A 57671-nucleotide genomic window follows, 5' to 3' on the forward strand; every position below is an offset into this window, starting at 1 on the left:
TGGCGTTGCTCGGGACTCAGTTTAATGCGATACTTAGCGTTGGGGTTGCTCATCGGCGCGATCGATAAACTCTTACCCACGATTTTAAGCTTGTCAATGTACTACTTCTACTTCACTAAGAATTTATTACGATGCAAGCACAATAAATCTATCAGTTCGTTATCATTGTGGTGAAATTTTGGGCAAAAGGTCAGTTAAGAAGGAAAACGACCTTTGCGTTTTCCCAACAACCCTTTTAACTCTCGCCACAGGGGAGACTCGCGCGGGGTTGCGGGGGTAGAAACGAGCAAACCTTGCGTCGGACTGAAGAGGAAAGCAAGGATAAAAAATCCGGTTGCTACTAACACGATCGCAGGCCCGGAGGGCAAATATTGGACAAAAAAGCTGAGATACATCCCGCTAATACCAGAAATCACCCCGATCGCAACTCCTAACATCATAACTTGATGCAGGCGCTTGACGAGTAAGTAAGCGGTGGCGGCGGGGGTAACGAGAAGCGATAGCACCAGGATCACGCCAACGGCTTTTAAACTCGCAACGATAGTCATCCCGATTAAAATCATCAAGCATAAATCGAGCAGATGAACGGGCAAACCCACGGCTTGCGCGCCGAGTTTATCGAAAGTATAAAAAAAGAGTTCTTTGTAGAGAATTGTGACTGTAAAAATTACAATAATTGCAACAATGGTTGTATCGCGAACCTCTGCCGGTGTTACGCCGAGAATGTTTCCAAATAAGAAGTGATTGAGGTCGATTTTATTGTTTTTTTGAATCGTTGTAATGAGCGCAATTCCGAGGGCAAAGAAGGCAGAAAAAACAATGCCCATTGCTGCATCTTCTTTGAGATTCGATCGCGTCCGGATTAGGTTAATGCAAACCGTGCTAAGAATTCCAGCGATAAATGCGCCGATGAATAAGTTCGCGCCAGTAAAAAACGCGATCGCGAGTCCCGGTAGTACCGAATGACTAATCGCATCCCCCAGCAACGCCAACCGCTGCACCATCAAGTAGCTGCCAACAATCGCACAAAGCGCGCCCACCATAATCGCCACCACCAGCGATCGCACCATGAAATCGTATTGCAAGGGTTCGAGCAAAACCATTTGAATTATGAGTTATGAATGATGAATTATAAGTTATGGGGGGTGAGTTATGAATTATGAGGGGTGAGTTATGAGTTATGGGGGGTGAATGATGAATTATGAATGATGAGTTATGCAGGCTATAACTCACACTTCTTCGTTATCCATTATCCATTGTCAATTATCAATTGCCTAAGCAGCGAGCGGCATATTGTCTTCTGAGAAAAATGCAACTTTCCCACCGTAAGCGCGGTAAAGATAATCTTCGCAGAGTACCCTTTGGCGGCGACCGGCGGCAATTAATTCGCGGTTGAGGAGGATTAAATCGTCGAAATTCGCGATCGATTCGCCGAGATCGTGGTTGACAACGAGAACGATTTTCCCAGCATCGGCGAGTTCTTTAAAGATATGGAAAAGAATATTTTCGGTTTTGCGATCGACTCCCGCAAAGGGTTCGTCAAAGCAAAAAACGTCTGCTTCTTGGGCGAGGGAACGGGCAAGAAAGACGCGCTGCTGCTGTCCGCCGGAAAGCTGCCCGATCGCGCGATCGCTATACGCCCCCATTCCCACTCGATCGAGCGCTTCTGCGGCCTTACGACGACTCACCCCAGAAAAGCGCCGAAACCACCCCGTTTTGCGCACGCGCCCCATCATCACGACATCCCACACCGTCGCCGGATACGTCCAGTCTACTTGCGATCGCTGCGGCACGTAAGCTACGCGATCGAGGCAATCGCTCAACGGCTCGCTTCCGTACAGTACCGACTCTCCTACCGTCGGAATCAGCCCCAACATCGCCTTAAGCAGCGTACTTTTCCCCGCCCCGTTCGGCCCAATAATCCCCGTCAACCGTCCCGGTTGCACGGTTAACGTAATATCTTTGAGGGCTTCGACTTGGCGGTAGCCCGCGCTGAGATGATGAACCGCGATCGCCATACTGTCTTCCATTTCACTCTTCCCTTTGCTTCACTCTTCCCAGCTTAATGTAAAAATGAAAAGATTATGATAACAATTATGACAGAATTATGAAAAAAATGATAGCTGTTACTCGCACCTCCCTATTATCAGTTCGCCGACTACCCGCGTTCTCCCTCATCCGAGGGATATTAATCCTCGCCCTCGCCGGTTGCAGCGCCCGCACCGCGCCCAACATTTCCCCCGACGGCAAACCCAACGTCGTCGCCACCAGCACCATCCTCGCCAACCTCACCCAAGATATTGGCGGCGACGAAATCCACCTCACCAGCATCCTCAAACCCGGAAGCGATCCCCACGTCTACGAACCCATCCCCGCCGACAGTATCGCCTTCGAGAAAGCCAACCTGATTCTTTACAACGGCTACCATCTCGAACCGGGGCTGATTCGCCTGATGGATGCAGCCGGACTCAAAGCCAAAAAAGTTGCCATCGGCGAAGTCGCAACGCCCATCCAAACCCAGCGCGCGCCCGATCCTCACGTTTGGGGTAGCGTCCAAAATTCTATCCTGATGGTGCAGGCGATTCGCGATACACTTAGCGAACTCGCACCCGAAGATCGAGAAATATTTACTCAAAACGCCGCCCAACTCATCGCCGAACTGCAACGCCTCGACAGTTGGATTAAAATCCAAATTGCCACGATTCCCCCCGCCCAACGCAAACTCATCACAACCCACGATGCGTTCGCTTATTACGCTCGGGACTACGGTTTAGAAATCTCTGGAACTCTGATTGGGATTAGCACCGAGGAACAACCCAGCGCCCGCACCGTCAAACGCCTCGCCGACACTATCAAATCCGCAGGCGTACCCGCAATCTTTGCTGAAACTACAATTAACCCGCAACTGATTACTGCTGTGGCGCGAGAAGCAGGAACAAAAATCGCGCCCCAATCCCTCTATGCGGACTCCATCGGCGCGCCCGGAAGTGACGGCGATACCTATATTAAGATGCTAGCGGCGAATACTCGCGCGATCGTCGAAGCGTTAGGCGGAACTTATACACCATTGCCCCAAGCCGAAAAAATTAACGTTCCAAATTAAGATGCGGCCCGCTCTCGGATGCGTTCGAGGTACATTATAGAGATGGTTAAATGCTCTAGATCGCTGTGAGTATGTAAAACTGAGGAATGGTTAAAGTTGGAAGTTGGGTTCGGGTGCTGTACCCTGCATATGCAAAAGGGACGCGGGGATATATCGAAGCGCAGGAAGAGGAATCGGGACGTTGGATTGTTCGCTTAGAAGAAAACCCAACTCGAGACAGTGCAGAACCGTTACTTTTGTCTTTAAAGGAGTCAGAATTTGAAGTTTTGGGTTCTCATTTTGCCTAATCTTTCTTGTGCAATGTTCGACGATTGGGAGGCTGGGATTGCTGCGCGAAATTCAAAATTCAAGACTAACAGTTGGTTCCCTTAATCCCTTTGCGTCATTTGAAAGGGGAGCCGGATAATTGCCAGAGGGGGCTAGCGTTAGCTCGGATAAGGCGATCTGTTGCGATTTTTCAAGCCTTTAAAATCAACTGCATTTCCAGTATTTTCTCTCAAAAAATAAAAGTCATTGTCCGAGTAGTTTCCGCTCTTGGATAGCCTAGATAAGCTCGATTAGAGTCGATTCCCTCTAGTCATACCGTTTGAGTTTTTGATAAACTGGAGTGGGATTGTGCAATCTTATTGTTAAAAGCATCCGGATGCCAGCGCTCGAATATTTTAACCGCCCCGAATATTTACTACGACCGAGACAAATTTATCGCCGCCTTCTTCATCCCCCACAGCAATCAATTGAAGAATTAGTAAAGATCGTTTTACCCTGGAAGGCGAGTTTAAAGATTCATCCTTATCCTCGAGAAGTTGTCGAGCGCTCTTTATTCATCTTCGGGATCTACGATCTCTGTCTTTCAGAAACACTTTGGCGATTGATCGATCCGGGTGAAATTACGATTGATGTTGGGGCAAATATCGGCTATGTCGCCAGTCTGATGGCGGCGCGAGTGGGGGAGAAAGGAAAGGTGATTTGCTTTGAACCCAATCCAGAAGTGTATCGAGAACTAGAAGAAAATGTCAAAAACTGGCAAGAGACGCAGGGTTGGCAGCATCTTCAGTTATCTCCTTTAGCGTTGTCCGATCGCGCCGGTTCGAGTACGCTGAAAATCCCGAAGTACAATCGTTCTGCTGCGGCCTTAGCCGACGCGATCGCGCCCGCCGATGAAGAAACGTTACAAAGCTACACCGTCGATCTGATGCGACTCGACGATTTTTTTGCAGGTACGAAGCCCGAGATCGGCGTTCTGAAAATCGATGTCGAAGGGCATGAGTTTAATGTCTTTCAAGGAGCGGAACAAATTTTAAGTCAACATCGGATTCGCGATATTATCTTTGAAGAGCATCAATCTTATCCGAGTGCGGCGATGCAATTTTTGGAGCAAAAAGGGTACTCGATTTTTCGGCTGTGGAAAGGATTTTGGAAACCCGTTCTCTACCCTTCAAGCTATGACAAAAATCACCCTTGGGAACCGCCGAATTATTTAGCAACTCTCGAACCCGATCGCGCTGTGACTCGACTCAAGCAGCGTGGGTGGAAAATTTTTAAACATGAATTGTGAAGCGAGAAAGTACAAAGTTTTATTAGTGGCGGCAAAGCCTATGCCGTATATGACTCCTGTCTACCGATTGCTAGCACAACAGCCCAATCTAGAAATTTTGGTGGCTTTCTGCAATTTACAGGGCGCACAATTAGGGCTGGATGATGAGTTTGGGGTGCAGGTAGAATGGGATATTCCCTTACTGGCGGGATATCCTTGGGTAGAACTGGCGAATGCTTCCCCCAAACCCGGTTTAAATCGATTTTGGGGGCTGGTGAATTGGGAGTTATGGGATTTAATGAAGCGCGGCAATTTTGACTGCGCGATTACTTATACGGGTTATGTTTATGCGAGTTTCTGGATTTTAGCAGCGGCGACAAAGTTGCGCGGGAAACGATTTATTTTTAGTACGGATATGAGCAGTATTGCACCGCGCGATCGCGCTTCCTGGAAATCGCGCCTCAAGCCCAAAATTCTCCCCTATCTTTACCGTCTCGGCGATCGCATCGTTGCCTCTAATCGTTTGGGCAAACAAGTCCTAGAGAGTATTGGCGTAGAAGAAGATCGCGTCGTTCTTACGCCCTCCTGCGTCGATAACGATTGGTGGCGTTCCGCAGCAGAAAACATCGATCCCCTCGCCGCGCGCCAACAGTGGGAAATTCCCCCCGATGCTTCCGTTGTTCTCTTTTGCGCCAAATTTCAGCCTTGGAAGCGCCCCCTCGATCTTCTGCGCGCTTTTGCTCGCGCTAGCGTCCCGAATAGCTATCTTTTGTTCGCGGGGGACGGGCCGCAGCGCCGAGAGTTAGAAAATGAAGCAGAAGCCCTTGGAATGCGCGATCGCGTCAAATTCCTCGGATTTCTCAATCAAAGCCAGTTACCGGCGGCGTATCGTGCCGCAGATTTGTTTGTTTTGCCCTCGGAATACGAACCTTTTGGGATGGTTGTGGCTGAGGCGATGTTGTGCGGTTGTCCGGCGGTAGTGAGCGATCGCGTTGGAGCTAGAGCCGATTTAATTATCCCCGATCGCACTGGCTTTATTTATCCCTGCGACGATATCGAGGCATTAGCAAACCTTCTTGCTAAATACTTACCGCAGCGCGAAAAATTGCGCGAAATTGGCATCGCCGCCCGCGATCGCATGGAAACTTGGTCGCCGAGAGAAAATGTAGCTGCCTTAGTTAGCGCGATCGTTTCTTAAAATTACGAATTAACTAAGAATGGCACTGAAAGAAACATTATTCCTTCAATGCCACTCATGAATTTTCCATTGTCCAGCCGGAAAGCGGCAACTCGTAATTGAGAATTCTAAATTCGTAATGACTTGTCCGAATCGCGAACTACGAACTCCCAATTGGTAATTACGAATTACGAATTACGAATTACGAATTACGAATTACGAATTACGAATTACAAATTACGAATTACGAATTACGAATTACGAATTACGAACTACGAATTACGAATTACGAACTACTTCGAGGACAAAGTTAGTACCGGCGTTTCAATCGGCGAATAAGTATTGGACTGCCAAACTTTGCCATCTAGCGCTATCTGTTCGACCAAACTTGCCAATTTCAGTGCTTTAAGGGCTTGTTCGCCGCCGACGGATGGCTGATTGCCGCCGCGCACGCAACTGACAAAGTGGTCTAGCTCGGCATGGAGTGGCTCGATGTTGCTGGTATAAACTTTCTCGATAATGCCATCCTGGCGATACATGAGTTTGCCAAGATTGCCCGCACCGTTATCTTCGATTTGTCGGTGGATGAGAATTTCGTTATTGAGAAAATCGGCTTCTGTGAGCGAGTTTTTGCAGTGGGCGGAGATGCGCCGAATTTTGCGATGGGTGACTTTACTTGCAGTTAGGGTGGCAACCATACCATTCGCGAATCCCAAGGTTGCTGTCACGTAGTCGAGGTATCCCGCCCCCGAACCGCTGCTACCACTGGCGGTTAATTTCACGACAGGAGAAGCAGCTAGCTCCATTAAAAGATCGATGTCGTGAATCATTAAGTCCAGCACCACAGAAACATCGTTCGCTCTCTGTGAGTAAGGACTCATGCGATGGGCTTCTAGGGCGAGTAATTCCTCGGTTTTGAGAACTTTGGTGAGTTCTTGGAAGGCGGGGTTAAAACGCTCGATATGCCCGACTTGGAGGATACAGTTGGACTCGGCAGCAGCATTGACAAGGGCTTCGGCTTCAGCAATACTAGCCGCGATCGGTTTTTCGATGAGGGTATGAACGCCAGCTTTGAGGCAGTTCATGCCGACTTGATAGTGCAGGCGCGTCGGTACGATAATACAAACGGCATCGATATGCGGTAAGAGATCGAGATAGTTCTCATAAAAACGTACTCGATACTTACTTGCGATCGCTAAACCTCGTTCGACATTGATATCCGAAATTCCAACTAGCTCGACATCTTTGAGAAGACTCAGTACGCGCGCGTGGTGTTGTCCCATATTGCCCACCCCAATTGCGCCGATGCGAATCGGCTTGGGTTGACTGCGCTGTCCTGTCGCTTCGTCGCGGCTTGAAGGCATTCTATTTTGCACTCCCTACTCCTCTACCACTTCTGAATTCAATGAATGAATCATTCCGAGTCCTCTCGAACTGTTCAGCAGAATAGTACCACAGTCGCTCCCAATGTAAAGAAATTTGAAGTTCAGTCTGCTGTTATCGAGCCGAGCGAGTTCGTTGAAAATCTCAAGAATGTTTATTTTTGTTTACATTTTCAAGGGGAGGACGAATTTTGCGTAACTTTGTGTGTCAGTTTCTCTGCTGTCCATTTGACAAAATTCACAAAATTTGCACAAGCGGGGTGAATGGTGAATTATGAATGGTGAATGGTGAATGGTGAGTGGTGAACTACGAATGAAAGTGAAACAGTATCACATTGGCTTCAGCCGCGAGGACTTGGGCGACGTTCCTCCGAGGCTGGCTTTTTTATCGGGCGATCGCAACCGCACCCGCTCCATCGCCGAATCCTATCTCCAAGGGGCGCGTCCGCTTGCTGTCAATCGAGGACTGGACAGCTATTTAGGATTTTTGAGCGATGGTTCGCCCGTTCTCTGTGCTACCAGCGGCATGGGCGCGCCTTCGTTAAGTATTGTTGCAAACGAGTTAGTCCAAGTCGGTATTAATCAGATCGTTCGTATCGGGACTTGCGGTTCGATTCAACCTTACATCCGCACCGGCAGTATCGTGATTTCCCAAGCGTCCCTCTGTCGCCAGGGAGCCGCTAACGATATCGCCCCGATTGAATATCCTGCTGCTGCCGATCCGTTTTTAACCGTCGCTCTGGTTCGCGCGGCGGAATCTCTGGGAATTGATTATCATCTCGGTATTACTGCTTCCGTGGATACATTCTACGAAGGGCAGGAACGCAGCGAGTCTTCCGCTAACCCTCATCTATTGCGGCGGCTCCGGGGAATTACGGAAGAGTATCGGAATTTACGGATATTGAACTACGAGATGGAGTCGGGGACACTGTTTAAAATGGCGGGAGTTTATGGCTTTGCGGCGGCTTGCGTTTGCGCGGTGGTTGCCGATCGCGTTGAGGCGGAAACTGTGGTGGTTGAGGAAAAAGAAAAAGCGGTGGAACGGGCAATTCGCACGGCGATTGAGGCAGTAGAAGAATTAGGAATTAGAAATTAAAAATTAAAAATTGAAAATTGAAAATTGAAAATTGAAAATTGGAAATTGAAAATTAAAAAATACGCTTGATGTAGCAGTTTTCACAGGGATAGCGTTATATCAGTTATCAATTATTCATTATCAATTGCCAATGGAACTGTTATTTGAACCTTTTACCGTTCGCAAGCGCTTTCCGTTAACGATTAGTCGCGGTACGACGGCTGAAAATACAAATTTGTGGCTGAGAGCTCGAGAAGACGGGATTGAAGGTTGGGGGGAAGCTTCGCCGTTTTCGGTGCGTCAGGGCGTATTGCCTTCGACAGCGGCGCTAGTGGAGGAGGTTAACGCGATCGCGCCCTTACTCGCATCTTATCATCCCCTCCAACATCAGGACATTGAAGAACAATTGCACCGAGAACGGGTATCATCGGCGACGCGCGCTGCTATCGATACGGCGTTGCACGATTGGTTGGGAAAACGTGCCAATCTTCCTTTGTGGAAACTGTGGGGACTCAACCGCGATCGCATCGTCCCGATTTCCGTTACCATCGGTATTAGCTCCCCAGAGGCGGCGCGACAGCGGGTGCGCCAGTGGCAAGATTTTATGGGGGCAAAGATTCTTAAAATAAAGTTGGGCAGTCCTGAAGGATTGGAACGCGATCGCGCTATGTTTCTGGCAGTGCGAGATGAAGCGCCCGATGCCGAACTTACCGTCGATGCGAACGGCGGTTGGACGCTGGCTGAGGCGTTGCAAATGAGCGAATGGCTGGCGGAATGGGGCGTGAAGTATCTCGAACAACCCTTACCCGTGGGCGCAGAAGCGCAGTTGTCGGAGTTGCTGGCGACATCGCCTTTACCTATTTTCGTCGATGAAAGCTGCTTTCATTGCCAAGATATTCCCCATTTAGCCCACTGTACCAGCGGCGTTAACCTCAAACTGATGAAAACAGGCGGTTTGAGCGAAACGCTACGCGCGATTCATACGGCTAAAGCGTGCGGTTTGCAACTGATGTATGGGTGCTACTCCGATAGCAGTTTGGCGAATACGGCAATGTCCCACCTCTCGCCCCTCGCCGACTTTTTAGATTTAGACAGCCATCTCAACCTACTCGACGATCCTTTTATCGGCGCGCAATTGCAGGACGGGCGCTTGGTTCCGAACGATCTGCCCGGATTGGGGGTAGAACGGCGTTAGGATGGGATGCGATCGAGCGATAAAACTCCAACGAGGGAGTATTGCATTAATTTTAAGAGAAGCGCGATCGCTCTCTGCTCGTACTAGAGTAGAGAAAAGACCGATCGCTTTGCGGAGTGAAGAACAATGAATCAAACTCTCCCCCCCGAAACGGTAATTGCCCCCGACTATCTCAATATTATGGGCTATGTTGATGAGTCGGAAGTGAACGGCCCGGGCAGTCGCGCCGTCGTTTGGGTACAAGGTTGCGCCCGCGAATGTCCCGGATGTTTTAACCCTGCTTCTTGGTCGTTTGAAACCAATCAGTTAATCCCAATTTCCCAACTCGCCGAAAAAATCTTAAGCAACCCCAATAACGAAGGCGTAACCTTTTCCGGCGGCGAACCCTTCTGGCAAGCAATCGCTCTAGCAGAACTGGCTAAAATTTTAAAAGCTAAAGGATTGAACGTCATGTCGTTCACCGGCTTTACCTTACCGCAGTTGCAAGCCGCAGATGCACCTCCCGGCGCGGCAGAATTGCTCGAACAACTGGATATTTTAATCGATGGCCCTTATGTCGAATCTTTAGCGATCCATTCGCCCGATTCTCCCGTTTCTTCTCGCAACCAAAAAGTTCGCATTTTGAATCCTGCCTTCGCCGATCGCATTACTTGGGCAAGCGACCAAATGGAAATTCATATTCTCAAGGATGGCAGTCGAATTATTACGGGTTTTCGCGGTCAGATGGATTTGATTTAATGTTACCCGTTCGGAAGCGCTCAAAAGACTTGGTTTTCCCTCTCTTATGTCTCTCCTAGGATTGGGCGACGGTATATTCTAACGGTAAAATGGGAGCGATCGCTGCTCGTTCACCTTCAGGGTGTAATTTTAGAAGCCGATGGATTCTCTTGTTATCAATTCCTGCAAAAAACTCAGTTTTTTTTGGAGTCCGAACCAACAGCGTTTTGCTTGCAACGACGTAGCGATTGAAGGCTTCGGGGAGATTTGTACCGATCCTTCTCACGATCTCGTGCATCTGATTATTGCGGCTAACGATAATATGTTTTGGTTGCCGCGCGGCGAAAGAGATGCGGTTTGTTGGGCGGAATACAATGCCGTCTTTTTAGAAAATTTATTCGATAAAACTTGCAACGCGATCGCGTTTGGAACCTCGTCGAATCCCGACGCATTCGGAGAAACGGTTAAGTATATGGATTGGTTTGTTAACCAACACTACGCCCCTTTTCCCGTCTCTGCTACCCTAGCAGTACGGCACTTTTGCGAGCAAATCGATCCGTTTCTCGTTGCTTGTCTTTTTCCTTATTATCTCTACCTCAAAACCTACGAACGCACCCACAGCAATTATCGTTCCGGTCAATACGAACTCGATTTTACCGCACGCGATCGCCCTCCCGCCGATGAATTGGGATGGTTGGCGCAATGGTCGATTTACCGACAACTTAAAGCGGCTAAAACAGCGTTGGGCATTCCCTCAGCAGACCCCGATATCGGTTGGAAAATCGAGCAAGCCCTGACGAAAATCGATAATTTAGATCGATAATTTAGGGGGTGTTTCTTCGCTCGCTGCGGTTTCTTCTTCGGAAGGGACAGAGATTGAAAGTATCGAGGAATGCGCGATTTAAATCGCATTTTGTACCACAGAACATTAAGAGTTCTATCGAGTTTATTTAATTAACGCACGCCGCATAACAGCCCAAAACGAATCAATCCCCGCGCGTAACCCCGTTTCATCAGATCGAGCGAGAGTGTGGCTTCTAGGGTTTCTTTGCCTGCTTGCAAAACACCGAGAATGGCAGCAGGCGCGATCGCGGATTCAATCACCTTATCCCAAAAAGGAGCCACCGCGATCGACCAATCATCGGCGCGTAACTCCCGAAAACCGCACTCTACCGCGATTTGTTCGTACTCGGGCAAAGAAATAACGTAAGGCAGGCAGTACACGCGATAAATCTCTGCTAAATGCCGTTGTTCGTCGGCGGTTAACTCCCCCGCGAGGGAAGTTGTCGGACGGTGGCACCACGTCGCAAAAATCAGCTTTCCGCCCGGTTTCAGCACCCGATAGCACTCCTGCAAAAACTGCCGTTTGTCGGGCATATGTTCGCCACTTTCTAGCGACCATACCAGGTCGAAACTTTCGTCAGGAAAAGGGGTTTGCTGCGCGTCTGCGACCTCAAATCGGACATTTTGAATTAAATTTGCCTCGCGCGCTCTTTCCGAGGCTCTAGCGGCTTGGATGGGACTGAGGGTAATTCCGATCGCGTCAGCCTTGAATTTTTGCGCGAGATACAGGGTACTGCCGCCAATCCCGCACCCCGCATCGAGAATTTGAGTGGGGTTTTTAACGTTCGCCCAATCGAGGAGTTCTTCAATCAGATCGATTTGAGCTTGTCGGCGTTCGAGTTTGTAGTTGCCTGCCCTACCGTAATAGCCGTGGTGCATATGCTCGCCCCAAACTTGTTCCCACAATCCGCTTGAAGCATCGTAAAATTTTTGGATTTTTTGTTGAAGATCGGACATTTTAAATAATGAATAATGAATGATGAATGATGAATGGGGAAATTACGAATTACGAATTACGAATTACGAATTACGAATTACGAATAAGGCTTTCTAAGGAGGGAAATAGAAGCTTTTCGGCAACTTCGCGGCTTTCTTCTACTGCACTGCAACTCGGAGCGATGGGGGCGGGCGGAACGCCAGAAAGCAATAACCGCAAACTTTGGAACGTTAAAGGCACTGAAAGCAGTACGATCGCGCCGGAGACGAGCAAACCGATCGCGCCATCCGCCCAATCCCAATGCAACCAAGCGACCGCGATCGCAGCCAGAATCGTTCCCACCGAACCGACTAAATCCGCTACGACGTGCAAAAATGCTCCTCTCAAGTTGAGATCGCCGCAACTACAGCGATACAGCCCCAAAACGTTACAGCCATTAATCCCCAATCCCAAAAACGCAATGACGAGCATCGGCAGTCCTTCGAGTTCCGGGTGAGGAGTATCGAGGCGCGCGATCGCTTCCCAACCCAGCCACCCCGCCAAGCCTAACAGCAGCAACGCATTAATCGAAGCCGCCAACAGTTCGGTTCGGGATGGAGTATTAGCGCGGCGGCGAGCGAGGCGCGTCGCCACCAAAGTAATGCTTAACGCCCCGACATCCGAGAGAACGTGACTGGCATCGGCAGCCACAGAGACGCTATGACTGAACCACGCCGCGATCGCTTCGGCAATAAAAAACAGTCCGAGCAGCAACAGGGCAATTTGTAACTGTCGTACTGGACGCAAACGAGGCTCGAACATCTTACAACGGAGAGGACTTAAACGCATCTTAGCTCGATCCGCCCCCATCTTGGCAACTGCCTGCCCCTCAATGCGTCAGTCCGCGCTCGAGGGCAAAACGAACCAATTCGGTGCGGCTGTAAGTCCCTGTTTTGCCAAACAAGCGGCTGACGTACTTTTCGACATTACGAACGCTCGTGTTTAACTGTCGGGCGATTTCTTTGTTCATCAAGCCCTTAGCGACTAGATCCAAAACGCTTTGCTCGCGAGGCGTTAGCTCGATCTCGCTTTTGGCAACCGTCTGAGGCAGTCCCGATGCGCCGCCCAGCGTTACTAAAATTTCCTTAATCCCGCGTTCGATCTGTTCGAGCTTGATGTTATCGCTATCGGTAGCAGCAGCCGCGTTGCGACGAGCGAGCAAATTCCGAACAATCGCAACCAATTCTTCGGGTTCAAACGGTTTGGGTAAATAAGCATCGCAACCCGCTTCGTAGCCGACAATGCGATCGGCTGTCATCCCTCGAGCGGTTAGAAAAATTACGGGGAGGGCTTGAAAACGCGGATCGGCTCTCAAGCGATCGAGAAACTGATAGCCGCTAACTTGAGGCATCATAATATCTGAAATCACTAAATCTGGCGGTGATTTCTCCATCAGCGCCCAAGCTTCATCAGCACTGGCTGCGACTTGTACGGAAAATTCGTCATCATCTTCGAGATAGGCTTGAACGGCTATCCGCAAGCCGGGTTCGTCATCAACTAAAAGGAGTTTTGGAGGCTCTGACATTGCTATTTTGACTTGTCAATATACAACTCGTTATTGAAGGTTTTCAGTACAAACTCGGAAAGAGCGTCTTCCTTCATCAGTAATTTTATCTGCTAGATTTCTCTGATAACTTCGCTTCAGAATTTTCAAAAGAGTGAGGGAAGTAACAGTATGTTTTTTTTCTATATTCGATAATAATTTAACCAATACATTGAATCATTTAAAGGTTGTAACTTTCGATTGAAAATCGGGAATTGTAGCAATATAAGCTTAGTATATCGTTTTATTCAACCTTTAGGATTGCAAATATCCTATGCCCGAGACCGAAGCTCATCCTATGCTCGCAAATCTTTTACTTTCTGCATTGCCCGAAGCCGATCGCCAACGTCTTACACCTCATCTCGAACAAACCTCACTGGTTCCAGGTCAAGTGTTGTTTGAAGCGGGACATCCCATATCAGAGGTTTATTTTCCGGCGGGAGCAGCCATTGCTCTACTCTCGCCAATGGAAAATGGGACGACTTCTGCGATCGCGACTGTCGGTCGAGAAGGTTTCGTCGGTCTCCCCGTGTTTCTCGGCGGTCAATCCACTGTCCATCGAGCCGTAGTTCAGACGGCAGGTTTAGCTTTTAAGGTCGATGCAACCGTTTTCAAGAACGAGTACGCTCGCAGCGAAAAATTCTCCCGACTCCTTCTGCTGTATACCCAAGCGCTTTTAACTCAAATTGCGCAAACAGCTTCCTGTCGCTCTCATCACGAAATCGACAAGCGACTCGCACGTTGGTTGCTGCTTCTCAGCGATTGTACCGGGCAACCGGAGTTGCAATTGACCCAGAAAAGAATCTCAGAAATGATGGGGGTACGTCGCGCTAGTATCACCGAAGCCGCGATCGCACTCCAAGATTCTGGTATTATTCGCTACACTCGCGGTCGGATTTTAATTCTCGACCGTTCGGCTTTAGAAGCCAAAGTTTGCGAATGTTATCGGCTTACTAAATCTGAATTCGAGCGCTTATTACTGAAATCTACAACCCCTAACGATAACGAATACACTGCTATAATTACATAAACTATTTCTTTCATTAAAGTATGATTGGCTACATTCTTTTCAGTTTGAATGTAGGCCCGTCTTTTGCCTCGGACTGATGCACCCTACTCTTGTCAGATGTATGGCTTTTTCTGTACGATTGCGTACTGAACGGCAATATTTTTGTCTGTCTCCAACCCTAAAAAATTGGTACCTACCGTGTCCGAAGGCGAGCGAATTCCAGTCAATCAGTTACTTGCAACTCTAACGGCCGCCGAGTACGAACGCCTCGCGCCCTATTTAGAACGAGTAACACTTTCTGCCCAGCAACTTCTTCATGCACCGGGCGAACCTATTTCCGCTGTTTATTTCCCGACAGCAGGATTAATTTCCCTCGTTACGATTTTGGAGAATGGAGCGACCAGCGAAACGGGATTAATCGGCCACGAAGGAGTTGTGGGCTTTCCCGCTTTTTTAGGCGGCAACTTGACAACCAATCATGCGATCGTGCAAATTGCAGGCAGCGCGCTGAGATTAGAAGCAGAATTCCTCAAACGGGAGTTCGAGCGCAGCCAACAATTACGACAGCGACTGCTCCTCTATACCCAAGCCTTTTTAACTCAGGTTTCCCAAACTGCCATTTGTAACGGTCAGCACGGCACGGAACAGCGAGTCGCGCGTTGGTTGCTCTGGGCGCGGGATTGCGCATTACAAGATGAATTGGTTTTATCCCTGGACTTTATTGCCAATTTACTGGGAATCCAAACTCAAAGCGCGATTATTGCCCTTCAATCCCTCCAACAGTGCGGTATCCTGCGCTATCAAGCCGATCGCATTGAAATTTTAGCAGTCTTAGGACTGGAAACGAAAGCTTGTGAATGCTATCGCCGAGTTCGGGATGAATATTATCGTTTGCTGGCTTTTCCTCAGCGATAAAAAACGCAGCATTTTCGGTCAGTTTGTTTGTCCCGGTTGAATGAAGCTAGAATAAAAGTTGAATAACTAATATTCTTAACTGCATTGCAGTAGCAATGCTCCGGCAGAGATGAAGTGTCCAACGATACACTGTTTCTCCGGCGCTCTGGTGCTGGTGCATTTACCAACGTGCGAACGCTTGGTCTCCCTAGGGAGAAAAGCATCGCACTTTTTAACTGAGTTCACTTTTAGCATACATCTAAAAAAAATGATTCAAACATACCTATCCCGTGAAGATGCCGTTACCTCGAGTCGAGATTCTTTGCTCTGCTTCTATAGCAATCAGTCGCACTCCGTCCAAGTGTTGCGAATTGCGAATATAAGCCATAACTACTGGGAACGAGTCGTATTTCCGGGTCAGCGCCTACTGTTTGAAGCAACCCGAGATGCGAAGTTAGAAGTTTACAGCAGTGAAAATTTTAATAATCTCTTAGCCGATGTTATTCCCTGCTATAAGCTCGAAGTGAAGGAAGAATAATCGATTGGGAGGGTTAATGACGGGAGAGCAGAAATCCCGCTTACCGTCCCATTGGTAAATTCCGCGAAGCCGTCCATTAAGAATGTGCTTCGCGGAGGGTTGCAAATTTTGTGTAAGGGTAGTGCCGTGCGAACGACCGTTTAATATTGATTGAGGTTAATTCCTGCCTCTTTCGCCATTGCTTGCAAACCTTTCTTCTCAATCGTTTTAATCGCTTTGGTAGAAAGTTTAAGTCTAACCCAGCGATTGCCCTCCGGCCACCAAACGCGCTTCCATTGCAGGTTAACTTGCTGGAGTTTGTGGGTACGGCGGTGGGAGTGGGAAACAGCGAAGGCGTTGTTTGCTTTTTTATCGGTTAATTGACATCTGCGGCCCATGAAAAACCTCCTGTGCGATCGGGGCATGAACGATCTATTGTACGCTTTTTTAGCGATCCGGGAAGCGGATTCTGCGATCGCGCGTTGCCCTTATCTGGCGATCGCGCGTTAAAATTTTTACCCGAGCAACTTCTGAGTAATTTCCGCTAACTTCCTAGCAGCCCCCGCTTCTCCCCGAACTTCTTGCAAAGCATTGCTCATCACTTGCAATCGTTCTGGATGTTCTAAGTATCCTCTGGCTAGCGCTGCCACTTCCTCTGCTTCCAATCGTCCCAACAATTCTGGCACAATTTCCCGCTTTCCCCAAATATTCGGCCAAGCATACAAGCGTTTGTGCTTTTGCGTTTGTCGAACGGCAATTCCGTTCACCACCCGCGCTATCGCCGAACCCACGCCGGGTAAATTAACCAGGATGCCGATAATTCCATCCCACGCTTTCATGGTATCCAGTTGTTGCGTGGGCAGCAAGACTAACATCGGGACGGCTAAGGCGGCGAGTTCTGCGGTATTAGCTCCAACGGTTGTCACACAAAGCTGACAGTTTTTCAGGGCATCGTAAGCCGGAAATTCGGTTATTAAATCAATGCGAGTACCGCCTGCGGTTTTGAGATAAGGGATGTCATCTTTTGGGGTTATTAATTCGGCACTAATATTGCCTGCATTCGCAACGACGGGATTTTCTTGGGGGTTGGCGTAGCGGGCGAGGGTGGGTAAATCGATGGTTGGGGCGACGGGGAGAATAAAGCGAGTTTGAGGGCGTTTTTTGTTAAGATGTTCCGCGATCGCGCAGGTTAAAGGAACCCCAACTCGTAGTTTCATATCCTTCGATCCCGGCAGTAATCCGACAGTTTCGTTCGTAAATCGTGGATTGCGAATCGTGAAGCCTTGTTCAATTGCCTCGTCTCCCCATCTCCCCGTCTCCCCGTCCCCCAGTCCCCCATCTCCACCCCTCCCCGCTTCAGCCATTAAATCGCCGACTACCGTAACTTTCTGGCGATAGGGTTCGGGGACTTGCTGTTGGGTTTGTGCGTTCATTACGCCGAAACTATCCGCCCATCGCCACCATCTCGCCTCCCATTCTGCATAGATAGCAATTTTGTAGCCCAAACGCTTGCCAACGATGACGGGAAAAAGTTGATCGCCGCCTAAAAATAATATGACTCCTTGCTCTCGCCAATCCCAATTTTCGGCGGTTTTGCCCCAAAGCAGGAAGGGGAAAAAATGCTTAGCGCTTTGAACGCGATCGATTTCTGAGTAAGAACGCGCGATCGCTTCTTCCTTTCCCGTCGCATTCGGACAAGGCGAAAGAATCAGCGAAATTCTCACCGCTTCTCGATCTTCACCCAATTGCTGTCTTAAGGCTTTAACGGTCGGTCTGACCCAAGTGGTGAGTTCGCCGGGGCCGTTAGAAAGGATTAAAATATCTCGAGAGGTTGGCATAGGTACGGGGGCGGTAGGTAACGCTCCTACTTATTGTCCGCGATCGCGGCGATCGATTCTATCTCCAATCCCGTCATCCGCGCCACCGTTTCAATCTCCATCCCCGCTTGCAACAAATTGAGAGCGCATTCTCTGAGTTGAGCTTGGGCAATTTCCTTTTCTTGACGTTCGCTTTCTGCTCGTTGGCGTTCGAGTTCCGCGCGCTCGTCCCCAATCAACAGGAGATTGCCTTCGCTATCCCACCACCGCAACCAACATTGGCTTTGATTTTGATAACTTCCTTCCCAAAGTCCCAATTCGACTCCCAAAGGAGAAATTTCGTAATGTCCCCTAGCATTTGCCGTTAAGCGCTGATAAGCAACATCGACTAAGCGATACACCTCCAAATTTTGCGTCGCAATTTCATAAATTCCGTAGTAAGGAATGCGAATAATTTGTTCGTAAACCCAGAATTTACCCGGGCGGAGAGTAACCCCATCGCGAACGGCTCCTAATGGCGTTCTGTCCCGCTCTTCAGCACCATTACCGCTGGCAAATTCTAAGGCAATCAAAGGAGTTCGATACTCTCGCCAAAAGACGTAAGAACGCCGAATTTCGCCATTGAGAAGGGGCGGCACTCCAGGAACATAAAACCAATCGGGCGCTTCGGCTCCTTTTTCTGGGGGGTCAGTTTCGCGCCAATAAATCCCGCAATCTTGACCTATTGCATATTGTCCGTCCGGATGCTGCTGTTGCAGGAGCGGGCCGATTGAATCGGTAAGAAGCAAACTTTGGGGATGTTCTTGGAAATTTTTCACAAATGTACCGTCTTCTTCAGGAAGTTGGGTATGGTCGGGAAACGGCGGGGGAAGCTCGGTTTTTGAGGAAGTTTGAACCATTATCGGTTTTTGGGAGTTGGACGTTGCTTCAGTTAGGAATCATTAGGGGCGAGGGATAACCCGCGATCGCTTTATCTCTGCTTTATATATTTAATATTTTAGAAAAACTACCCCAATTATTGCAAAAACCTTGACGATCGTGGAGTCGGTAAATTTATAATGAGTAACAGCGCATTGTGATGAGTCCAATCGTTCCATTAAATGCTCCGTAATAAGCGTCAGTATTGACTTCCAGCGATTGCTTTGGCGAAGTCAGAATAAAGTACGAAATTTCTTTCGATGACAAAAAATAGCTCGGAGTTTCAATAGAGTAATATTACTCAGTCTGGGCATGGCAGATCGCAATAACCGACGATGTGCATTTATTTGAACGAGCCGATTATGCAAACAATTAAACGAATCCTTCTCTGCGTTATTGCTGGTTGTCTAATCTGGACAATTGCTCAGCCCGCACTGGCTACGAAAGCGGTAGGAGAGCCAAGTCATGGCTATTATTGGTTACTGACAGATAATGGTCGTTGGCAATGTCGATCTACCACCGATTCGCAGATACAATCTCACAAAAAATGTCTCAAAGCTGGAGCCATCAAGCCTCAGCAAAGTTAAACATCTCATTCTGAAATCCATGAATCTATTCTATTTGCCTCATTTGACTTTCTTCCTTGCTGAATCTGAGACTTCAGCAGCGTTAATGTGCAAGCCCATTGGTGCAGCAGAATTGACTTTAATTATCGGTATATTAGGGGGACTGGTTGTCTTAATTTCAACCGCTGGATCGACTGCAATTACTTTGGGAACCGGAGGGCTTCTCGCGAAAGTTGCCTTACCCAGCGCTATTACTGGTATCGTTACTAAAGTTATTGCTGGTCTAGGGATAGGAGCTTCAATCACAGGCATTACAATTCCTTTACAGCCATTTCTTGAAATAGCAGCCGTTAAGGGAGCCGTAGACAGTGTTAAAGCAATCTTAGAGTGTCATTCACCTTATGGCTAAGTTTGTTCGCCGATCGCGGATAGTATTACCATGAAAAGATAGTATTACCATGAAAAGACACGCCAGAACTATTCTGAGTCTCACCACAAGTGCGCTCGCAACTCTGAGTTTAACTACTACTGCAACAGGTACTCAAGCCCGATCGCAAACAGAATTCAATCAAACTATTGCCCAAGCTAATCCAGTTGTTCATTGTTTAGTTGTAGGAATTGAACGGGGACAGTTAGCAGTTCGCCGTAGCCCGAATGGACAAGCAATAGCTGGGCTAAATAATGATAATGTAGTTCGGTTTATTCGCAGTCAAGATACTTCTTGGTATTATGTTCGCGTAGTTCGCGGTCCTAACCAGCGAGTCAATGGCATTGAAGGATGGGTCAACAGTCAGTATCTTGAATGTGGTTGGGATTAATTTACAAAATTTACGCCGAACAGACATAAGGACGGACAAAATTGTTACGAGTGACTTCATGGCGAGCTAATGCAATGGATTGGTTAAATCCGGAACTTTATGGAAATCGCGATCGCAAAACTCGCCAGTTCGGTAGCCAGTGCGGTGGCACCCCTTGCCGTTAAAACCGTACAAACCAAATTGAATCCGAGCGAAGTTGAAAAAGCCATTCGCGCCGGAATTGTTGCCGCCCGCGATCGCGAAGCCACTCTACCGCCCGAACAATCGCTCTTTTACCGCTCCGAACCGGATTTCGTCGATCGCTTCCTCCAGCAGTTTTTGAGTGGCGAAGGGGTGTTAAATGAGTTGGGCAAACCCTTGATCGGCGGCGATTTGCCCGATGTCGCATACTTGGCAAAAGAGTTCGCGCGATCGGCTGATAAAAACGACAAAATCGACTTACAAACTGCGGAAATCGAATCATGGCTCCAGGAATTTGTCAAGCATTATTTCCAGGGAACTAGCACTTACTTAAAATTTCAGGTTGCAAAGGAAGACTATCTGCGGCAACTGTGCGAACAGTACGACGATGTAAAATTTGCCGGAATGCCCGTTGCCGGTCAAGAAAGCGAGAAATGCGCCCAACTCGCCGAAATCTTCGTCATGCCTGATGTTATGGAGGAAGGGCGAGCGAACCGCTTCGAGCGCTTGTTAGAAACGTTTCCCGACCGTCAGGCGCAATTGTGGGAAGAACAGCGACAGCGCGCGATGCTCGAAAATCCCAGCACCGTAAAATATTCGGCGCGGGAACTCATTAAACGCGGCAGCAAAGCCGTTTTATTGGGTGCGCCCGGTTCTGGAAAAACGACGCTGACGGGGTATTTTGTCACCGTTTTTGCTCGCAATTGGCAGGATGAAATTAAGGAACTCGGATTCGACCCCCAGCGCGATATCTTGCCCGTTCCCATTCGCATTCGCGACCTTGCACGCTTTCAAGACCTCAGCATCCTCGACTACCTCAAACAGAATGCCGAGAAAAGTTTGTGCGTGAAAACTTTGCCTGCCGGATTCTTTCAGCATTGGCTTGAGGACGGGCGCGCGTTGATTTTGCTCGATGGGTTGGATGAAGTCGCCAACGAAGCGCAACGGTACAAAGTCGTGGAACGCATCGAGTGTTTTTTAAAGCAATTTGGCAGCAATCGCGCCCTGATTACCTCGCGTCCGGCGGGATATCGTCGCGACTTTTTTGGCACCGCAGAATTTCCCCACTTCGAGTTGCAGCCCTTCGATAAGGAAAAAATCGATGTCTTTATCGACCAGTGGTACAATAGCCGTTTTCCCGACCCGCGCGAAGCCGAACGGCGCAAAGCCAGCCTGCGGAAAGCGCTGGAAGAGAGCGAACGCCTGACGCGATTGGCAAGCAACCCCCTGCTGCTAACGATTATCGTGCTGATTCACCGCTACCAGGCGATTTTACCGCGCGATCGCCACAAACTCTACGATAAAGCTGTCGAAACCCTGATAACCGCTTGGGATGCAAACAAAGAAATCAGCAGCGAAAAATCCCTGAAATATCTCAACTTAGACGACGTGCGGCGGTTGATGGAACGCCTCGCCTACTGGATTCACAGCCAAGGCGGAACCGGCGACGCAGAGGGCGGTACGCTGATTGACCGAGACGAGTTACTGGAGCAGTTGACCGCCGAAATCAAGCAGGTGGCGGGCGTGGAGCGGTATAAAGCAGCGGAGGAAGCGAAGCGGTTTATAACTTTAGTGCGAGACAGAACCGGATTGCTCAACGAACAGGGACAAGATTGTTACGCCTTCGTCCATAAAACCTTTCAGGAATATCTCTGCGCCCAAGAAATCCAGTATCGGCATGACGAGGAGGATTTTGAGGTCGTTATCGAACACATCCAAGAACACCTGCACGACCCGCACTGGCAGGAAGTTTTGCTTTTGCTCGTCGCCCAGCAGAAACCGAAGAAGGCAATTCGAGCGATTCGCGCGATTCTGGAACGGGGGAGCGAGTACGAATGCTGGCTGCATCACGATTTGCTGTTTGCCAGTCGTTGTTTGGGAGAATTTTCCAAGGGATTGTTAGCGGCGGATGGGGCGTTGGTGGGGGAGATTTTGCAGCGTTTGGTGGCGTTGGAGGTGGATAAGCGAGTTGGGTGGAAGGTTGGAGGGCAGGTTTTTAAAGTTCTCTGCAAGTTGGGCGAGACGGAGTTGGAAGGACAGGCGCTGAAGTTGTTGAAGGCGAGAAAAAGTGAGATTGGTAAGAGTAGATTGCAACAATATCAAGCCGCTCTTGGCGAAGAAGAGGTTGCTATTCAAGCCTTGCTATCCTGTTTCCAGGATAAGGATTCAAGCGTGCGCTGGAGGGCTGCGAATACTTTGGGGAAATTGAGAAACAGCAACCCTGCTGTCATCGAAGCCCTACTCAAATGCCTCCAAGATAAGGATCCAAGGGTGCGCTGGAAGACTGCGGAAGCTTTGCAGAATTGGGGAAACAGCAACCCTGCTGTCATCGAAGCCCTACTCAAATGCCTCCAAGATGAGCATCGACTCGTACGCTCGAGTGCTGCGGAAGCTTTGCGGAAATTGGGAAACAGCAACCCCGCTGTCATCGAAGCCTTACTCAAATGCCTCCAAGATGAGCATTCACTCGTACGCTGGAAGACTGCGGAAGCTTTGCAGAATTGGGGAAACAGCAACCCCACTGTCATCGAAGCCTTACTCAAATGCCTCCAAGATGAGCATCCACTCGTACGCTGGAAGACTGCGGAAGCTTTGCAGAATTGGGAAAACAGCAACCCCCCTGTCATCGAAGCCTTACTCAAATGCCTCCAGGATAAGGATTCAAACGTGCGATCGAGTGCTGCGGGAGCTTTGGGGAAATTGGGAAATAGCAACCCCCCTGTCATCGAAGCCTTACTCAAATGCCTCCAGGATAAGGATTCAAGCTTGCGCTCGAGTGCTGCGGGAGCTTTGGGGAAATTAGGAAATAGCAACCCCCCTGTCATCGAAGCCTTACTCTCCTGCCTCCAAGATAAGGATTCAAGCTTGCGCTCGAGTGCTGCGGATGCTTTAGGGAATTTGGGAAACAGCAACCCTGCTGTCATCAAAGCTTTACTCTCCTGCCTCCAAGATAAGGATTCAAGCTTGCGCTGGAGTGCTGCGGAAGCTTTGGGGAAATTGGGAAACAGCAACCCCACTGTCATCGAAGCCTTACTCGAATGCCTTCAGGAGCCTTTATTGACCTCGAATGCTTTGGGGGAATTAGGCAAACAAAGCGATGTTATTCTTCCCGCCCTCGAACAGTGGTTGCAACAATACCAAGATACAGAATTTATCGGCGCTGGAATTGATGCGCTGTGGCAGTTGGTAGAGGAACAGTAAGTCACACCCAAACGGTAGGGACGTTGTATACAACGTCCCTACAACGAAATCAGTAACCAACAAAATTAACTACACTGGAATAATATCAAAAGTGTCGCGATCGCCAATTAAATAGAAGAAGAAATCCGAATCTATTGTCAGAATTTTACGATATCCAGTTTTTTCTGCTGCTAAAACTAACGTCGCATCGGCTAAATCCATCGGGCGATCGCGATATTTTTCCATTAACTCAAACAAGCGATTATAATCGCTGTTTTGAATTTCGTAAATACTTAGTAATCCGTTCAGTAACAGTTTTCCTAACTCATTTTGCAACACCCATCCCCCACGATGCAGCGCAAGATACATGGCTTCAGTCAAACAAGCCCAGGTTGTTATTAAGGGAGAACTCAGCGTTAGTATTTTGCTTTTGTAGGCTTCATGCTTAGGCTGAGTGCGATCGACCAGACAAAATAAAACACGCATCGCACAGAATCATAGCTCTAAGCCTTTTCCTCGATACTTATCCAGCACCAATTGACCGTAACTTATCGCCGAGCTTGGCGAAGAGATTTCAATTTTGTCTACTGATTCAAAGTATTTTATCCAGGTTTCTTTAACTCGATCTTGATTTTGGTGAAGAACTGAATTATTAGGCTGTCGATTTCGTAAAGAATCAATAAAATCGCTGACTTCTTGTAAAAATGATTCTGGGAGTTGATGGAGCTTCCTAATAGTGGTTTCGCGTAGCGTCACGATCCGTCTTTCCTTATAAGTGTAAATCCTTCCTTATTTTACTCTAACGCTGTTGCAGGTATAGCGCTACGCAAATAGTTTAAGACATTGGGTAAGGTAGGCATCGCTCACCAGCCATAGCATTCGGCTTTTAGAGTTGTGTACTCTTAAGGAAGTAGCGCTATAACTGAGCAAAATTAAATGGACGAAAAGTTTTCGCTCTTACTCTTCTAACACTTCAACAACTTCTTCAATCGCAACATCAAAAAGGCGAGCGAATTTCTGAAGCGCTGTATAGTCTACTGTCGAAAGCCGAGAAGAACGCGAATAATTTTTAACTGTACTGTAAGGAATTCCCGATCGCTCGGACACTTCTTTGAGCGTCCAACCCTTCTCTTCTGCCAGTTCTTTTACCCTTAACCGAATCGCGCCCATCTTTGAAGACTTGACAAAGCACAAGTAAGACATCACTCTTCCAAAACTTCGACGACTTCTTCAATCGCAACATCAAAAAGGCGAGCGAGTTTCTGAAGTGCCGTATAATCTACCGTCGCTAGACGAGAAACTTGGGCGTATTTTTTAACTGTACTGTAAGGAATTCCCGATCGCTCGGACACTTCTTTGAGCGTCCAGCCCTTCTCCTCTGCCAGTTCTTTCACCCTTAACCGAATCGCTCCCATCTTATGCTTGACAAAAGCCATGAGCATGGCTTTTAATATTTTTATTCAAACAAGCAATCGCCCTCCGACCTCAGAAATCAAGGGCGACTGCCGTTCTTTAACCATCCACAAAACGTGGAAAGAATAGCTCTATGATACCAACACAACCGACTTATCGCGAACAACTTCAACCGTGGTGTATCGTGCGGCAATTACCCGAAATGCAGCGCATCGTCGTCGCTCGCTTCCGTCGCCGTCCTGAAGCTGAAGCCTATCTCGCCGTATTGCGGCGTTTGCTCCCCGCCGCCCCCCATGTCATTTTGTTTGGGGAACAGTTAGGATAACGCCTCTACCGCTCGCGCTTCGTGTCTTGAGTCGGGGATAGTGCTGCTATGCCCGACCTTGCACCAATTACAGCCAGTAGCGAATCTTTCACCTTAGATTCGATTTTAATACCAATTCTCCGAGTTTGGACGACACATCTTGATGCTGAAACCTATAATATATCTAGGTTTCTTCATTTTTAATTTTGAATTGGTATAAGTTTAAGATTGTTCGCGATCGCGAGCGTATTTTCAGCTAAATAATCTCATCGTTCCACCCACTTATCCTCTTACCCTTGACCTCGTAACCAAAATTTGATATAGAGGCTAACTGAATTTTAACTATTTTTAAAGCACGAACTCGATCGCGCGATCGCAATTCTCCCAATCTTGCTGCTCGGTATCGCCCCACCTTCTCCCCGAACACCATCCCGCAAGGCTTCCACTGGATATTAAAGAAAATTTGTCAAGACTATAATTGTTTGAATTTTGTTAAGGGTTCTTGCTGTAGATACTCGCAAAAATGTAAATTATTCGTTACAGATTTATATCAAATTGTGTCAAATTGGGGGGTTTGGCGAAATTGGGGTGACGTTTTTTGTTACAAAAAGCTAATGTTAATCCCCCGTCCGTTATCATCCGATCGCGAGTTTGGCAACTGCCCCTTGAATTGGATAATGGACTGACGAGCCTGTCCCCTAAAGTAACGCCCAGTTAAGGAGAAGCATCTTTATGTTCACTCACGTCAAGTCCACCATTCGCAGCATTGCACCCGCAGAACTGAACAATCGTTCGCTCATGAAGGTGGTCTATGTCGTGTTGGAGTCTCAGTACCAAAGCACGCTATCGGCAGCCGTCCGAGAGATTAACGACAAAAATCCGAACCTCGCGATTGAAGTGAGCGGTTACTTAATCGAAGAACTGCGCGACCCGGAAAACTACGAAAACTTCAAGCGAGACATGGCAGAGGCAAACATCTTCATCGCCTCGCTCGTCTTCATCGAAGATCTCGCCGATAAAGTCGTCGCTGCGGTGGAACCTTACCGGGACTCCCTTGATGTTGCCGTCGTTTTCCCCTCGTTACCCAAGGTGATGCGCCTGAACAAGATGGGACGCTTCACGATGGAGAACTTAGGGCAAAGCAAAAGTGCGATCGCACAATTCATGCGCAAACGCAAGGAAAAGAACGGTTCTTCCTTTGAAGACAGTATGCTCAAACTCCTGCGCACCCTGCCCAAAGTCCTGAAATATATGCCCATCGACAAGGCGCAGGATGCCCGTCACTTCATGATGAGCTTTCAATACTGGCTGGGCGGTTCCCCCGACAACATCGAGAATATGCTCTTGATGTTAGCCGATAAATATGTCTTCAAAGACAGCAATCTTCACAGCCAAGATTACGCCGAACCCGTCGTCTATCCCGATATGGGCATTTGGCATCCCCTCGCGCCAAAGATGTTTGAAGATGCGAAAGAATATTGGCAGTGGTTTAACAACCGCGACGACATCTCCGCCGATATTCGCGACCCCCTCGCCCCCTGCGTCGGCTTAGTCTTGCAACGCACCCACCTCGTCACCGGCGACGATGCTCATTACGTGGCAATGGTGCAAGAACTCGAAGCAATGGGCGCGCGCGTCATTGCCGTATTCTCCGGCGGTTTAGACTTCTCCAAACCCGTCGATGAATATTTTTGGACTGATTCTAACGCTGCTGCCGTCGATGTAATGGTTTCTTTAACCGGATTCGCCCTCGTCGGCGGTCCCGCGCGGCAAGACCACCCGAAAGCGATTGAATCCTTAAAGCGCCTCAACCGACCCTATATGGTCGCTTTGCCCTTGGTGTTCCAAACCACCGAAGAATGGGAAAAGAGCGATTTAGGCTTGCATCCGATTCAAGTCGCGCTGCAAATTGCGATTCCGGAATTGGATGGTGCGATCGAACCGATTATCCTCTCCGGACGCGATGGTAACACGGGACGCGCGATCGCATTGCAAGATCGTATCGAAGCGATCGCGCAACGCGCCATGAAATGGGCGAACCTCCGCAAAAAACCCAAACTCGACAAAAAAGTCGCCATCACCGTCTTCAGCTTCCCCCCCGACAAAGGTAACGTCGGCACCGCCGCTTACCTCGATGTCTTCGGATCCATTTACGAAGTGATGCGCGCCCTACAAAACAACGGCTACGACATCCAAGGCCTGCCCGACTCCCCCAGCGCCCTCATGGAAGCCGTCATCCACGACGCGCAAGCCCAATACGCAACCCCCGAACTCAACATCGCCTACAAAATGTCGGTGATGGAATACGAGCGCCTCACCCCTTACTACGAGCGCCTGAACGAAAACTGGGGCAACCCTCCCGGACACCTCAACACCGACGGCGAAAACCTCCTGGTTTACGGCAAACACTTCGGCAACCTCTTTATCGGCGTACAACCCACCTTCGGCTACGAAGGCGACCCGATGCGGCTCCTATTCTCCCGCTCCGCCTCGCCCCACCACGGTTTCGCTGCCTACTACACCTACCTCAGCGAAGTCTGGAAAGCTGATGCCGTCCTTCACTTCGGCACTCACGGTTCCCTCGAGTTTATGCCCGGGAAACAAATGGGGATGAGCGACGAATGCTACCCCGATAGTTTAATCGGTACCATTCCCAACCTCTATTACTACGCCGCTAATAACCCTTCCGAAGCCACCATCGCCAAGCGTCGCAGCTACGCCGAAACGATTTCCTACCTCACGCCGCCCGCCGAAAATGCCGGGTTATATAAAGGGTTGAAAGAACTCAGCGAACTCATCGCCTCCTACCAAACCCTGAAAGATACCGGACGCGGCGCGCAAATCGTATTGACGATTATCGACAAGAGCATCATGCTTAACCTCGATAAAGATATCCCCGAATTGCTGGATGCCGAGGCGCTGAAAACCAAAGTTGAAAATCCCGAATCGCGGGAAGATTGGGATAATGTCGTCGGTTCGGTGTATCGCAAGTTAATGGAAATCGAATCGCGCCTTTTACCTTGCGGCTTGCACGTCATCGGCAAACCGCCCACCGCAGAAGAAGCCGTCGCTACCTTAGTCAACATCGCCAGTCTCGACCGCGAAGATGAGGGAATTAAGAGCCTGCAACGGATTATCGCCGAGAGTTTGGGACGGGAGATTGAGGAAATTTATCGCAACAGCGATCGCGGCATCCTCGCCGACGTAGAATTGCTGCAAAACATCACGATGGCAACCCGTGCCGCCGTCGCTGCCCTCGTCAAAGAACAAACCGATGCCCAGGGGCGCATCTCCAAAGTCACCGGCCTCAACTTCTTCAATATGTTGAAGAAAGTCCCTTGGATTGAAAGCCTCCACCAAGCCGGATACAACAAAGTCAACGCCGACGAAATCAAACCCCTGTTTGAATACCTCGAATTCTGCCTCGAACAAGTCTGCGCTGACAACGAACTCGGCGGACTCCTGCAAGCCCTCGAAGGCGAATACGTCCTACCCGGCCCCGGCGGCGACCCCATCCGCAACCCCGCCGTTCTACCCACCGGCAAAAACATCCACGCCCTCGACCCCCAATCGATTCCCACCCTCGCGGCAGTCAAATCCGCTAAAATCGTTGTCGATCGCCTGTTAGAACGGCAACGTCTCGACAACGGCGGGAACTATCCCGAAAGCATCGCCCTCGTACTGTGGGGAACCGACAACATCAAAACCTACGGCGAATCCCTCGCCCAAGTCCTGTGGATGGTCGGCGCAAAACCCGTCCCCGACGCATTAGGGCGCGTTAATAAAGTCGAACTGATTCCCCTCGAAGAACTCGGTCGTCCCCGCATCGATGTCGTCGTCAACTGTTCGGGAGTATTCCGCGACCTGTTCATCAACCAAATGAACCTCCTCGACAAAGCCGTGAAAATGGCAGCCGAAGCCGAGGAACCCTTAGAGATGAACTTCGTTCGCAAACACGCCCTGCAACAAGCCGAAGAACTCGGTATCGGACTGCGCCAAGCCGCCACTCGCGTCTTCTCCAACGCCTCCGGTTCTTACTCCTCCAACGTCAACCTCGCTGTGGAGAATAGCACCTGGGAAAACGAATCGGAATTGCAAGAGATGTACCTGAAACGGAAATCCTTCGCCTTCAACTCCGACAACCCCGGCATCATGGACGACAACCGCCAAGTCTTTGAAGCCGCGCTGAAAACCGCAGAAGTCACCTTCCAAAACCTCGACTCCTCGGAAATCAGCCTTACCGATGTCTCTCACTACTTCGACTCCGACCCAACTAAGGTCGTCGCCACCCTGCGCAACGACGGCAAACAGCCCGTCGCCTACATCGCCGACACCACCACCGCCAACGCCCAAGTCCGCACCCTCTCTGAAACCGTCCGCCTGGATGCGCGCACCAAAATGCTCAATCCCAAGTGGTACGAAGGAATGCTGAGTCACGGTTACGAAGGCGTTCGCGAATTGTCCAAGCGCTTGGTGAATACGATGGGTTGGTCGGCAACAGCGGGCGCGGTTGATAATTGGGTGTATGAAGACGTGAATACCACCTTCATCAACGACCCGGAAATGTGCAAGCGGTTGATGGATTTGAATCCAAATTCCTTCCGCAAAATGGTTGGGACGTTATTGGAAGTGAACGGACGCGGTTACTGGGAGACTTCTGAGAGTAATTTAGACCGTTTGCGCGAGTTGTATCAGGAGGTGGAAGACCGAATTGAGGGGATTGAGTAAACTTTAGTCATAGTTAAGATACAAAGAGAGACGCGCCCGGGTGCGTCTCTCTTTGTTTAGATTGTTAGAATGTTATGGGCAAGCTCAGTAAACTTATCGCCAAATTTCTCACCTATCCTCCAGAAGTCCGTTTTGATGAAGTGCGCTATCTCTTAGAAGCTTTTGGATATTGGGAAGCTCGTTCTAAAGGTAGTCATCACGCTTTTGAAAATGAGGTAGGAGATGTAATTATTATTCCTAAAAAGGGAGGTAAAAAAGTCAAAAGAACATATGTGATAGAAGTCGTTCGCTTATTAGATTTAGAGAATTGGCAAGATGACTCAGAGTAAAGAAGTTAAACGCAAACCCTTAGAATTTTACCTGTCGTTAAAGTATCCAATGTCCCTTTATCCTGAAGAGGATGGAGGATATACCGTTACAATTCCCGATTTACCTGGATGTCTTGCACAAGGCGATAGTCTTGAAGAAGCAATTGAAAATATTAATGAAGCCAGAGAGTTATGGATAGAAACGGTTTATAGAAGTGACAAAAAAACGATTCCTTTGCCGTCGAGAACAATACGTTAAACCTCAGATTTCGGAAATGAAACTTCATTATGAAATCATTCTCTATTGGAGCCTAGAAGATAGTGCTTACATTGCAGAAGTCCCAGAGTTGCCAGGTTGTGCTGCTGATGGGGACACCGATCGAGAAGCTTTACAGAATGTAGAAATTATCATGCAAGAATGGATAGAAACGGCAAAAGAGTTAGGACGAAAAATTCCAAAACCTCAAGGGCGTTTGATATCTGCTGAACTATTCGAGTCGGGTTATTCCTCCTGTAGAGACGTTGTATACAACGTCTCTACAGATACAACGTTGCTATGATGCTTTGAATTTAGTGCGCCATGACAAAAACGATTCGGTTGCAGAATTGGGATTACCGAAATAATGGCTGGTATTTCGTCACGATTTGTACGCGCGATCGCGTTTGTTATTTTGGGGATATTGTGGATTGTAAAATGGAGTTATCCGCGATCGGTAAAATAGCTCGGGCTTTTTGGCAAGAAATTCCTCAACATTCTCGTTATACCAGCCTTGACGCTTATGTTCTTATGCCCAATCATATCCACGGAATTGTGATTATCGATCGCCCAGATAACAGTGGTAGGGACGTTATATATAACGTCCCTACCGAAATCTCTGCCGATCTTACTGAAGACGATTTTTACCAGAAAATGTCGAAATTATCTCCAAAAGCGGGTTCTCTCAGTGTCATTATGCGCTCTTACAAAGCAGCCGTAAGTCATTCTTATCGTGAGAACGGCTATAGTAATTTTGCGTGGCAGCCCAGATTTTATGAAAGCATTATTCGCAGCGAACGCGATTTAGAAAACATACAAAACTACATTGTCAATAATCCTGCTAACTGGTCGGAAAGTAAGGATAATCCGATAAACTTTGAAATGTAAAAATACTCGTAGAGACGTTGTATACAACGTCTCTACAGGGTTGTACAAAAGGGACTATCATACCTTGAGGATGCGATCGCGTCCGCGAACAGGGACTCGCGTATCCTTTTTTTATTAGGAGTAAATTCATTGAGGGTAAGCAATAGTCGAGGCAGAAAGGAATCGCCCCTTTTCAGATTGCCCGATCGTCTTTTATGGTAGGGAAAGTTATGCCCGTCTCACACCGGGGATAATTTCCTTTATCGCTAACCACACACAAGTTATTATGTCAACGCCTTCTGCAACAATTGAGGGAAATTTTAGCATCTACGGCGATCGCCTGCGCGTCAAACATCTAGCGTTTTCCACCGCCCCCGACGACGGTAAAGACGTTATTGCAGGCTTGATACGCTCGCCAAAATCGCTCCCGCCCCGCTACTTCTACGACGAGCGCGGTTCCCAGTTATTCGAGCAAATTTGCGAACTGCCTGAATACTACCCGACGCGCACGGAAGCAGCAATTTTACAGCAAATTTCCCCCGAAATTGCACGGCTGACAGGCGCTTGCGAATTAGTCGAATTCGGGAGCGGGAGTTCGAGCAAAACGCGCCGTTTGCTCGATGCGTACCGAGATTGTAACTATCCCCTTTACTACGTTCCGATTGACGTAAGCGCCAGTATTTTGGAACTGAGCGCCCAGCAGTTATTGCTCGATTATCCGATGCTAAAAATTCAAGCTTTAGTCGGAACTTATGAAGAAGCGATCGCGCATCTTCCAGTTTCGCACCTACCCGCGCGTCTGATGTTCTTTCTGGGCAGTAGCTTGGGTAATTTTACCCCAACCGAGTGCGATCGCTTCTTCGAGCAGATTTCCTGCGCTCTCGAACCGGGCGATTACTTCCTGCTTGGAACCGACTTACAAAAACCGAAATCCGTTCTCGAAGCCGCTTATAACGATAGCCAAGGCGTAACCGCAGCGTTCAACCTCAATATGCTCTCGCATCTCAACGCGCGCTTCGACGGTAACTTTAACCTCGATCTTTTTTCACATCGCGCTATCTACAACGAAAGCAAAGCCCAAATCGAAATGTATCTCGATCTTAAAGAAGCTTGCACCGTTACTTTAAATGCTCTCGATTTCACTATTTCTTTTGAAAAAGGAGAAAGTATTTTAACCGAAATTTCTCGTAAATTTAATCTCGATCTGATACAAGAAGAATTGCAAAAACGAAACTTTGAAGTGTTACAAACCTGGACGGACCCAAAACAATGGTTTGGATTGAGCCTTGCGCGCCTTGGCGATGCTTAGCCAATCAATAAAAAAACTACCCTGCTTAAGTTTGAGTGATTTTTAATCTGCCGACTGATGTAGCGTTTTTCCTGGGCGCAAGCTACGCTTCTCATGAAAATTTTAGCGATCGGGTGGGCCTTACCATTTTGGGATAAAATCTAAAGAAATGTAGGGGCGAATCGCTTTTCGCCCTTACAATCGGTAATCAATATTTAGTTATACCAATTCTCATTGATTTTGCACGATTTCAGAAGAGGGCATAACATTGTTATGCCCCTACAGCACAAAATTTAGTGCATTGCGATTGGGAATTGGTATTAGTCTGTTTTGGGTTATTTTGTCAAAATCCGATGAAACTGAATGAAGTCGTACCTTGGGGCAGAACGTTAGGCGAGTATCAAACCATGTTTTCGCTCTCAGAAGCCGAGCTAAAGACCCAAATTTTGGGCTGCGGCGATGGGCCGGCTAGTTTTAATGCTGAAATGAAACAAAAGGGATATTCCGTTATCTCTATCGACCCAATTTATCAATTTTCTACCGAACAAATTCGTCAGCGCGTTTGCGAAACCTACGATCCCATTATTTCTCAAGTCCAGCAAGATGAAAAACGCTATGTTTGGCAGAATTTTCGCAATGCAGAAGCGTTAGGAAAAGCGCGACTGGCGGCAATGGAAGCTTTTTTATTAGATTATGAATCGGGCAAAAAAGAAGGACGTTACTTGTTTCAAGCTTTGCCCGTATTAGAGTTTTCAGAGCGTGCTTTTCAATTATGTTTGTGTTCTCATTTATTGTTTCTGTATTCGGAACAATTATCGTTAGAATTTCATCTTAATTCTGTTTTGGAACTGTTGCGAGTTGCAGAGGAAGTGCGAATTTTCCCTTTATTAAAGCTCGACTGCGAACCCTCTCCTTATCTCGAACCCGTTCTTCAGGAATTAGATAAACGCGGCTATCGTTGGGGAATTCATACAGTTGCGTATGAGTTCCAAAAAGGGGGAAATCAAATGTTGCGAATAGTCGGTTAACTCCAACTTGCGATCGAGAAACTAAGAATCCAAATCAAAAAAACTCGCTCGATTATCGCTTGCTAAAGTCCCAGAATTAACCGCGCGAGGTTAAAGTAAATTAAAACGCCGATCGCGTCTACTGCTGTGGTAATAAACGGAGCCGACATCAACGCCGGATCTAACCCCAAAGAACGGAACAAAAACGGCAGCGACGAACCCGCCACCGAAGCCAGCAGAGAAATCACAACCAAGCTCAAACCGACCGCCAAACAAACCAAGAAATCTTGTTGAAACGAGAAATAAATCGTTGCTACCGTTCCCAATAAAATCCCTAATAATAGCCCTGCCATCGCTTCGCGGAGAATCACTTTAGCGACTCCTAAATCGCGAATTTCATCGGTATTCAAACCGCGAATGACAACAGTAGAAGACTGCGCGCCGACATTACCGCCCGTCCCCGTAAGCAGGGGAATAAAAGCAGCCAGGGCAACGACTTTTTCGAGCAATTCCGATTGAGAGCGGATAATTTCGCTGGTAATGGTATTCGTACCGAGCAAGACGAACAACCATACAACTCGCTTGCGGGCGACAGCGAGAAGATTAGTTTGAAAGTAATTATCCCCATCAGATTGCAAACCGCCGAGGGCATAGATATCTTCGGTTGCTTCTTGTTCGATAATATCAATTACGTCGTCAACGGTAACAACACCCACTAATCGTTCCTCGCGATCGACGACGGGAAGAGCTAGTAAATCGTAGCGTTGAATGAGGCGTGCCACTTCCTCTCGATCGGTATTTGTAAAGACGCTAACGGTTTCGCGAGTTGCAATTTCTGCAAGTATTTTGTCGGGGGCGGAAATGATTAAATCGCGCAGGGAAACAATCCCGATTAAACGTCGCTCCGCATCCGTGACATAAAGGTAGTAGATGACTTCAGAGGCATTGGCTAAACTGCGAATGCGATCGAGGGTTTGCGTAACGGTTAGACTCTCCTTAAGCGAGATATACTCCGGAGTCATAATCCGTCCGGCGGTGTCCTCTTCGTAACCGAGCAACAAAGCCGTCATTTGGCGTTCTTTGGGACTCAGTTGCGACAGCAGTCGCCGCACGACTTTAGCGGGGAGTTCGTCAAAAAGTTTAGCGCGATCGTCGGGAGACATTTGATCGACGATATCGAGAACTTCTTGATGCTTGAATTTTTGAATAAGATTTTGTTGAACGCTAGAATCGAGATGTTCGTAAACTTCGATCGCTTCTGCTTTAGAGAGTAAGCGAAACGCGATCGCTTGTTGGGACTCTTCTAATCCTTCAATTGCTTCAGCAATATCAACAGGTTGTACGGGAACTAATAGATCCTTTGCTCCTTGCAGGTTGCCCCGTTCTAAAAGGATTTCTAGTTGCTGCCGCACCAGTTGGCGCAGTTCGCTGCGCGCGAGCATTGGGATAGGTGGAATATTCTCAGTCACTTGCTTTTCGGTTAGCGAGGCGTGGATTGCAGATAGTCCGACAGCGAAATTTGTGGATTTTAGGCAGACTGTCTAGATCCCTCAATCGGTCAGTCGTTAGAGTTTAACCGCCCCGTCTGCGTCGGCCGCGATTGTGACGACTGGTGGATACGTCGTATTCTAAAGCAGCACCCAGGCCGAAGAGAACCCCGCTAAAAACGAAGAAAACTTCGAGCAAATTTCCACTTTCGTAATTGGGGATAAACTTGTAAGCGTATTTGCCCCACATATCGGCAATGTACAGGCAAAAGGTCGCCGCCGCAATCATTCGCCAAGATTGGGAAAATCTGCCGCCCCAAAATGCAAGGAGGAGGGTGGTTGCAACGATAAGCAGGCAGATATCCGCAATCACGTAAAAAAGGTTGACGGGTTCTGAAAATTGACTGAGAAATTTGTCCATTGTGCCTAACCAAGCAGGACGTTCGATTTTTTCGAGTTCCTCCGGCTCGAGTTTGGGCGCAGGTTGGTTTTTCTTGGATGGCGTGGAGGTTTTATCCGCAGCCACTTTGACGGGCGGTGGCGATGCGCTTTCGGTTTCCTCGGGTACGGGGGCGAAGGTAATCGTTAAGGCCAAGAGAATGCCCGCGAGCGCGATTCCACCGACGACGAACCACTGCCGCAGTTCTAAGTTCAGCCGTCGCGGTAAAACCGCTAAAATCATTCCCCACCCCAGAGAGAAATAAAAGGCGATGTAGAAGAAGTCAGCGGGCGAAACATCCGGTTCGAGCTTGAAGTACAGTTCCCAGATCCCGTAAACGCAACTGCCGATAAAAAAGGAGAACATCCCTAAACCAATACCCAACCAAACGTTTCTGCCGCTCGCAATTTGGGGACTCTGCCAGTTGCGATAGCACAGTAACGATGCACTGAAGAAGGCTCCGAGTTCTAAAAGAATGGCGAACCCGTCTTCCAAAATCGCGGGCGCGTCGGGACTTTAGTCGAAGTTCCACCCGGTATTAGCGATTTTGAGTTCCGCGTTACCGTTGCTGAAGATCAACCCGCCCCCCTACAACTCAAGCAATTTAAAGCCGCTGGATATACCAACCGCGTGCGTCCTTTCTACTACGACGATTCAGAAGAAGAATAATGGTACAAGTTCGAGAACTCGCCAACACCACCGCAGAAATTGCCCAAAAACTCGGCATTCAAAAATACGACATTTACGGTTCCTCTAGCGATTCGATTGGAGTCGAAGTCGAGCGCGGCGAACCCAAACAAGTTAAAGCCTCGAATCGCTCTAGCGTTATCGTCCGAGTCTGGAACGCTGAAGCGAAAATGGGCGTAACCTCCACCACCGATGTCGATCCGCAAGGGATAGAACTCGCGCTCAAAACCGCCAGCGAAGCGAGTGCCTTTGGGGTAAGCGAACACGCCCCCGATTTTAGCCCGGAAGCTACTGCACCGGCTGCGGAAATCGATCGCGAACTCGTCGCCCCTGCTGAAGTCCCCACCTTAATCGATACCCTCCTCGCTGCGGAAAACGAGCTAATTGCCGCTCATCCTGCCATTGAAAGCGTTCCTTATAACGGCCTTTCTCAACGCAACATCGATCGCTTCTATCTCAACAGCGATGGCGCGCTGCGCGATGAAGCTTGTTCCTACAGTTCCATTTATTTATACGCCAAAGCCGAACAAGAGGGGAAAAAACCGCGCAGTGCGGGCAGTTATAAAGTCAGCACCAGCTTAGGCGAACTCGATGTTAAAGGCTGCATTCAAGAAACTGCGGCCAAGACGATTAGCCATCTCGATTACCAGAAAATTAAAACGGGCAAATATTGCGTTGTTTTTTCTGGGGAAGCTTTTTTAAGTTTGCTCGGAGCGTTTTCTAATTTGTTTAATGCCCAAAGTATTTTGGACAATCAAAGCCTATCGACTCCCGAATCTTTAGGGAAGGTAATTGCTTCGCCTTTACTTTCCGTTTGCGACGATGCGCTGCATTCGGCTAATGTCGGGGGCGAAACCTTCGATGGGGAAGGAACGCCGACGCGCCGCACGCCGCTGATTGAGGAGGGGGTTTTAACTCATTTTCTCCACAGTGCGGGAACGGCAAAGCGCATGAACGCTCAACCAACGGGAAATGCCAATTCGGGGGCAAAGGTAACGGTCAGTCCGAATTTTTACCATGTTTTTCCCGGTAAAGCGGGCGATCGCGAGTATGCGTTGGAAACGGCGGAAAATGTCATTCTCATCGACGATTTGAGCGCACTCCACGCGGGAGTAAGCCCGCTGCAAGGGTCGTTTTCGCTGCCGTTTGATGGTTGGTTGGTGAATAAGGGCGATCGCACCAGCATCGATTCGGCTACCGTCGCCGGGGATTTTTGCGAGGTGTTGAAATCGATTATTTACGTGGAATCCGAGCCAGATATCACTCCGGGCGGCGTTTGTCCGCGCATCTGGGTTGAGGGTCTCTCAATTACGGGAGAATAAACGCGCTTCTTACAATTAATTCTTTCTTATTTATCCGAGTAATCGCGCACTCGGATTTTTTTGGTAAAATTAACTCAGTAATATTATTTAAGTATATATTTAAAAATTAGCGTTTGAGTTATTCAATTTTGGGCTCGACTTTCGTAGAAGTTGCGTAAAAATCGCCCAGACGTTTTGGCTCAATCCCTCAGATAGGCTCGCAACCTTTCCGAGAGCGATTGTAGAAAGACTACACTTTACGAGAAGAAAAGTTAGACTGGCAAAGGAAGCAAGCCGCGTTTAATCGAAAGACGGGGGCGCGCGATGAAGTTCGGGGTGTCACAATAAGAAAAATTCAACAATTACCATCGTTGAGTGAGGAGAAAGCTAAAATCGCCATGAGGCAACAGAACTTAAAATTCCCAAGGGTGCAGTGGCACAAAGTCGGAGGGATGCTAACCGGAGCAATTCTCGCGATCGCGCTTTATCCGAACGCCCGAGCCGCTGCCCTAACCGACTGGAAGTTCGATCCGAGCAGCCATCAACTCGAACTCAATCTCGGAGCGGGAAGCGTGCCAACCTACTACATTGAAACCGACCCGCCGCGCATTGTCATCGATCTGCCCGATACTCCCCTCAATACCGCCGATCGCGATCGCAGCTATCCCGGTGCAGTGCGTCATATTCTCCTCTCCCCCCTCCCCGCAGGCGGCACTCGCATCGTTCTCGAACTCACCCCAGAGATCGCCTTATCCCCTCAACAAGTACAACTGCAAAAAATCGCCAGTGAAAACGCGAGCGATCGCTGGATTCTCTATCCCTCCATCATCTCCCTCCCCGCATCCGTTCCTGCCAGTCCCCCCGCAGTCCCTCCCCTAACCATACCCAAGATTGAATTCGGTCAGCCCTGGCCCGAATCCCCGAAACCTCCCCAAAGCTAGCGCGATAAACCTTTTACAGCCTAACGCCATTCAAAGTCTTGCTCTGCGACATTTAAGAACCATTTTGCCCAAAAACCGACTTTTCTAACCCAAATCTGGCAAGACACGCCTCGCACACCTCCCCTGTGAGATTACCTATCATGACTGAGTTACAACTGCGCATTCATATTGAGGGACAAGCGGAAAGCACAGTTAAAGTCGCAAAAGATGAATTTATTATCGGTCGTTTGCCAGAATGCGATTTGTGTTTGCCCTACTCCGAAATTTCTCGCCACCATACCCGCGTCTGGAGCGACAAAGAAAAGCGCTGGCACGTTGAAGATCTCGGCAGCACCAACGGCACCTTATTAAACCAACAACCGTTGAGAGCGCCGCAAAGATTGTATCCCAACGACTTCCTTCAAATCGGGAATGCCATCTTAATTGTCAATCTGCCCCAAAATACCCATGTTTCTTTAGGACAACGGCCACTTTCTAACGACGGACAAACAATTTTGCGCAGCGCCGAGGAGTTGCGCGAAGAATGGATTGAAGCCGCTCAAAGCGGCGATGCTTACAGCGATAGCCAACAAGCCATCTCTCGCCTCAAATACCTCGTCGAAATCGCTAAAAACCTTAACTCCGCCGAATCGATTGAAGCAATTTTCGCGCAGGTTCAAGCGGTCGTGTTTCAGGAGTTGCCCAGCATTCAGCGTCTAGCCTTGCTCGTTGATGTTAAAGGAGACGGGCATTTACGCGCGATTGAAGTTGCCGCCCGCCACGCACTCCCCGAAGGAAAATCAACTTATACCAATGGCTGGATTGGCCGCACGATTTGCGAGAAAGTCTTTAACGAAAAAGTAGCCATTAAAACAGTGGACGCTCAAAGCGACGCACGCTTTGAAGGCGAAAATAGCATTGTTGCCAAAGGTATTCGCGGCGCGTTCGCCGTGCCGTTATGGGATGCCAATCAAGTCGTCGGCGTATTGTATGCAGATGGCAACGTGACATTGACGGGTTCGGGATCGGCAGACGATGAAGAACTCAGTTTCTTTTCGACTTTAGCTAACCTCGTTGCTTATAGCATCCAACGCTGGCGGTTGACAGAAAAACTAAAAGATGAAGCGCGCATTCGCCATCAACTCGAACGCTATCATTCGCCCTCAGTCGTCCAACATTTAATGGCAGCCGGAGCGTTAGAACGAGGCTGTCTGGAACCTTTGGAAGCAGATATCAGCATTCTTTTTGCCGATTTGGTGGGGTTTACGGCGCTTTCCGAGCAGTTAAGTCCGGGGGAAATTTCTCAGTTGCTCAACCGTTTTTTTGAAGAGATGCTGAAGTTCGTCTTTGGGACGGGCGGCACGCTGGATAAGTTTATCGGCGATTGTATCATGGCATTTTTTGGCGCGCCCGAACCGCAACGCGATCATGCCGATCGCGCTGTGGCTGCGGCAATGGGAATGTTGGAACATCTCGATCGCCTCAACGCCCAGCAAATTTGGCCGCAACCCTTGCAGTTGCGTATTGCTATTAATAGCGGACGCGCTGTAGCTGGGGATGTGGGGAGCGCTCAACGAGTGGACTACACGGTTTTGGGGGCGACGGTCAATCTTGCCGCTCGCATGGAGAGCGTTTGTGCGCCGGGAGAATGTATCATTTCGGAGGCGACCTATCGAAATTTGAGGAAGCGGGATCGATTTGTGTTGATCGGTCAGAAGCAGTTTAAGGGGATCGATCGCTCGGTGATGATTTATCAAACGCAACGGCGGAAGAAGTGAATAATGAATAGTGAATAATGAATAATAATTCTTTAATCTTTGATTTTAAAATTCAAAATGTCTTTAGAAAGTCGCAAGCGGGAACCGCGATCGAGTTTAATTCTCTACCGCCTCTTTAAATGGTCGGTGGTCAGTCCGATGCTTCATACTTATTTTCGCGGACGCATTTATGGAGCAGAAAAAGTGCCGCACGAAGGCCCGTTGGTGGTAACGTGCAATCATGCGAGTTACTTCGATCCGCCCCTTCTGGCAAGTTGCGTCGGTCGTCCGGTGGCGTTTATGGCGAAAGAAGAGTTGTTTGAAGTGCCGGTATTGAAACAAGCGATTCGATTGTACGGCGCGTATCCGGTGAAGCGAAGTGCTGCCGATCGCAACGCCATTCGTGCGGCAACGACAGCATTAAAAGAGGGCTGGGCGGTTGGGATTTTTTTGGAAGGGACGCGCACGCCGGATGGGAGGATTACAGAACCAAAATTAGGCGCGGCGACAATCGCAGCGAAGTTGCAAGCGCCGATGCTGCCGGTGAGTTTGTGGGGGACAGAGAAGATTTTGGTTAAAGGTTCTTCTATTCCGCGATCGGTTCCCATCACCGTTCGGATTGGGGACGCGATCGCGCCGCCCAGCGCCGTGAAGAAAGAAGAGTTACAAACTGTAACCCACCGCTGTGCTGCTATCATTAACGCCATGCACGACTTAGGGCGATAACGGTACTCTCGATCGCCATTCTCCCTCGCATCTAGCCTTTTCACTTCCTAAATCCCGTGACTGTAGAACTCAGAGAAGAAATCGCCCAATCCCTTGACGAAGCACAGTGGGATTGGATTATGCCTCATGCGAAACGCGATGCCGCGATCGTCGTCTCGCCGGAGTTAGACTTGTTGGATGTTGGCGTTGCGATCGCTAATAACGAAGTCTCTCGCGTCCAAGATTGGATCGAACGTCAGTTAATCCAAAAGCCTTCCCTCGACCAATTGAGCGAGTGGAATGAGAATCCGAGTAAGCGCTTCAAAGCGATTATCGTACAGCCCTACGTCGCGATTCAAGAAATGGGTGAGAATTAAAAATTAAAAATTAAAAATTAAAAATTAAAAATTCTTTACCCTAGCCTCTCTAAGCTTACCAATGTTAGTAGGGTGGGCATTGCCATTTCTGGGATTGAACCTAAAAAAAAGGGTATAAAGTCGGCAATGCCCACCAGCGTAATTGTGTCAAGACTGAGTAGTTGACCGGCTTTCTAGTCAACAAACACATCGATGAGGACAATCCGATCGGTAGAAAACCGGGCGAATGCCATTCGCCCCTACCCAAATTTGTCCTAACTGCCTTGGCGATGGCTATAGTCAACAAACAGCGAATAGCAAATCGGGCTACTCACTGTTCGCTGTTCGCTCGCCATTAACCCTTTAATACGGCCACTTCCAGTTGACAATCTCCGGCTTATCAACGCCGTGCGAGCGTGCATAGTTGCGATGTTCGATGATGTTGTTTTTCATGCGTTCCTTCACGTAAGCAGCGGCGGATTGCAACTTAGGAACGCGATCGATAACGTCAATAACTAAGTTAAAGCGATCGATTTCATTATTAATCGCCAATTCCAACGGCGTATTAATATTCCCCTTCTCCTTATAACCGCGAACGTGAATTCGGTCTTGATTCATATGGCGATAAACCAATTTATGAATCAACCAAGGATAGCCGTGGAAATTAAAAATAACCGGCTTATCGGGCGTAAATAAAGTCTCGAAATCGCGGCGACTCATTCCGTGAGGATGTTCGCGTTCGTCTTGCAATCTGAACAAATCGACCACATTAATAAACCGCACCTTCAAATCGGGAAATTCATCGCGAAGAATTGCCGTAGCTGCCAGAGATTCCATCGTCGGAATGTCGCCGCAGCAAGCCATGACTACATCGGGAATATCCGGATCTTTGCCGCAGTCATCGTTGCTAGCCCATTCCCAGATGCCGATGCCCTTGGTACAATGCGCGATCGCATCTTCTATTGGCAAATACTGCAAGTGCATCTGCTTGTCGGCGACAATCACGTTGACATAATCGGAACTCCGCAAGCAATGATCCGCAACCGACAGCAAACAATTTGCATCCGGCGGTAAATAAACCCGCACCACATCAGCACTCTTATTCGTAACTAAATCGATAAAGCCCGGATCTTGGTGGGAAAAACCATTATGATCCTGCCGCCAAACCACGGAAGAAAGTAAGATATTTAACGACGAAACCGGCGCGCGCCAAGGGACGTGATTCTTAGCAATATCCAACCATTTCGCGTGTTGGTTAAACATCGAATCGATAACGTGGGCAAACGCTTCGTAAGTGTGGAACAAGCCATGTCGCCCGGTTAATAAATACCCTTCCAACCAACCTTCGAGGGTGTGTTCGCTCAACATTTCCATAACGCGGCCGTCGGGCGAGAGCAAAGAACCGCCTTCGTCTTCCGGTAAATACTCAGCTAACCACGTTTTCTTAGTGACTTCAAAGATTGCACCGAGGCGATTAGATGCTGTTTCATCCGGGCCGAAGACGCGGAAATTGTGCATATTCTTCGCCATCACATCGCGCAAAAATTTGCCGAGAATGGCGGTATTTTCCACTTCAATTTTGCCCGGTTCTTTCACCGCGATCGCGTAATCGATAAAGTTAGGCAGTCGCAATTTTTTGCGAACGAAACCGCCATTCGCGATGGGATTGGCACTCATACGACGAACGCCGACGGGGGCTAACTCCTTCAACTCCGGAATTAAGGTTCCATTTTCGTCGAAAAGTTCTTCGGGTTTGTAACTCTTCATCCACTGCTCGAGCAGTTTAACGTGGTCGAGGTTGCTGTGCATTTCGCCCATCGGTACTTGGTGGGCGCGCCAGAACCCTTCAACCTTGCGCCCGTCTACGGAATCCGGTCCCGTCCAACCTTTGGGACTTCGCAAAACAATCATCGGCCAGTGCGGGCGTTTGGGATTGCCGGTACGTCGCGCTTCTTCTTGGATGGTGCGAATCTCTTCGATGCAATGTTCCATCACCGCTGCCATCTGTTGGTGCATGGCTTCAGGTTCGGAACCTTCGACGAAGTAAGGGGTATAGCCGTAGCCTTTAAAGAGGGCTTCGAGTTCGTCGTGAGAAATGCGCGCTAAAAGAGTGGGATTGGCGATTTTGTAACCGTTGAGGTGGAGGATGGGGAGAACGGCACCATCGCGAATGGGGTTGAGGTATTTGTTGGAATGCCAAGAGGTCGCTAAGGCTCCGGTTTCGGCTTCGCCATCGCCGACAACGCAGGTAACAATTAAATCGGGATTGTCGAAAGCTGCACCGAAGGCGTGGGAGAGACTGTAGCCGAGTTCGCCGCCTTCGTGGATGGAACCGGGGGTTTCGGGGGTGACGTGACTGCCGATACCGCCGGGGAAGGAGAATTGTTTGAAGAAGCGCTGCATCCCTTCTTCGTCTTCGCTTTTGTCTGGATAGGTTTCGGAGTAAGTGCCTTCGAGGTAGACGGGTGCGAGGATTCCGGGCGCACCGTGGCCGGGACCGGCGATGTAGATGGCGTTGAGGTCGTATTTTTTAATGAGGCGGTTGAGGTGGACGTAGATGAAGCTCAAGCCGGGACTGGAACCCCAGTGTCCGAGGAGGCGGTATTTGATGTGTTCGGGTTTGAGGGGTTCTTTGAGGAGGGGATTGGCACGCAGGTAAATCATGCCTGCGGCGAGATAGTTGCAGGCGCGCCAGTAAGCGTTAGTTTTGTGAAGTTCGTCTTCTGATAGAGGCGCGTGCTGGTTAAGGGAAATTTGTTTTTCTGGAGCGGAAACCATAATTCTCCAAATTTTTTATGGATTATTTTTATTTAAAAAACACTTTTTGGAGAGGCTAGGTATTTTTATACTTTTCTTAAGCTTTTAAATGAGTTTTATGAATTGAAAGCCCCAGATAGGAAGGTTTCAAGGATTATGAACGAGTTTAAGAATTTTAATTAAGTTTCTGAAAATATTTTTTTGAAGGCGATCGCGATTGCTGAAAAAATAGTTTTTTGTTCTAGATAATCTTAAAATTAGGCGTTGGGATTAGTCTCTTTTCCGGAGGAGTAACGGCTAGAAATTTCGAGGGTGAGAATGCAGGCAATGAGCCAAACGAGTCCGGTGGCGTAACCGGCAATGACATCGGTGGGCCAGTGTACGCCGAGATAGAGGCGACTGAAGCCGATCGCGCTGACGAGTAGAACGGTAATCGTTGCAATAAGCTTTTGCCAAGCGGGAAATTGGCGCGCTAATCCGTAGCCGATCGCGCCGTAAACGACGAGGGACATGGTAGCGTGACCGCTGGGAAAGCTTTTAAAGCTGACATCGACGATGCGATCCCAGAGTTCGGGGCGGGCGCGATTGAAAGCGGCTTTGAGCGCGAAGTTGAGGGCGAGTCCTCCCCCAGAGGCGATCGCGAGCATTAAGGCTTCGCGGCGTTCTTGTACTGCCAGTAAGACGATCGCTAAAATTAAGGCCAGAACGAGCAAAACTGTGGGTTCCCCAATCGTCGTGATGAAAATCATGATGCTATTGAGAACCGGAGAATGGAAACGCGCGATCGCTTCTAAAATGCTCGTATCAAAGGCTTGAGTTTCCTGTTCCATGACTTCATCGGCAATCTTGCCAAACCCCCAAAGCGCGATCCCGGCAATCCCCAAACCTGCGATTTCAATCGCCGTAAATAGGGGAAATAGTTGAGCGCTAACGTACTTTTTCCAGAGATGAACGAGTTGTTTGCTGAAGTTACGAAGTACGGTCATTTTTTCTGAAACTGCTGGAGTATTGTAGGGGCGAATAACCCTTCGCCCCTACCTTGTTGAGATTCGAGCTAACCCAAACCAATACCACTCTAAGACAGAAATCTCGTTCGAGAATCGAACCACAATACGTGCTTTTTGTCAAGCTATCCTACTGAACTAGCTCTCCAAATTACAAATCCTTAGCTACATCGGATTGCCAGAGCGAAAATTTGACAGGGGTCAGCGATTAAAAGTGACTGTGAACGAACGCTTCCGTTTTCTCACTGTCGTGCCAATGCTTGAGGCTTTCCTTTTCAGGATCGTTAACCTCAAAGGTGAGAGGTTCGTCATCAATGCGGGGATAACCGCGATCGTGTAGGGGATTATAGATCGTATCGTTTTCGTAAACGTAGGCCCAGCTTTCGGTGCGACTCCAGTTTGCCAGAGGATTAATTTTCAATCGTCCTTGTTTATCCCATTCAAAGATCGGAAGGTTGGCATGAGTCGGCGCGCAATCTTGGAACGTTCCCCGCAGGGGCGTGCGCTGCCGTCCGCTAATCCAAGCAACCGCTTCGAGGTCATCCAATCCGCGTTGTAAGGGTTCCACCTTAGTGAGATAGTGGAACTTTTCCCAATCGTTTTCCCAAAGCATTCCGCCATATTTAGCAGCAAAGGTTTTACGAGAAGAACAATCTTTGGTCTTGTAAACGTGCAAGTCGAGATCGTATAGGTGCTGTACTTGCTCGACAAAATCGAGAGTTTCCGAGAAATGATAGAGCGTATCGACAAAGAGAACCGGAATTCGAGCAATGGGCTTAATCTGACGGTACAGTAAGTCAGCGATCGCCACATCTTCGAGGTTAAAATTGCTAACCTGCACCAAGCCTTCGGGGATATTAAGCGCGCACCAAGTGAGGATTTCTTTCGGGTAAGCGCGATCGAATTTGCGATTGAGCGAGGCAAGGTCGAAACCCAGAGTTTGAGCGAGAGGCTGGGCTAAGTAAGTCATTTTGCTCTTCACGCTGATATCTATCAAGACAAGTTGGGGACATAGTAAATTTTAACGGATCGCAGTCCCCTAATGCAGACTGAATCAATAGTTGCTTCCACTACGAACATCCTCTAAAGAAGCGCGCGCAAGCATCGCGCGCTCCAAAGTACGGATTTCCCCCTAAGCAATTTCCCTTGAAGTTCAGACTTTCGCCTCCAAAGATTTCAGATATTCGGTGTTAACGCCAGACTCGCGAGCCAGAACAATTTTACCAGTGCGGGCGACTTCTCGAATACCGAACTTGTTTAGCATTTGTACGATCGCGACCATTTTACCCGGATCCCCGACCACTTCAATTGTCAATGTTTCTTCAGAAATATCAACAATGCGAGCGCGGAAGACGTTGGCCAGTTCGATCGCTTCGGCGCGATTCGAGGCAGTAGCATTCACTTTGAGGAGCATTAATTCGCGTTCGACGCAGGGCGTAAGCGTGAGATCTTGAACTTTAAGAACGCTGACTAATTTATAGAGTTGTTTGATCAATTGTTCGATGACAGCTTCATCGCCGGGAACGACCATTGTAATGCGGGAAATTCCCACCTGTTCGCCGGGGCCGACCGCTAAACTTTCAATATTGAAACCGCGACGGGCAAACAAGCCAGCGATGCGACTGAGAACGCCAGCTTCGTCTTGAACGAGAACGGAGAGGGTATGTTTCATAGTGCGGGTTTGAGGAAAGTCAAAGTTTTCCATTATAAGCGATATTCAGCAGTTGCTGGCGTGAATTTTTCCTACAATCCCACCGCCTTCAACCAGTCGAGTAGTAGGGCGTTGAACCGATCCGGACATTCATCGTGGGGACAGTGACCGGCGGCCTCGAGTTCGACAAACTCTAAACGGGGATTGAGTTCGAGGAAAGCTCGAGCCAGAGCGAAAGGAACCATGCGATCGCGCGTTCCCCACAGCAACAAAATCGGCAAATCCAGAGCGGGCAACAATTCCACCGTCGGCAGGGCAAATTGCGGCTGGCGAACGGCTCGAAATAGCGATGAGAACGTATCGCCCGCGCCTTCATCGTAGGCAGGGGCAGAGAGAATCGAGAGTAATTCTTCGTCGATCGCGCTATTATCCTCGTAAGCAAACCCCGCCCAGCGTCGGATATTGACCGGACGACGCAAAACCCGCAGCAACAGCTTGAGAACGGTTGGGGACGCGATCGCATTTTCCAACCCCGTAACGATAGGGGCCAGCCAAGCCGGAAGCGCCGCCTGACGCAGCGAGACATCCGGCACATTCAACAGCACGATTCCCGCCACCATCTCCGGATGGCGCGCCGCCGCCGCCAAACATACCAACGAACCCACCGAATTCCCCACCAATACCATCGGTTCGCCCACAAAAGTCCGCCAAAAATCGTAAACCTGCGCCGCCCACAACTCAGTCCCGAAGTCCGCCGCCACCTTCCGACTCGCCCCAAAACCCAGCAAATCCAAAGCATAAACCGTATGCGTCCGGCTCAAAATCGGAATATTTTTACGCCAATGCTCGATCGCCGCCCCAAACCCGTGAATTAACAGCAACGGCGGACGAGTCGAACTCTGCGTTGCCCGCTGGAAACTATAACGAGTCTGCCAACCGCGCCAGACCCAATCCCGTTGCTGTCCGATCCGTTGCGGCCAGTGCATAGATCGACTTGTGAATTCTTCTAACTTCATGATGTTTTACCAGAAAAATGGGTTTAAAGCCCTGCCCTTCTAGGGCGGCTTTTCATCGTAACTATCCTCCGGATCATTTCTCGACCCAGTGGCATTTCCAGAGCGTTTTCGAGCGATGCGGCGGTAGTGGTCTGTCAAAGAAATAATGGCGGATAATAGGATTTGATGAGTGTTAGCCAATTGACTCGATTATATCCGTCAATCTCAGCATGACAGACCAGTAGTTGGGGCTGAGGGTTTTTAGGGGCATTTTTGGATGGGGAAACGTTCTTGAATTTTAGGGTTTAGTAGGGAATTTTTCCTCGATTTGCTACGATCCGTAAATGCTCATTTACCTCATCGCGGACTTTTTCGGAAGAGTCTTCTTTCATCTGTAACAGTTCTTCATAAGCTTTTTTTACGAGTTTTGGATCGTCGGAATCAGTAATAAAATGCTGAAATCCATGAGGAACTAACGATCGAGGAGTTTCTGCTTCAGTCTTTTTGAGGCGGCACAGAATATTTAGAGCCGCTTCGTTTGCATAGCATTCTCCGAGCAACTCTGTAATTACGAAGCAAGACATCCAATCGGCAAATAAGCCATAGGAATTATTGAGAAGCGGTAAAAGTTCCTCTTTCTGTTTTTCAGAGATAGTGTGCCAGTTTCCTAACTCTAATATGAATAAAAAATGGTATGAGCTTTTAGCTTTCAAGAAAGCTTCTTTTTTGAGAAGATCGAGGATTAAATTGAAATATCGGTCGGGAAAGTAACTCAGGTGCGAGATCGTGGATGAAATTGCGTCAGCACACTCCCTCATCTGTATTTCTTGACCCGAACTAATAGCTTCTTCAATTTTTTCTTGAATTTCTATAATCATGACTGTCAAAAAAAACAATTTTTTGCGCTCTGATATCAAAATCGATTAACTATACAGGGCGCTGGTCAATTAATCGAAGACCTAGTAGAGCAGCTATTCCAGGCAGAACAGCTAAACCCCACGCAGTCGGTTTAGGGGCGTTTGCAACCCAGTGGCATTTCCAAAGCGTTTTCGGGAATCAGCAGGTTGAATTCGCCGAGCAGCAATGCGGCGGTAGTTGGGGCTGGTGGTGAGGGGGTGGGCTTGGATGGCGGTGCCAAGCTTGAGGTTGAGGTTGAGGGTTTTTAGGGGCATTTTTCAATAGGGTGGGGAGTTAATTAATTTGAAGCATGAGCAGGCTTATAGCAATCTTCATTTCTTGAGTAAATCCTCCCATCCTACTTCTTTACAACCTTGTATGGGACAACCATGACCATGACTTAGGGAAAATTGCATTCTGAGAGGAATCGGTGGATTCTTGGGGACTTTCAGCATAATTTTTAGGTCGTAGGTTGCTGTGCTAGAAAATGGAATAACGAGATGCTGGTGGTGAGTCGCTAGGTAATATAGAGTACCTCCAAATATCAAACCCACTTGCGGCAAGTCAAGAACTTCTTGTCCATTTTCTCGAAGCTCAATAGCTATCTTTAAATCGTCTAGAAAATATGGGCTTGGCTGGTCTCCTCTAAATCGAATTTGTTGATTCGATTCAGAAAGAACGTACAATCTTGTAGTCAAGTTACCGGATTCTACTCCTCGAAAATGATAATTCATAGTAATTTTTCCGGCTTTTAAAGGGAAGGGAGTGAAATATATTTCATAAATTGGATAAAAACTCAACTTTCGATTTTGCCCTAACTCTCCATCTCCTTGATAGATCGGGAAGCAATGCACGATTGTCAGAATAACAAATAAAAGCAAAAAGCAGAAAAAAGCTATTTTTATATTTTTCAGCATTTTATTTCCAATCGAGTCATTTTTGTTTGACTCACTAGACTTGTTTGTATTTGTCAAAATATTTTTAATAACTTAGTCAATGTTGGCTCCGCTACGATCTTCAAACTAAGTCCTGTTGTTGGAACTCGCTAATTGAGTTTGTAATTCTTCGTCAAACAGTTGATGACGAATTTGTCTGAGAAACAGGAAAAGCTTCGCTGTCCGTAGACCTCGAGCCACTTTTTGCTCGGTAGCAGATAAAGGGATAGAGGGATTCCAAGACGGTGGACGCATTGGACTGGCTTCTGGAGATGGAAGTTGACTTGTTGAAATGTACATAAACCTGCTCTTTTGTCAAGGCTTTTTACTTGACCGTCTCTCTAACGCGATCGCACCTTCTCCGACCCGCAGAACCCTCCCGAAAAACCAGACGTTTTGCTCTATTCTCGCAGAGAAAAGTTGAGCTACCATAATGGAGTCTCAGGGAGTCGCACCCCGTTCGGGCGAAGGCTCCATCAATAAACACCTTAACTTTAAAATCACCTAAAAACTACAGACTTCAAAATCTACGCCTGTGAAAGATAACAAAACTCGTCGCGATCTGCCTCAAATCAATGAAAGAATTCGTTATCCCCACATTCGAGTCATCGACACCGATGGCGGACAATTGGGAGTCATCACCTCCGAAGAAGCTCGGCGTTTAGCAGAAGAAAAAGGTCTCGATCTCGTCCTCGTCAGCGACAAATCGGATCCGCCCGTCTGCAAAATCATGGATTACGGCAAATTCAAGTACGAAAAAGAAAAAAAGGAGCGTGAAGCTAAAAAAAGACAGCACAATGCTGATGTCAAAGAAGTTAAAATGCGATACAAAATCGACGACCACGACTATCAAGTCCGCGTAAATAGCGCGCGCCGCTTCCTCCAATCCGGCGATAAAGTCAAAGCAACCGTAACCTTCCGGGGGCGAGAAATCCAACACACTAATCTCGCCGAAGATCTCCTCAAGCGCATGGCCGAAGATCTCCAAGAAGTGGCAGAATTGCAACAAGCACCCAAACGGGAAGGTCGTAACATGATGATGTTGCTTTCCCCAAAAAAATAAATCGACCGGGTTCGTGCATCGCGGGTTGGGCGGGTTTAGCGGTGCGGAGTCTTCGCTATTCCTTACCCAACAAGCAACAGCAAGAGCGCGGGATAGCCATTCCTAACAGCGAACAAACCGGGCAACCGACTCGCGATACCCTATCTTATGAAGTCAAAGAGCGCACGCAGTAAAGCTACCTGGGAGCAAAAGCTTCTCAAAATCTTCAACCTCCGTCCCGAAGAAGGCGAACGAACTTTACTTATGTTCGCCTTCTACACGGCAACCTCTGTCGGAATGCTATGGCTCGAGCAAGCCACCATCGCCCTTTTCCTCCAAAAATTTGGAGCCGAAGGGTTGCCGATTATCTATATCGCCAGCGCCCTCATGGGGTCTAGTTTGGGATTGCTCTACTCCTGGTTGCAAAATAACTTAGCTCTCAAGCGAGTCTTCGGCATCATCTCCCTGCTGATGACCATTCCCCTAATCTTTTTCCGCATCGGCTTTGAAATTAACGCCTTCAACGGACTCTTTGCGGTGGGAACCGCCTTCGCCCTGCGCTTGTGGATGGATGCCGAAGAAATCCTCAACGACCTTAACTCTCAAGTCGCGGCCAACCAACTCTTCAACATTCGGGAAATCAAACGAACCTACCCGATTATCTCCAGCGGTTTGCTGGTAGGGGACGTAATTTCTGGGTTTTCCCTGCCGGTTATCGTCTTTCTGGTCGGTTTAAAAAATACGATTTTAGTGGCTGCGGTTACTATCTTGATTGGCGGCGGTTTATTGCAATTCTTAAGTCGGCGCTACAAACAAGCCTTTCCCGATACGCCCGTCCGAGAATTCGACGAACTTCAGCCCGATTACGCCAATCGTCGCGGCAATCGGACGCTTCGCAAATACATTATTCCCCTGTTTGCCTTTTTTATCTTGGGGGAAATTTTATTTTTGCTGGTAGAATTCCAATTTTTTGGGGAACTGGAAACGGTTTATAGCGATGAAACGAAATTAGCCGCGTTTTTAGGGCTGTTCTCCGGTTCTTTGGGCATCTTTGAACTGACAGCCCAATGGTTTGTCTCGTCGCGCGCGGTGGAGCGCTTGGGAGTGTTTGTGGCGGCGATGTTTTTGCCGATCTCCCTGTCTACCCTGGGATTTGCGATTGTCCTGCTCGATATGTCATCGATTTTGGAACTCGATAGCGCCCAAATTCTATTTTTAGGGGCGGTGGGCTTGAAGTTCTTCGACGAATTGTTGCGCTATACGCTGATTGCAGGGATCGAACCGTTTCTGTTTCAACCCCTACCGGCGGAGATTCGCAGCGCCGTGCAAGCGCGAGTGCAAGGAATCGCCGAACCGCTTTCGACGGGGCTGACGGGGGTGAGTTTGGCCGCTGGAATCTGGGCAATTTCCCATTTCAATTTGGGTCGTCCCGAAACGGATCTCCACAAAATTCAAGGTGGGATTTTTATTGGTGCAATTATTCTGTTTTCGCTGTGTTGGGCTTCTTGCGCTTGGTTTTTGCGCGCGAGCTATGTGAGTTTGTTGGTGCAAAGCGCCGAACAAGGTCGATTGGGCTTCGCGAATGTGGATTTGAAAGCGTTTAAGCGGGCGATTATTGAATCGTTGGATCGGAAAACGACGGAAGAAGACCAGCGTTCTTGCGTGGAGTTGCTGGCGCGCATCGATCCGGCGAGTGCGGGAGAAATTCTCGCGCCGCGTTTGGCGGGGTTCTCGCCGGGATTGCAGCGGGAGAGTATGGAGGTGATGTTAAAGGCTCCGAATGCGGCTTATTTGGGGGATGTACAGCGGTTGCTGGAGCAAAAGCCGAGCTTGGAAGTGTTGGCAATGGCGCTTCGCTACGTTTGGCTGTCGCAGCCGGAGTTAGAGACGCGGACGCTTCAGCCGTATTTACACGATCGCGTTGATGCGATCGTGCGCGGAACGGCGGCGGGTTTGATTGTCGGGCGGGGCAAACCGTCGGAGAAGGCGCAAGCGCTGGCGACGTTGGAGACCATGTGGCGATCGCCGCGCGAACGGGAACGCACGATCGCGACGCAAGCGTTGCAAAATACCGAGGCGGATGGGGAAGTGTTGCGGCGCTATATTAACGATTTATTGCAAGATGAGTCGGCGCGCGTGCGTTGTGCTTTGCTCGAAGCGATCGCGGCTAAGCGCTTGCAAGATTATTATCCATCTTTGATTAAAGGACTGTACTACAAATCGACGCGAGCGGCGGCTAAGCGATCGCTCGCCGCGTTGGGAGATGAAGCGCTACCGCTATTGGCGGCGTTAGTGGAGGATCCGCGCAAACCGGACTTCGTGCGATCGCAAGCCGGAACCGCGATCGCGGAAATCGGCAGCGATCTCGCCCTCAATACCTTAGTTCCGCAAGTGCTATCGAGTTGGGGAACCAGCCGCCGCAACCTTTTACGGATTCTGTTAAAAGTCGCTGGCGATCGCGGCATTGAAGCCACCCTAGAACGCTTGGGACGCAGCGGGATCGAACAGTTAGTCGAGCAAGAAATGCTCCTGCTGGCGCAAGTTTTTGCCGCCTTCCTCGATTTCAGCCCGAAAGCCTTACCGGGACGCGAGGGAGATTTACTGCGAGCAGCCCTCGAGGGAATGCAAAAAGATATCTTCGATCGCTGCTTTTTGTTAATGCAGTTTCTCTACCCCTTTAATGCCATTCAAGCAGCGATTATTAACCTCGATTCGGAATCTGAAAACAGCGTCGCCTTGGGCTTAGAAATTTTGGATAATACCATCGACCTGCCTCAAAAACAGGTTCTCATTCGAGTGTTAGAAAGACGACCGATAAAAGAGCGGATTAAAGATTTAGCCGAACTCATGCCCTACCAGCCTCTAAGTCCCAGCGATCGCCTGCGCCGCCTTTTAGAGTTGCGTCACTTCCTCTCCGATTGGTCGGTGGCTTGCTGTTTCCACGCCGCGCGATCGCAGCGTTGGCCGGTTGCCAAAGAAGCCATTTTAATCTGCTTGACCCACCCGAGCAGTTTCGTGCGCGAAGCCGTTCTCGCTTACCTCAAAGAAGCCAGTCCGAGAACCTGTTTGGAACTTCTGCCCCTGTTGAAAAACGATCCGGATCCCTTGGTTGCCGCCCAAGTCGATAACCTCAACGCAGAATTGGGGGCAGCCTCTTAAAGGGCGAAGCGAAGAAGCTAGAAGTTCCGAAAGATGGAGAAGAGGGATGAGGAGGCTCAAACGGCGTTTCACGGTCGTTTCTCATCGCCCTTTTCCGTTTAGCTGTTGCTGTTACCCTAATGCTATTATTTGCTGTATTGCGCTCCCGTGGAGGGCGATAGACCGACCCGTCATTCCGTTCTCCAAGGTGAAGTGGAGGCAGCCATGATTTGCCAGTCCCGCGAAAATAGAGCCAGACTCTTCCCATGAATCACGATTGAAATCAAAATGCTAAGTAGCTTCGATCGCTTATTATTTATCAGGCGCGTCTCCATCTTTCAGGATTTGCGGGATGAATTTTTAGTCAAATTAGCCTCGGCTATGGACGAACTCTCTTTTCCGGCCAACCACACGATTTTCGAGCAAGGAGAAGAAGGGCGATCGCTCTATATCGTCGTTTCGGGACGAGTGCGCGTTCATGTCGGCGAACGCGACCTCGCTCACCTCGATAAAGGCACTTTTTTCGGCGAAATGGCCCTTTTCGATGCAGAACCCCGCTCTGCCTCCGTCACAACCACAGAAAACTGCGATTGTCTCACGCTCAATCAGTTGCAATTAACCGACGCGATCGAAGAAACCCCAGAAATTGCCATCAATATTACTCGCAGTCTTTCGCGCCGCATTCGCGAACTCAACAGCAAAATTAATAGCTACGAAGCCCAATTGAAAACCCGAGATTGAGATGGGCTGACGAGGTGAGAGGGAGTATTAAACAGAGGTAGGGTAGCGTTGCCCTTCTTGGGTGAAATCTTAGATAAACTCAACAAACTCTAATTTTCCCCGCTTCCACCGAAAGAATTTGCGAATCCAACTGCCAATGCGCCCCAAAAGAATCGGCGTGAGTCGTCGTAATCAGCGTTTGAAATCGATCTTGAATCGCCTCTAGCAATTGATTCTGCCGTTTGAGGTCGAGTTCTGCCAGTACGTCATCAAGCAGCAATAACGGCGGTTCGCCGACAACTTCTTCAATCAGTTTTAACTCAGCTAACTTGAGCGCGAGAACCAAGGTTCGCTGCTGACCTTGGGAACCATAAAAGCGCGCTGGCGTTCGGTCAATGCTCAACTCGACTTCATCGCGGTGTGGCCCGACAACGGAAGTGCCGAGTTGTTGTTCGGCAATGCGACGCTGTTCGAGTTTCTCTAGGAACGACTGCTGAACGCTTTCGGGATGGTCTTGCGAGGAACGAACGTTGGGGAGATATTCGATTTCGAGAACTTCGGTTGCACCGCTGATGCTGGCGTGCCAAGCGCGCGCGAGGGGTGCGAGGCGCTCGATAACGCGGGCGCGCCGCCGCGTAACGCGAGAACCGCTTGCCGCTAACTGCACATCCCATAACGGAAGTTGGGCGATGAGTTCCTCTTTACCGGGACGGTCATCGCGAATTTTTTTGAGCAGGGCGTTGCGCTGGCGCAGCACTTGGTGGTATTGCTGCAAGATATGAGCGTAGATCGGTTCGAGTTGCACCAGGAGAGCGTCAAGCCAGTTGCGTCGGCTTTCTGGGCTGCCGCGCACGAGATCGAGGTCGAGACTGGAGAATTCGACAGCGTTGAGTAAACCGAGAAAATCGATTTGGCGGCGGAGTATTTCGCTATTGAGGCGAACGGTACGTCGTCCTTTTTTGCGCAGCGTTAGCGCGAGTTCTGCTTCGCCGTAAGCCCTCGCGACGGTGGCTTGGATGCGTCCTTCGCTGTCTTGTTCGCGCACTAAATCGCGATCGCGCGCCGTTCGATGACTTTTCAGGGTAGCGAGCAATTCAATCGCTTCTAACAAGTTTGACTTGCCCTGTGCGTTATCCCCCACAATGATGGTTTTGCGGGACTCAAATTCAACCGTTTGGTCGCTGTAGTTCCGAAAACCGCGCAGATGCAAGTTTTTGAGGTACATGGACGATGGACAGTTTACCGTCTAATAGTGTATCGCGAACTGCCGACCGTTATTCAGCCATCAGCCATCAGCCATCAGTCGCAGGGGACGGGATAATGGAATTACGAATTATGCGAGATAGCTTTCTGGAAAGTCGCGATCGCCGTTCGCCCTAAAAGCCTTAGCGTTCCAATATTCAAAACATTGAGAGTAAATATGGTATGAATCCAGAGCGGTTTCTTCAAACCAGCTATGAGGAGATGCGTTTTCTACTTTCATCCGAATCAGGTCGTACCGAACATCGTTATCGGCGTAAATCGCAAAGGCAATTTTAAAAATCTCGAAAAAATTGATCGCCCAAGCACAATCTTCTTCCGGAAGGTTTTGATGAATTTCAATTAATTCTGCAATGCGCGTTTCGAGGTGAGTGCGCGCGTTTGGGCAAATGAGAACTATTTTGAGGAGGAGAGTTACAAGCGTTAAAGGACTGCTTTCTAGCCACAAGTAATGAAAAATATCGGAGGGCGTTTTTCCGGATTCCGTCGTTAAAAAATCTATGGTGCGGTTGCACGTTCGGAGATATAAGGCTTTATCGATAATGTCGTCTTCGTAGTCGCTATAGATTTCCTGCATTTTTTGAGCTATTTTCTCCTGGAATCGTTCCATTTTAGGTCGAGAATCTAAGGCGAAGAAGAGATAGCGCTGTAATGCTTCTTTGAAAATTTTAAATTGACAATCTTGAGTTTGTCTTATAAAAATATTGGCTAAATTTGCGTAATTAAAATAGCCTTTTCTCAAAACAATTTTTTTGATAATTCTGAGGACATTTTCGCCCAGGTGGGTTGGATTTTTAAGGGATTTATTACGGTAGGTGGCTAACTGCGATCGCGTCGCATACATGGCCAGATCGAATTTGAACTTATTTTTTAAGGTTTGGGAGAGGGTTAAGGCGGCTTGTCGCTGTTCGGGGGAGTTGGTTTCGTTGGCGTACTGAGCGACTAAGCGATAGGCGGTGTAGCGATCGCTCCAGTGTCGTTCGCTGACTTCTTTAACCTCACATTTACAGTATTTTTGGGTATAAAATCTTAAATCTTCATAGTCTTTGCTGCTGCGAAAGGTGTTTATCCAAGCGTGCAAGCGGGCTTTTTTAGCAGAAGAGGCGGCCCGAAAATTGCGATCGCACTGAAAAGAATCAATTAACTGCTGGATGCAATCGGGGTCTCGCTTGGTTTCCCAGTTATTAATTAAGATATAGCAGCAGCGTTTGAGCGTGCCGAGAAACTCTTGTTGGTTGTTAGCAGCCAGCAGTAAAGAAAGCTCCTCGATCGCGTCAGCATTCTCCGCATTGACTCGATAATCAAAAAATAAGGTACAAAACTGCTGTAAGACTTCTTCAGGAGATCGTGTTTGAACCAGCGTTAATAGAAATTGGTAGATCGACATCTGGAAACCGCTCGTGAGTGATAGGGAAAAGGAAGGCAGCAAATTTTTCCTGGAAGTCCATTCCTGCGGAGGCTAGAGCCGTCGTAATTAAGTTCGATGGTTATAGAACTGAAAATATAACGATTGCACCCCGAACTAAACGCGCGCTGCTACTCCACGCGCAAGCAATCTCTTACCTACAAAATTCAGTCTCTCAATTCCGGAAATTCAGAGGCTTCAAGGAACAATAGAGATATTGAGTCGCTTTTCGAGTAGCAGGATTTTGGAGGGTAAGCCACTCTCCGAAAAGAGCGATTAGGGTCAAGCACCCTCCATAAGGACGGACAAGACCGTTAGCGATCGCGATGTTCGGTATCCTACGCAACACTTCGGACGGTGACAAGCAAGTCTTGCTCCCGTTCGAGTCGATGGATTCGATTGCGATGTAGTTCCTGCCTTACCAACGACATTTATACTCCAGTTAATGGCAGATTCATCCCAACTCGAGTTGGCGATCGCCGGTGCTAACTTTGGGCGATTAACTCTTGAAATAGCAGATTTGGTTGTACTTAGACGAATTTGATGTCAAGATTAACCTGTCCGGTGGGACAGCGAAGCGCTAAAATGTCAAACTGTCTC

The 57671-nt window shown here is 48.7% G+C and carries 55 protein-coding genes; 31 read left to right on the forward strand and 24 right to left on the reverse strand.

Features of this window, described 5'->3' with window-relative positions:
• Positions 1-194: 194 nt before the first annotated feature.
• Entirely contained in the window at positions 195-1103 is a 909-nt protein-coding gene (locus H6G50_RS13820) for a metal ABC transporter permease (RefSeq protein ID WP_190717209.1), read from the reverse strand.
• A gap of 171 nt (positions 1104-1274) precedes the next feature.
• Positions 1275-2030 (reverse strand): metal ABC transporter ATP-binding protein, encoded by a 756-nt coding sequence (locus tag H6G50_RS13825; protein WP_190717211.1) that lies wholly within the window; start codon positions 2028-2030, stop codon positions 1275-1277.
• Between the two features lie 86 nt (positions 2031-2116).
• Here H6G50_RS13825 and H6G50_RS13830 point away from each other — a divergent pair, with 86 nt between their 5' ends.
• The 4 genes from H6G50_RS13830 to H6G50_RS13845 all read left to right on the forward strand — a co-directional run bounded on the left by H6G50_RS13830 (position 2117) and on the right by H6G50_RS13845 (position 5835).
• On the forward strand, positions 2117-3103 hold the full coding sequence (locus H6G50_RS13830; protein ID WP_199302964.1) for a zinc ABC transporter substrate-binding protein: 987 nt from the start codon (positions 2117-2119) through the stop codon (positions 3101-3103).
• 86 nt (positions 3104-3189) lie between these two features.
• On the forward strand, positions 3190-3390 hold the full coding sequence (locus H6G50_RS13835; RefSeq protein ID WP_190717215.1) for a hypothetical protein: 201 nt from the start codon (positions 3190-3192) through the stop codon (positions 3388-3390).
• Between the two features lie 356 nt (positions 3391-3746).
• On the forward strand, positions 3747-4658 hold the full coding sequence (locus H6G50_RS13840) for an FkbM family methyltransferase (protein ID WP_190717218.1): 912 nt from the start codon (positions 3747-3749) through the stop codon (positions 4656-4658).
• A complete protein-coding gene (locus H6G50_RS13845) occupies positions 4648-5835 on the forward strand; it encodes a glycosyltransferase (RefSeq protein WP_190717220.1) in 1188 nt (395 codons plus the stop codon). Before H6G50_RS13840 ends, H6G50_RS13845 begins: the two co-directional genes overlap by 11 nt.
• A 272-nt stretch (positions 5836-6107) precedes the next feature.
• Here H6G50_RS13845 and H6G50_RS13850 read toward each other — a convergent pair whose 3' ends face one another.
• Positions 6108-7178 carry a Gfo/Idh/MocA family oxidoreductase gene (locus H6G50_RS13850; RefSeq protein ID WP_190717222.1) on the reverse strand — a complete coding sequence of 357 codons (1071 nt, stop codon included), beginning with the start codon at positions 7176-7178 and terminating at the stop codon, positions 6108-6110.
• A 337-nt stretch (positions 7179-7515) separates the two neighbouring features.
• Here H6G50_RS13850 and H6G50_RS13855 point away from each other — a divergent pair, with 337 nt between their 5' ends.
• From H6G50_RS13855 to H6G50_RS13870, 4 genes are all read left to right on the forward strand, one after another.
• Complete coding sequence (locus H6G50_RS13855; protein WP_347239936.1) at positions 7516-8292, forward strand: nucleoside phosphorylase; 777 nt, start codon at positions 7516-7518, stop codon at positions 8290-8292.
• Positions 8293-8422: 130 nt separating this feature from the next.
• Positions 8423-9466: a dipeptide epimerase gene (locus tag H6G50_RS13860; protein ID WP_190717226.1), complete on the forward strand. Its 1044-nt coding sequence runs from the start codon at positions 8423-8425 to the stop codon at positions 9464-9466.
• A gap of 126 nt (positions 9467-9592) precedes the next feature.
• Positions 9593-10204, forward strand: a complete 612-nt coding sequence (locus tag H6G50_RS13865) for a 4Fe-4S single cluster domain-containing protein (RefSeq protein ID WP_190717228.1) — start codon at positions 9593-9595, stop codon at positions 10202-10204.
• A gap of 139 nt (positions 10205-10343) precedes the next feature.
• The gene (locus H6G50_RS13870; protein WP_190717231.1) at positions 10344-11006 is read left to right on the forward strand and encodes a hypothetical protein; all 663 of its coding nucleotides are present in this window, start codon (positions 10344-10346) and stop codon (positions 11004-11006) included.
• Between the two features lie 131 nt (positions 11007-11137).
• Here H6G50_RS13870 and H6G50_RS13875 read toward each other — a convergent pair whose 3' ends face one another.
• The 3 genes from H6G50_RS13875 to H6G50_RS13885 all read right to left on the reverse strand — a co-directional run bounded on the left by H6G50_RS13875 (position 11138) and on the right by H6G50_RS13885 (position 13527).
• The gene (locus H6G50_RS13875) at positions 11138-11983 is read right to left on the reverse strand and encodes a methyltransferase domain-containing protein (RefSeq protein ID WP_190717233.1); all 846 of its coding nucleotides are present in this window, start codon (positions 11981-11983) and stop codon (positions 11138-11140) included.
• Positions 11984-12053: 70 nt separating this feature from the next.
• Positions 12054-12764, reverse strand: a complete 711-nt coding sequence (locus H6G50_RS13880) for a cation diffusion facilitator family transporter (protein WP_190717235.1) — start codon at positions 12762-12764, stop codon at positions 12054-12056.
• A 67-nt stretch (positions 12765-12831) separates the two neighbouring features.
• Positions 12832-13527, reverse strand: a complete 696-nt coding sequence (locus tag H6G50_RS13885) for a response regulator transcription factor (protein ID WP_190717237.1) — start codon at positions 13525-13527, stop codon at positions 12832-12834.
• 292 nt (positions 13528-13819) lie between these two features.
• Here H6G50_RS13885 and H6G50_RS13890 point away from each other — a divergent pair, with 292 nt between their 5' ends.
• The 3 genes from H6G50_RS13890 (at position 13820) to H6G50_RS13900 (ending at position 15986) form a co-directional block, all read left to right on the forward strand.
• Positions 13820-14575, forward strand: a complete 756-nt coding sequence (locus tag H6G50_RS13890) for a Crp/Fnr family transcriptional regulator (protein ID WP_190717240.1) — start codon at positions 13820-13822, stop codon at positions 14573-14575.
• Positions 14576-14752: 177 nt separating this feature from the next.
• Entirely contained in the window at positions 14753-15469 is a 717-nt protein-coding gene (locus H6G50_RS24565; RefSeq protein WP_347239937.1) for a Crp/Fnr family transcriptional regulator, read from the forward strand.
• A gap of 247 nt (positions 15470-15716) precedes the next feature.
• Positions 15717-15986: a DUF1830 domain-containing protein gene (locus tag H6G50_RS13900; protein ID WP_190717242.1), complete on the forward strand. Its 270-nt coding sequence runs from the start codon at positions 15717-15719 to the stop codon at positions 15984-15986.
• Positions 15987-16126: 140 nt separating this feature from the next.
• Here H6G50_RS13900 and rpmB read toward each other — a convergent pair whose 3' ends face one another.
• The 3 genes from rpmB to H6G50_RS13915 form a co-directional block, all read right to left on the reverse strand.
• Positions 16127-16363 (reverse strand): 50S ribosomal protein L28, encoded by a 237-nt coding sequence (rpmB, locus tag H6G50_RS13905; protein ID WP_190717244.1) that lies wholly within the window; start codon positions 16361-16363, stop codon positions 16127-16129.
• 117 nt (positions 16364-16480) lie between these two features.
• A complete protein-coding gene (locus H6G50_RS13910; RefSeq protein WP_190717246.1) occupies positions 16481-17803 on the reverse strand; it encodes a lipid-A-disaccharide synthase in 1323 nt (440 codons plus the stop codon).
• A gap of 26 nt (positions 17804-17829) precedes the next feature.
• Positions 17830-18681, reverse strand: coding sequence for a Uma2 family endonuclease (locus H6G50_RS13915; protein ID WP_190717248.1), 852 nt, complete (start codon positions 18679-18681; stop codon positions 17830-17832).
• Positions 18682-19192: 511 nt separating this feature from the next.
• Here H6G50_RS13915 and H6G50_RS13920 point away from each other — a divergent pair.
• From H6G50_RS13920 to H6G50_RS13930, 3 genes are all read left to right on the forward strand, one after another.
• A complete protein-coding gene (locus H6G50_RS13920; RefSeq protein ID WP_190717250.1) occupies positions 19193-19675 on the forward strand; it encodes a hypothetical protein in 483 nt (160 codons plus the stop codon).
• Positions 19676-19724: 49 nt separating this feature from the next.
• Positions 19725-20084: an SH3 domain-containing protein gene (locus tag H6G50_RS13925; protein WP_190717252.1), complete on the forward strand. Its 360-nt coding sequence runs from the start codon at positions 19725-19727 to the stop codon at positions 20082-20084.
• Between the two features lie 99 nt (positions 20085-20183).
• Entirely contained in the window at positions 20184-23465 is a 3282-nt protein-coding gene (locus tag H6G50_RS13930) for a HEAT repeat domain-containing protein (RefSeq protein WP_190717254.1), read from the forward strand.
• A gap of 69 nt (positions 23466-23534) precedes the next feature.
• On the opposite strand, the gene H6G50_RS13935 is transcribed toward H6G50_RS13930, so the two are convergent.
• The 3 genes from H6G50_RS13935 to H6G50_RS13945 all read right to left on the reverse strand — a co-directional run bounded on the left by H6G50_RS13935 (position 23535) and on the right by H6G50_RS13945 (position 24859).
• Positions 23535-23930: a PIN domain-containing protein gene (locus H6G50_RS13935; RefSeq protein WP_190717257.1), complete on the reverse strand. Its 396-nt coding sequence runs from the start codon at positions 23928-23930 to the stop codon at positions 23535-23537.
• A gap of 471 nt (positions 23931-24401) precedes the next feature.
• Complete coding sequence (locus tag H6G50_RS13940) at positions 24402-24614, reverse strand: helix-turn-helix transcriptional regulator (protein ID WP_190717426.1); 213 nt, start codon at positions 24612-24614, stop codon at positions 24402-24404.
• Between the two features lie 32 nt (positions 24615-24646).
• Complete coding sequence (locus H6G50_RS13945; protein ID WP_190717428.1) at positions 24647-24859, reverse strand: helix-turn-helix transcriptional regulator; 213 nt, start codon at positions 24857-24859, stop codon at positions 24647-24649.
• A gap of 131 nt (positions 24860-24990) precedes the next feature.
• Here H6G50_RS13945 and H6G50_RS13950 point away from each other — a divergent pair, with 131 nt between their 5' ends.
• From H6G50_RS13950 to H6G50_RS13985, 8 genes are all read left to right on the forward strand, one after another.
• Positions 24991-25182 (forward strand): hypothetical protein, encoded by a 192-nt coding sequence (locus tag H6G50_RS13950; protein ID WP_190717258.1) that lies wholly within the window; start codon positions 24991-24993, stop codon positions 25180-25182.
• Between the two features lie 711 nt (positions 25183-25893).
• Positions 25894-29889, forward strand: coding sequence for a magnesium chelatase subunit H (locus H6G50_RS13955; protein ID WP_190717261.1), 3996 nt, complete (start codon positions 25894-25896; stop codon positions 29887-29889).
• Positions 29890-29963: 74 nt separating this feature from the next.
• The gene (locus tag H6G50_RS13960) at positions 29964-30218 is read left to right on the forward strand and encodes a type II toxin-antitoxin system HicA family toxin (protein ID WP_190717263.1); all 255 of its coding nucleotides are present in this window, start codon (positions 29964-29966) and stop codon (positions 30216-30218) included.
• The gene (locus H6G50_RS13965) at positions 30205-30456 is read left to right on the forward strand and encodes a type II toxin-antitoxin system HicB family antitoxin (RefSeq protein ID WP_190717265.1); all 252 of its coding nucleotides are present in this window, start codon (positions 30205-30207) and stop codon (positions 30454-30456) included. Before H6G50_RS13960 ends, H6G50_RS13965 begins: the two co-directional genes overlap by 14 nt.
• 16 nt (positions 30457-30472) lie before the next feature.
• Positions 30473-30757, forward strand: a complete 285-nt coding sequence (locus H6G50_RS13970) for a type II toxin-antitoxin system HicB family antitoxin (protein WP_190717267.1) — start codon at positions 30473-30475, stop codon at positions 30755-30757.
• Between the two features lie 20 nt (positions 30758-30777).
• Entirely contained in the window at positions 30778-31341 is a 564-nt protein-coding gene (locus H6G50_RS13975; RefSeq protein WP_190717269.1) for a transposase, read from the forward strand.
• Between the two features lie 265 nt (positions 31342-31606).
• Entirely contained in the window at positions 31607-32629 is a 1023-nt protein-coding gene (gene egtD / locus H6G50_RS13980) for an L-histidine N(alpha)-methyltransferase (RefSeq protein ID WP_190717271.1), read from the forward strand.
• Between the two features lie 332 nt (positions 32630-32961).
• Complete coding sequence (locus H6G50_RS13985; RefSeq protein ID WP_190717273.1) at positions 32962-33636, forward strand: SAM-dependent methyltransferase; 675 nt, start codon at positions 32962-32964, stop codon at positions 33634-33636.
• Between the two features lie 62 nt (positions 33637-33698).
• Here H6G50_RS13985 and mgtE read toward each other — a convergent pair whose 3' ends face one another.
• Positions 33699-35057: a magnesium transporter gene (gene mgtE / locus H6G50_RS13990; protein WP_190717275.1), complete on the reverse strand. Its 1359-nt coding sequence runs from the start codon at positions 35055-35057 to the stop codon at positions 33699-33701.
• Positions 35058-35187: 130 nt separating this feature from the next.
• Entirely contained in the window at positions 35188-36036 is an 849-nt protein-coding gene (locus H6G50_RS13995; protein WP_190717277.1) for a hypothetical protein, read from the reverse strand.
• 173 nt (positions 36037-36209) lie between these two features.
• Between H6G50_RS13995 and H6G50_RS14000 the strand changes: the two genes are divergently transcribed.
• The 5 genes from H6G50_RS14000 (at position 36210) to H6G50_RS14020 (ending at position 41288) form a co-directional block, all read left to right on the forward strand.
• The gene (locus H6G50_RS14000; RefSeq protein ID WP_190717278.1) at positions 36210-37550 is read left to right on the forward strand and encodes a TldD/PmbA family protein; all 1341 of its coding nucleotides are present in this window, start codon (positions 36210-36212) and stop codon (positions 37548-37550) included.
• A gap of 377 nt (positions 37551-37927) precedes the next feature.
• Complete coding sequence (locus H6G50_RS14005) at positions 37928-38470, forward strand: AMIN domain-containing protein (protein ID WP_190717280.1); 543 nt, start codon at positions 37928-37930, stop codon at positions 38468-38470.
• A 140-nt stretch (positions 38471-38610) separates the two neighbouring features.
• The gene (locus tag H6G50_RS14010; protein ID WP_190717282.1) at positions 38611-40227 is read left to right on the forward strand and encodes an adenylate/guanylate cyclase domain-containing protein; all 1617 of its coding nucleotides are present in this window, start codon (positions 38611-38613) and stop codon (positions 40225-40227) included.
• 57 nt (positions 40228-40284) lie between these two features.
• Positions 40285-40932: a lysophospholipid acyltransferase family protein gene (locus H6G50_RS14015; RefSeq protein ID WP_190717284.1), complete on the forward strand. Its 648-nt coding sequence runs from the start codon at positions 40285-40287 to the stop codon at positions 40930-40932.
• 56 nt (positions 40933-40988) lie between these two features.
• Positions 40989-41288, forward strand: a complete 300-nt coding sequence (locus tag H6G50_RS14020; protein WP_190717286.1) for a DUF2288 family protein — start codon at positions 40989-40991, stop codon at positions 41286-41288.
• Positions 41289-41630: 342 nt separating this feature from the next.
• Here H6G50_RS14020 and H6G50_RS14025 read toward each other — a convergent pair whose 3' ends face one another.
• From H6G50_RS14025 to H6G50_RS14060, 8 genes are all read right to left on the reverse strand, one after another.
• Positions 41631-44045 carry a phosphoketolase family protein gene (locus H6G50_RS14025; RefSeq protein WP_190717288.1) on the reverse strand — a complete coding sequence of 805 codons (2415 nt, stop codon included), beginning with the start codon at positions 44043-44045 and terminating at the stop codon, positions 41631-41633.
• A gap of 236 nt (positions 44046-44281) precedes the next feature.
• Positions 44282-45010 (reverse strand): phosphatase PAP2 family protein, encoded by a 729-nt coding sequence (locus H6G50_RS14030; protein ID WP_190717290.1) that lies wholly within the window; start codon positions 45008-45010, stop codon positions 44282-44284.
• 226 nt (positions 45011-45236) lie between these two features.
• On the reverse strand, positions 45237-45998 hold the full coding sequence (locus H6G50_RS14035) for a phosphoadenylyl-sulfate reductase (protein WP_190717292.1): 762 nt from the start codon (positions 45996-45998) through the stop codon (positions 45237-45239).
• A 183-nt stretch (positions 45999-46181) separates the two neighbouring features.
• Positions 46182-46700, reverse strand: a complete 519-nt coding sequence (gene ilvN, locus H6G50_RS14040; RefSeq protein WP_190717294.1) for an acetolactate synthase small subunit — start codon at positions 46698-46700, stop codon at positions 46182-46184.
• A 71-nt stretch (positions 46701-46771) separates the two neighbouring features.
• Complete coding sequence (locus H6G50_RS14045; protein ID WP_242032828.1) at positions 46772-47665, reverse strand: alpha/beta fold hydrolase; 894 nt, start codon at positions 47663-47665, stop codon at positions 46772-46774.
• Between the two features lie 314 nt (positions 47666-47979).
• Entirely contained in the window at positions 47980-48552 is a 573-nt protein-coding gene (locus H6G50_RS14050; RefSeq protein ID WP_190717299.1) for a hypothetical protein, read from the reverse strand.
• A gap of 111 nt (positions 48553-48663) precedes the next feature.
• Positions 48664-48846 carry a hypothetical protein gene (locus H6G50_RS14055; RefSeq protein WP_190717301.1) on the reverse strand — a complete coding sequence of 61 codons (183 nt, stop codon included), beginning with the start codon at positions 48844-48846 and terminating at the stop codon, positions 48664-48666.
• Positions 48847-48903: 57 nt separating this feature from the next.
• Positions 48904-49545: a hypothetical protein gene (locus tag H6G50_RS14060; RefSeq protein ID WP_190717303.1), complete on the reverse strand. Its 642-nt coding sequence runs from the start codon at positions 49543-49545 to the stop codon at positions 48904-48906.
• Between the two features lie 496 nt (positions 49546-50041).
• Between H6G50_RS14060 and infC the strand changes: the two genes are divergently transcribed.
• From infC to H6G50_RS14075, 4 genes are all read left to right on the forward strand, one after another.
• Positions 50042-50569: a translation initiation factor IF-3 gene (gene infC / locus H6G50_RS14065; protein ID WP_190717304.1), complete on the forward strand. Its 528-nt coding sequence runs from the start codon at positions 50042-50044 to the stop codon at positions 50567-50569.
• A gap of 41 nt (positions 50570-50610) precedes the next feature.
• Positions 50611-50742, forward strand: a complete 132-nt coding sequence (locus H6G50_RS24445; protein WP_277882694.1) for a hypothetical protein — start codon at positions 50611-50613, stop codon at positions 50740-50742.
• Positions 50717-53707 (forward strand): MFS transporter, encoded by a 2991-nt coding sequence (locus H6G50_RS14070; protein WP_190717306.1) that lies wholly within the window; start codon positions 50717-50719, stop codon positions 53705-53707. Before H6G50_RS24445 ends, H6G50_RS14070 begins: the two co-directional genes overlap by 26 nt.
• Positions 53708-53974: 267 nt before the next feature.
• The gene (locus H6G50_RS14075; protein ID WP_190717308.1) at positions 53975-54427 is read left to right on the forward strand and encodes a cyclic nucleotide-binding domain-containing protein; all 453 of its coding nucleotides are present in this window, start codon (positions 53975-53977) and stop codon (positions 54425-54427) included.
• A 79-nt stretch (positions 54428-54506) separates the two neighbouring features.
• Here H6G50_RS14075 and recF read toward each other — a convergent pair whose 3' ends face one another.
• Together recF and H6G50_RS14085 are read right to left on the reverse strand one after the other, a co-directional pair.
• Positions 54507-55631, reverse strand: a complete 1125-nt coding sequence (gene recF / locus H6G50_RS14080) for a DNA replication/repair protein RecF (RefSeq protein ID WP_190717310.1) — start codon at positions 55629-55631, stop codon at positions 54507-54509.
• Positions 55632-55739: 108 nt separating this feature from the next.
• Positions 55740-57053 carry a hypothetical protein gene (locus H6G50_RS14085; protein WP_190717312.1) on the reverse strand — a complete coding sequence of 438 codons (1314 nt, stop codon included), beginning with the start codon at positions 57051-57053 and terminating at the stop codon, positions 55740-55742.
• Between the last annotated feature and the right edge of the window lie 618 nt (positions 57054-57671).

The organism is Oscillatoria sp. FACHB-1406 (genome assembly GCF_014698145.1).
Classification (GTDB): domain Bacteria; phylum Cyanobacteriota; class Cyanobacteriia; order Cyanobacteriales; family Spirulinaceae; genus FACHB-1406.

Excerpts from the sequence above, each read along its gene's own strand:
- H6G50_RS13820 (WP_190717209.1), bottom strand. The coding sequence starts at position 1,103 with ATGGTTTTGCTCGAACCCTTGCAATACGATTTCATGGTGCGATCGCTG.
- H6G50_RS13825 (WP_190717211.1), bottom strand. The coding sequence starts at position 2,030 with ATGGAAGACAGTATGGCGATCGCGGTTCATCATCTCAGCGCGGGCTAC.
- H6G50_RS13830 (WP_199302964.1), top strand. The coding sequence starts at position 2,117 with ATGATAGCTGTTACTCGCACCTCCCTATTATCAGTTCGCCGACTACCC.
- H6G50_RS13835 (WP_190717215.1), top strand. The coding sequence starts at position 3,190 with ATGGTTAAAGTTGGAAGTTGGGTTCGGGTGCTGTACCCTGCATATGCA.
- H6G50_RS13840 (WP_190717218.1), top strand. The coding sequence starts at position 3,747 with ATGCCAGCGCTCGAATATTTTAACCGCCCCGAATATTTACTACGACCG.
- H6G50_RS13845 (WP_190717220.1), top strand. The coding sequence starts at position 4,648 with ATGAATTGTGAAGCGAGAAAGTACAAAGTTTTATTAGTGGCGGCAAAG.
- H6G50_RS13850 (WP_190717222.1), bottom strand. The coding sequence starts at position 7,178 with ATGCCTTCAAGCCGCGACGAAGCGACAGGACAGCGCAGTCAACCCAAG.
- H6G50_RS13860 (WP_190717226.1), top strand. The coding sequence starts at position 8,423 with ATGGAACTGTTATTTGAACCTTTTACCGTTCGCAAGCGCTTTCCGTTA.
- H6G50_RS13865 (WP_190717228.1), top strand. The coding sequence starts at position 9,593 with ATGAATCAAACTCTCCCCCCCGAAACGGTAATTGCCCCCGACTATCTC.
- H6G50_RS13870 (WP_190717231.1), top strand. The coding sequence starts at position 10,344 with ATGGATTCTCTTGTTATCAATTCCTGCAAAAAACTCAGTTTTTTTTGG.
- H6G50_RS13875 (WP_190717233.1), bottom strand. The coding sequence starts at position 11,983 with ATGTCCGATCTTCAACAAAAAATCCAAAAATTTTACGATGCTTCAAGC.
- H6G50_RS13880 (WP_190717235.1), bottom strand. The coding sequence starts at position 12,764 with ATGTTCGAGCCTCGTTTGCGTCCAGTACGACAGTTACAAATTGCCCTG.
- H6G50_RS13885 (WP_190717237.1), bottom strand. The coding sequence starts at position 13,527 with ATGTCAGAGCCTCCAAAACTCCTTTTAGTTGATGACGAACCCGGCTTG.
- H6G50_RS13890 (WP_190717240.1), top strand. The coding sequence starts at position 13,820 with ATGCCCGAGACCGAAGCTCATCCTATGCTCGCAAATCTTTTACTTTCT.
- H6G50_RS13900 (WP_190717242.1), top strand. The coding sequence starts at position 15,717 with ATGATTCAAACATACCTATCCCGTGAAGATGCCGTTACCTCGAGTCGA.
- rpmB (WP_190717244.1), bottom strand. The coding sequence starts at position 16,363 with ATGGGCCGCAGATGTCAATTAACCGATAAAAAAGCAAACAACGCCTTC.
- H6G50_RS13910 (WP_190717246.1), bottom strand. The coding sequence starts at position 17,803 with ATGCCAACCTCTCGAGATATTTTAATCCTTTCTAACGGCCCCGGCGAA.
- H6G50_RS13915 (WP_190717248.1), bottom strand. The coding sequence starts at position 18,681 with ATGGTTCAAACTTCCTCAAAAACCGAGCTTCCCCCGCCGTTTCCCGAC.
- H6G50_RS13920 (WP_190717250.1), top strand. The coding sequence starts at position 19,193 with ATGGTCGTTGGCAATGTCGATCTACCACCGATTCGCAGATACAATCTC.
- H6G50_RS13925 (WP_190717252.1), top strand. The coding sequence starts at position 19,725 with ATGAAAAGACACGCCAGAACTATTCTGAGTCTCACCACAAGTGCGCTC.
- H6G50_RS13930 (WP_190717254.1), top strand. The coding sequence starts at position 20,184 with ATGGAAATCGCGATCGCAAAACTCGCCAGTTCGGTAGCCAGTGCGGTG.
- H6G50_RS13935 (WP_190717257.1), bottom strand. The coding sequence starts at position 23,930 with ATGCGTGTTTTATTTTGTCTGGTCGATCGCACTCAGCCTAAGCATGAA.
- H6G50_RS13940 (WP_190717426.1), bottom strand. The coding sequence starts at position 24,614 with ATGGGCGCGATTCGGTTAAGGGTAAAAGAACTGGCAGAAGAGAAGGGT.
- H6G50_RS13945 (WP_190717428.1), bottom strand. The coding sequence starts at position 24,859 with ATGGGAGCGATTCGGTTAAGGGTGAAAGAACTGGCAGAGGAGAAGGGC.
- H6G50_RS13950 (WP_190717258.1), top strand. The coding sequence starts at position 24,991 with ATGATACCAACACAACCGACTTATCGCGAACAACTTCAACCGTGGTGT.
- H6G50_RS13955 (WP_190717261.1), top strand. The coding sequence starts at position 25,894 with ATGTTCACTCACGTCAAGTCCACCATTCGCAGCATTGCACCCGCAGAA.
- H6G50_RS13960 (WP_190717263.1), top strand. The coding sequence starts at position 29,964 with ATGGGCAAGCTCAGTAAACTTATCGCCAAATTTCTCACCTATCCTCCA.
- H6G50_RS13965 (WP_190717265.1), top strand. The coding sequence starts at position 30,205 with ATGACTCAGAGTAAAGAAGTTAAACGCAAACCCTTAGAATTTTACCTG.
- H6G50_RS13970 (WP_190717267.1), top strand. The coding sequence starts at position 30,473 with ATGAAACTTCATTATGAAATCATTCTCTATTGGAGCCTAGAAGATAGT.
- H6G50_RS13975 (WP_190717269.1), top strand. The coding sequence starts at position 30,778 with ATGACAAAAACGATTCGGTTGCAGAATTGGGATTACCGAAATAATGGC.
- egtD (WP_190717271.1), top strand. The coding sequence starts at position 31,607 with ATGTCAACGCCTTCTGCAACAATTGAGGGAAATTTTAGCATCTACGGC.
- H6G50_RS13985 (WP_190717273.1), top strand. The coding sequence starts at position 32,962 with ATGAAACTGAATGAAGTCGTACCTTGGGGCAGAACGTTAGGCGAGTAT.
- mgtE (WP_190717275.1), bottom strand. The coding sequence starts at position 35,057 with ATGCTCGCGCGCAGCGAACTGCGCCAACTGGTGCGGCAGCAACTAGAA.
- H6G50_RS14000 (WP_190717278.1), top strand. The coding sequence starts at position 36,210 with ATGGTACAAGTTCGAGAACTCGCCAACACCACCGCAGAAATTGCCCAA.
- H6G50_RS14005 (WP_190717280.1), top strand. The coding sequence starts at position 37,928 with ATGAGGCAACAGAACTTAAAATTCCCAAGGGTGCAGTGGCACAAAGTC.
- H6G50_RS14010 (WP_190717282.1), top strand. The coding sequence starts at position 38,611 with ATGACTGAGTTACAACTGCGCATTCATATTGAGGGACAAGCGGAAAGC.
- H6G50_RS14015 (WP_190717284.1), top strand. The coding sequence starts at position 40,285 with ATGTCTTTAGAAAGTCGCAAGCGGGAACCGCGATCGAGTTTAATTCTC.
- H6G50_RS14025 (WP_190717288.1), bottom strand. The coding sequence starts at position 44,045 with ATGGTTTCCGCTCCAGAAAAACAAATTTCCCTTAACCAGCACGCGCCT.
- H6G50_RS14030 (WP_190717290.1), bottom strand. The coding sequence starts at position 45,010 with ATGACCGTACTTCGTAACTTCAGCAAACAACTCGTTCATCTCTGGAAA.
- H6G50_RS14035 (WP_190717292.1), bottom strand. The coding sequence starts at position 45,998 with ATGACTTACTTAGCCCAGCCTCTCGCTCAAACTCTGGGTTTCGACCTT.
- ilvN (WP_190717294.1), bottom strand. The coding sequence starts at position 46,700 with ATGAAACATACCCTCTCCGTTCTCGTTCAAGACGAAGCTGGCGTTCTC.
- H6G50_RS14045 (WP_242032828.1), bottom strand. The coding sequence starts at position 47,665 with ATGCACTGGCCGCAACGGATCGGACAGCAACGGGATTGGGTCTGGCGC.
- H6G50_RS14050 (WP_190717299.1), bottom strand. The coding sequence starts at position 48,552 with ATGATTATAGAAATTCAAGAAAAAATTGAAGAAGCTATTAGTTCGGGT.
- H6G50_RS14055 (WP_190717301.1), bottom strand. The coding sequence starts at position 48,846 with ATGCCCCTAAAAACCCTCAACCTCAACCTCAAGCTTGGCACCGCCATC.
- H6G50_RS14070 (WP_190717306.1), top strand. The coding sequence starts at position 50,717 with ATGAAGTCAAAGAGCGCACGCAGTAAAGCTACCTGGGAGCAAAAGCTT.
- H6G50_RS14075 (WP_190717308.1), top strand. The coding sequence starts at position 53,975 with ATGCTAAGTAGCTTCGATCGCTTATTATTTATCAGGCGCGTCTCCATC.
- recF (WP_190717310.1), bottom strand. The coding sequence starts at position 55,631 with ATGTACCTCAAAAACTTGCATCTGCGCGGTTTTCGGAACTACAGCGAC.
- H6G50_RS14085 (WP_190717312.1), bottom strand. The coding sequence starts at position 57,053 with ATGTCGATCTACCAATTTCTATTAACGCTGGTTCAAACACGATCTCCT.